Annotated in this window: 40 protein-coding genes and 1 pseudogene (1 of these 41 running past the window's edge); 21 read left to right on the top strand and 20 right to left on the bottom strand. The window is 58.7% G+C overall.

The features are described 5' to 3' along the window. The 5 genes from H8F21_RS00200 to H8F21_RS00180 all read left to right on the top strand — a co-directional run. On the top strand, positions 1 to 1,402 hold the 3' portion of the coding sequence (locus tag H8F21_RS00200; RefSeq protein ID WP_203479089.1) for an AAA family ATPase. Its footprint begins 200 nt before the window's first position; the window shows 1,402 of its 1,602 coding nt (coding positions 201–1,602); its start codon lies off the left edge, out of view; it ends in the stop codon at positions 1,400 to 1,402. 363 nt (positions 1,403 to 1,765) lie between these two features. Next, on the top strand, positions 1,766 to 6,211 hold the full coding sequence (gltB, locus tag H8F21_RS00195) for a glutamate synthase large subunit (protein WP_203479090.1): 4,446 nt from the start codon (positions 1,766 to 1,768) through the stop codon (positions 6,209 to 6,211). 123 nt (positions 6,212 to 6,334) lie between these two features. Further along, a complete protein-coding gene (locus tag H8F21_RS00190) occupies positions 6,335 to 7,753 on the top strand; it encodes an FAD-dependent oxidoreductase (protein ID WP_203479091.1) in 1,419 nt (472 codons plus the stop codon). A 174-nt stretch (positions 7,754 to 7,927) separates the two neighbouring features. After that, entirely contained in the window at positions 7,928 to 8,992 is a 1,065-nt protein-coding gene (gene hemE, locus H8F21_RS00185; protein ID WP_203479092.1) for a uroporphyrinogen decarboxylase, read from the top strand. Between the two features lie 86 nt (positions 8,993 to 9,078). Next, on the top strand, positions 9,079 to 9,426 hold the full coding sequence (locus H8F21_RS00180; protein WP_136478574.1) for a YgiW/YdeI family stress tolerance OB fold protein: 348 nt from the start codon (positions 9,079 to 9,081) through the stop codon (positions 9,424 to 9,426). Between the two features lie 76 nt (positions 9,427 to 9,502). Here H8F21_RS00180 and H8F21_RS00175 read toward each other — a convergent pair whose 3' ends face one another. Next, positions 9,503 to 10,708: an MFS transporter gene (locus H8F21_RS00175; protein WP_408004432.1), complete on the bottom strand. Its 1,206-nt coding sequence runs from the start codon at positions 10,706 to 10,708 to the stop codon at positions 9,503 to 9,505. A gap of 177 nt (positions 10,709 to 10,885) precedes the next feature. Between H8F21_RS00175 and H8F21_RS00170 the strand changes: the two genes are divergently transcribed. Further along, on the top strand, positions 10,886 to 11,779 hold the full coding sequence (locus tag H8F21_RS00170; protein ID WP_203479094.1) for a LysR family transcriptional regulator: 894 nt from the start codon (positions 10,886 to 10,888) through the stop codon (positions 11,777 to 11,779). 80 nt (positions 11,780 to 11,859) lie between these two features. Beyond that, positions 11,860 to 12,633 (top strand): ParA family protein, encoded by a 774-nt coding sequence (locus H8F21_RS00165; protein WP_136478571.1) that lies wholly within the window; start codon positions 11,860 to 11,862, stop codon positions 12,631 to 12,633. On the opposite strand, the gene trxC is transcribed toward H8F21_RS00165, so the two are convergent. Genes trxC through H8F21_RS00145 form a run of 4 tightly spaced genes read right to left on the bottom strand, consistent with a single transcriptional unit; the run spans position 12,630 to position 19,760 of the window. Beyond that, positions 12,630 to 13,064 (bottom strand): thioredoxin TrxC, encoded by a 435-nt coding sequence (gene trxC / locus H8F21_RS00160; protein ID WP_203479095.1) that lies wholly within the window; start codon positions 13,062 to 13,064, stop codon positions 12,630 to 12,632. The genes H8F21_RS00165 and trxC overlap by 4 nt on opposite strands. Before the next feature lie 36 nt (positions 13,065 to 13,100). Next, positions 13,101 to 14,561: a protein adenylyltransferase SelO gene (gene selO, locus H8F21_RS00155; protein WP_203583904.1), complete on the bottom strand. Its 1,461-nt coding sequence runs from the start codon at positions 14,559 to 14,561 to the stop codon at positions 13,101 to 13,103. A gap of 58 nt (positions 14,562 to 14,619) precedes the next feature. Next, entirely contained in the window at positions 14,620 to 17,979 is a 3,360-nt protein-coding gene (gene mscK, locus H8F21_RS00150; RefSeq protein WP_236042829.1) for a mechanosensitive channel MscK, read from the bottom strand. A 38-nt stretch (positions 17,980 to 18,017) separates the two neighbouring features. Further along, a complete protein-coding gene (locus H8F21_RS00145; RefSeq protein ID WP_203479097.1) occupies positions 18,018 to 19,760 on the bottom strand; it encodes a potassium/proton antiporter in 1,743 nt (580 codons plus the stop codon). 167 nt (positions 19,761 to 19,927) lie between these two features. Between H8F21_RS00145 and H8F21_RS00140 the strand changes: the two genes are divergently transcribed. Then, positions 19,928 to 22,078, top strand: a complete 2,151-nt coding sequence (locus H8F21_RS00140) for a dermonecrotic toxin domain-containing protein (protein ID WP_203479098.1) — start codon at positions 19,928 to 19,930, stop codon at positions 22,076 to 22,078. A gap of 69 nt (positions 22,079 to 22,147) precedes the next feature. Here the strand turns inward: H8F21_RS00140 and betA are convergent, their stop codons facing one another. From betA to betI, 3 genes are all read right to left on the bottom strand, one after another. Continuing rightward, positions 22,148 to 23,839, bottom strand: coding sequence for a choline dehydrogenase (betA, locus tag H8F21_RS00135; RefSeq protein WP_203479099.1), 1,692 nt, complete (start codon positions 23,837 to 23,839; stop codon positions 22,148 to 22,150). Between the two features lie 166 nt (positions 23,840 to 24,005). Then, on the bottom strand, positions 24,006 to 25,478 hold the full coding sequence (gene betB, locus H8F21_RS00130) for a betaine-aldehyde dehydrogenase (protein WP_203479100.1): 1,473 nt from the start codon (positions 25,476 to 25,478) through the stop codon (positions 24,006 to 24,008). 30 nt (positions 25,479 to 25,508) lie between these two features. Further along, positions 25,509 to 26,174, bottom strand: coding sequence for a transcriptional regulator BetI (gene betI, locus H8F21_RS00125; RefSeq protein ID WP_203479101.1), 666 nt, complete (start codon positions 26,172 to 26,174; stop codon positions 25,509 to 25,511). 473 nt (positions 26,175 to 26,647) lie between these two features. Here betI and H8F21_RS00120 point away from each other — a divergent pair, with 473 nt between their 5' ends. Both H8F21_RS00120 and H8F21_RS00115 read left to right on the top strand, forming a co-directional pair. Next, positions 26,648 to 28,594, top strand: a complete 1,947-nt coding sequence (locus H8F21_RS00120; protein WP_328824239.1) for a BCCT family transporter — start codon at positions 26,648 to 26,650, stop codon at positions 28,592 to 28,594. 159 nt (positions 28,595 to 28,753) lie between these two features. Beyond that, on the top strand, positions 28,754 to 33,436 hold the full coding sequence (locus H8F21_RS00115; RefSeq protein WP_203479103.1) for a dermonecrotic toxin domain-containing protein: 4,683 nt from the start codon (positions 28,754 to 28,756) through the stop codon (positions 33,434 to 33,436). Positions 33,437 to 33,440: 4 nt separating this feature from the next. Here the strand turns inward: H8F21_RS00115 and H8F21_RS00110 are convergent, their stop codons facing one another. From H8F21_RS00110 to gpmI, 4 genes are all read right to left on the bottom strand, one after another. Continuing rightward, positions 33,441 to 34,214: a divergent polysaccharide deacetylase family protein gene (locus tag H8F21_RS00110; protein WP_203479104.1), complete on the bottom strand. Its 774-nt coding sequence runs from the start codon at positions 34,212 to 34,214 to the stop codon at positions 33,441 to 33,443. Between the two features lie 8 nt (positions 34,215 to 34,222). Further along, the gene (locus tag H8F21_RS00105) at positions 34,223 to 35,551 is read right to left on the bottom strand and encodes a S41 family peptidase (RefSeq protein WP_136478559.1); all 1,329 of its coding nucleotides are present in this window, start codon (positions 35,549 to 35,551) and stop codon (positions 34,223 to 34,225) included. 88 nt (positions 35,552 to 35,639) lie between these two features. Further along, positions 35,640 to 36,926: a murein hydrolase activator EnvC family protein gene (locus tag H8F21_RS00100; protein ID WP_203479105.1), complete on the bottom strand. Its 1,287-nt coding sequence runs from the start codon at positions 36,924 to 36,926 to the stop codon at positions 35,640 to 35,642. A gap of 185 nt (positions 36,927 to 37,111) precedes the next feature. After that, complete coding sequence (gene gpmI / locus H8F21_RS00095) at positions 37,112 to 38,647, bottom strand: 2,3-bisphosphoglycerate-independent phosphoglycerate mutase (protein WP_203479106.1); 1,536 nt, start codon at positions 38,645 to 38,647, stop codon at positions 37,112 to 37,114. A gap of 214 nt (positions 38,648 to 38,861) precedes the next feature. On the opposite strand from gpmI, the gene H8F21_RS00090 reads away from it, so the two are divergent. Genes H8F21_RS00090 through secB form a run of 3 tightly spaced genes read left to right on the top strand, consistent with a single transcriptional unit; the run spans position 38,862 to position 40,061 of the window. Beyond that, positions 38,862 to 39,275 carry a rhodanese-like domain-containing protein gene (locus H8F21_RS00090; protein ID WP_203479107.1) on the top strand — a complete coding sequence of 138 codons (414 nt, stop codon included), beginning with the start codon at positions 38,862 to 38,864 and terminating at the stop codon, positions 39,273 to 39,275. A 1-nt stretch (position 39,276) separates the two neighbouring features. Further along, the gene (gene grxC, locus H8F21_RS00085) at positions 39,277 to 39,531 is read left to right on the top strand and encodes a glutaredoxin 3 (protein ID WP_136478555.1); all 255 of its coding nucleotides are present in this window, start codon (positions 39,277 to 39,279) and stop codon (positions 39,529 to 39,531) included. A gap of 41 nt (positions 39,532 to 39,572) precedes the next feature. Beyond that, positions 39,573 to 40,061: a protein-export chaperone SecB gene (secB, locus tag H8F21_RS00080; protein ID WP_136478554.1), complete on the top strand. Its 489-nt coding sequence runs from the start codon at positions 39,573 to 39,575 to the stop codon at positions 40,059 to 40,061. Between the two features lie 77 nt (positions 40,062 to 40,138). On the opposite strand, the gene trmL is transcribed toward secB, so the two are convergent. After that, on the bottom strand, positions 40,139 to 40,594 hold the full coding sequence (gene trmL / locus H8F21_RS00075) for a tRNA (uridine(34)/cytosine(34)/5-carboxymethylaminomethyluridine(34)-2'-O)-methyltransferase TrmL (protein WP_203479108.1): 456 nt from the start codon (positions 40,592 to 40,594) through the stop codon (positions 40,139 to 40,141). Here trmL and H8F21_RS00070 point away from each other — a divergent pair. Further along, the gene (locus H8F21_RS00070) at positions 40,593 to 41,030 is read left to right on the top strand and encodes a hypothetical protein (RefSeq protein ID WP_203479109.1); all 438 of its coding nucleotides are present in this window, start codon (positions 40,593 to 40,595) and stop codon (positions 41,028 to 41,030) included. The genes trmL and H8F21_RS00070 overlap by 2 nt on opposite strands. Positions 41,031 to 41,283: 253 nt before the next feature. Here the strand turns inward: H8F21_RS00070 and ntrC are convergent, their stop codons facing one another. From ntrC to glnA, 4 genes are all read right to left on the bottom strand, one after another. Continuing rightward, entirely contained in the window at positions 41,284 to 42,720 is a 1,437-nt protein-coding gene (ntrC, locus tag H8F21_RS00065; RefSeq protein ID WP_203479110.1) for a nitrogen regulation protein NR(I), read from the bottom strand. Continuing rightward, a complete protein-coding gene (glnL, locus tag H8F21_RS00060) occupies positions 42,717 to 43,802 on the bottom strand; it encodes a nitrogen regulation protein NR(II) (RefSeq protein WP_136478550.1) in 1,086 nt (361 codons plus the stop codon). Before glnL ends, ntrC begins: the two co-directional genes overlap by 4 nt. A gap of 255 nt (positions 43,803 to 44,057) precedes the next feature. Next, on the bottom strand, positions 44,058 to 44,606 hold the full coding sequence (locus H8F21_RS00055) for a chorismate mutase (protein ID WP_203479111.1): 549 nt from the start codon (positions 44,604 to 44,606) through the stop codon (positions 44,058 to 44,060). Positions 44,607 to 44,737: 131 nt separating this feature from the next. Further along, entirely contained in the window at positions 44,738 to 46,144 is a 1,407-nt protein-coding gene (gene glnA / locus H8F21_RS00050; protein ID WP_045181822.1) for a glutamate--ammonia ligase, read from the bottom strand. Positions 46,145 to 46,474: 330 nt separating this feature from the next. Here glnA and thiI point away from each other — a divergent pair, with 330 nt between their 5' ends. Together thiI and typA are read left to right on the top strand one after the other, a co-directional pair. After that, complete coding sequence (thiI, locus tag H8F21_RS00045; protein ID WP_203479112.1) at positions 46,475 to 47,929, top strand: tRNA uracil 4-sulfurtransferase ThiI; 1,455 nt, start codon at positions 46,475 to 46,477, stop codon at positions 47,927 to 47,929. 127 nt (positions 47,930 to 48,056) lie between these two features. Continuing rightward, a complete protein-coding gene (gene typA / locus H8F21_RS00040; protein ID WP_203479113.1) occupies positions 48,057 to 49,880 on the top strand; it encodes a translational GTPase TypA in 1,824 nt (607 codons plus the stop codon). Positions 49,881 to 50,023: 143 nt separating this feature from the next. On the opposite strand, the gene H8F21_RS00035 is transcribed toward typA, so the two are convergent. Then, entirely contained in the window at positions 50,024 to 50,431 is a 408-nt protein-coding gene (locus H8F21_RS00035; protein ID WP_136478546.1) for a YkgJ family cysteine cluster protein, read from the bottom strand. Positions 50,432 to 50,631: 200 nt separating this feature from the next. Between H8F21_RS00035 and H8F21_RS00030 the strand changes: the two genes are divergently transcribed. From H8F21_RS00030 to H8F21_RS00020, 3 genes are all read left to right on the top strand, one after another. Continuing rightward, entirely contained in the window at positions 50,632 to 53,082 is a 2,451-nt protein-coding gene (locus H8F21_RS00030; RefSeq protein ID WP_203479118.1) for a glycogen/starch/alpha-glucan phosphorylase, read from the top strand. Between the two features lie 141 nt (positions 53,083 to 53,223). Further along, positions 53,224 to 54,234: a class 1 fructose-bisphosphatase gene (locus H8F21_RS00025; protein WP_203479120.1), complete on the top strand. Its 1,011-nt coding sequence runs from the start codon at positions 53,224 to 53,226 to the stop codon at positions 54,232 to 54,234. 3 nt (positions 54,235 to 54,237) lie between these two features. After that, a complete protein-coding gene (locus H8F21_RS00020) occupies positions 54,238 to 54,834 on the top strand; it encodes a DUF924 family protein (protein WP_203479122.1) in 597 nt (198 codons plus the stop codon). 75 nt (positions 54,835 to 54,909) lie between these two features. On the opposite strand, the gene H8F21_RS29905 is transcribed toward H8F21_RS00020, so the two are convergent. Together H8F21_RS29905 and H8F21_RS29900 are read right to left on the bottom strand one after the other, a co-directional pair. Continuing rightward, positions 54,910 to 55,710 carry a methyl-accepting chemotaxis protein gene (locus H8F21_RS29905; RefSeq protein ID WP_408004433.1) on the bottom strand — a complete coding sequence of 267 codons (801 nt, stop codon included), beginning with the start codon at positions 55,708 to 55,710 and terminating at the stop codon, positions 54,910 to 54,912. A gap of 54 nt (positions 55,711 to 55,764) precedes the next feature. Further along, positions 55,765 to 56,802 (bottom strand): annotated as a pseudogene (locus H8F21_RS29900) (HAMP domain-containing protein); the annotation flags it as partial. Positions 56,803 to 57,036: 234 nt separating this feature from the next. Here H8F21_RS29900 and bamE point away from each other — a divergent pair. Both bamE and H8F21_RS00005 read left to right on the top strand, forming a co-directional pair. Beyond that, entirely contained in the window at positions 57,037 to 57,291 is a 255-nt protein-coding gene (gene bamE / locus H8F21_RS00010) for an outer membrane protein assembly factor BamE domain-containing protein (protein ID WP_136478541.1), read from the top strand. Beyond that, a partial coding sequence (locus tag H8F21_RS00005) for a lipocalin family protein (protein WP_203479125.1) occupies positions 57,288 to 57,671 on the top strand: 384 nt, incomplete at its 3' end. The genes bamE and H8F21_RS00005, both read left to right, overlap by 4 nt.

Raw genomic sequence — 57,671 nt, 5'->3', positions numbered from 1 at the left:
CCAGGCCCTGGTTGCCAGCACCAACAAGCAGTCAGTGCAAAGCGTGGTGGTTTCCGCCCGTAGCGCGCCTGACGCTGCCAGTGTGCTCGGCCAGGTCGCCCAGGCCCTGGGTGTCGCTCAGCCCGAAGTGCCCGAAGTGCTGGCCCAGGTCGTGCAACTGGCACTGACCGGGCAAGAGGTCTACCTATTGGTGGACGATGCGGAACAACTTGACGAGTCGGCACTCCAAGCCTTGCTGGAACTGGCGGCGGGCACACCGGAAGGACGCCCGCACGTGTTCCTGTTCGGCGAACCGTCATTGATCGCGGGGCTGGAAGAATTCAATGCTGACCTGGAGCGCTTCCATGTCATCGAGCTTGCACCCTATAGCGAAGAAGAAACCCGGGAGTACCTCGAACAGCGCCTGGAAGGTGCAGGACGAGGTGTCGAGGTTTTCACCAATGATCAGATCGCCGATATTCACCAAAACTCGGACGGCTGGCCTGGGAACATCAACCAGGTCGCCCGCGATACCTTGATCGAAGCCATGATCGCCAGCCGAACCACGGCGAAGCGACCATCAATGGGGTTCAATATGCCTAAAAAACACGTGCTGGCGCTGTCTGCTGTCGTAGTGGTCGCTGTGGCTGCGGCCGTGCTGATGCCAAAGAAAAGCGATCAAGCGCCAAGCGCTCCGGCAGAGCAGGCGCAGTTGCCCCTGGGCCAGGGTCAGCCGGGTGATGCGCAATCCAATAATGGCAGCCCGGCGATCGAATTTGCCGGTAACTCGCAGCCAATGCCATTGCCGCTGGTAGGGCAGTCGCAGCCAGTCATGCGCGGCCCTCTGGCAGAATCCACCGGTATGGGTGACGGCGAAGACGGTGGCCCGGCCGGCGATACCGCCCTGCAGCCACCTACCGTTACCACCATTGCCCCGCCTGCCGGTGTTGCTGCAGGTCCTGCCCCAGCCCCTGCCCAACCTGTTGGTCAGGCCCAGCCGGCGGCTGTGCCGCAACCGGTTGCACCTGTTGCCAGTAAGCCGGTAGCGCCTGCGGCCAAGCCTGCGCCGACTCAGGTTGCAAGCGCCAAGCCCGCACCGAAGCCAGCTGAGAAGCCGGCCGCCAAGCCCGCTGCAGGCGGTAGCTGGTACGCTGGGCAGAAACCAGGCAACTACGTTGTGCAAATCTTGGGTACCAGCTCCGAAGCGTCTGCCCAGGCATACGTGAAAGCCCAGGGTGGCGACTATCGCTACTTCAAGAAAACCTTGCAGGGCAAGCCGCTGTACGTCATCACTTACGGTAGCTTCTCTAGCCGTGATGCAGCCCTGGCTGCAATCAAAGCCTTGCCAGCCAAGGTCCAGGCTGGTAAACCTTGGCCTCGTACCGTCGCCAGCGTTCAACAAGAACTCGCTGCGACCCGCTGATATAGCTTGGTGGCACTACCCCCGCCACCTGCTGAGCGACTCCTGATCTACGGTCAAGCCTGCTGCGTGATGCGCGGCAGGCTTTTCTGTCCCAGACTGCCGGCCACAAGCCCATCTTGCAGTCCAGGCTGAAACGCTTCAGACTCAAGCCATGCCGTTACCACGGCGCACGCTTAAAAACATTCAAAAATGCGACATGGGCTTACGGCTAGTCGTCGTAAATTTGTGGGCTTCCCTGTCGCTGTGCAACAATGGCTCCTCTATTGCCCCCGCAAAGCTGGCATTCGTTCGGCGTGGATGGTAAGTGGTTGTACTAAAAAGAGATTTGCCTTGGTGAGAGGCGAACCTGGTGAGAAAGTGTCTATGAAAACAGGTCTGTACCATCCCGAAGAATTCAAGGATAACTGTGGTTTCGGCCTGATCGCCCATATGACGGGTGAACCCAGCCACCACCTTCTGCAAACAGCCGTTCAGGCGCTTACTTGCATGACCCACCGCGGTGGTATCAACGCCGATGGCAAGACCGGTGACGGTTGTGGTCTGTTAATGCAAAAGCCGGATCAGTTCCTGCGGGCTGTCGCCCTGGAGCATTTCGGCGCCGAGCTGCCCAAGCAATATGCCGTCGGCATGGTGTTCTTCAATCAGGACGCCGCCAAGGCTGAAGCTGCGCGCGAAAACATGAATCGCGAGATTCTCGCTGCGGGCCTGCAACTGGTGGGCTGGCGCAAAGTGCCGATCGACACCAGTGTTCTGGGTCGACTGGCCCTGGAGCGCCTGCCGCAGATCGAGCAAGTATTCATCGGTGCTGAAGGCCTGAGCGACCAAGACTTCGCCATCAAGCTGTTCAGCGCTCGTCGTCGCTCGTCGGTGGCCAACGCTGCCGACACCGACCATTACATCTGCAGTTTTTCGCACAAGACCATCATCTATAAAGGCCTGATGATGCCGGCGGATCTCGTCGCCTTCTATCCAGACTTGGGTGATGAGCGCCTGCAAACCGCGATCTGCGTGTTCCACCAGCGTTTCTCCACCAATACCTTGCCGAAATGGCCGCTGGCGCAGCCGTTCCGCTTCCTCGCCCACAACGGCGAGATCAACACCATCACCGGTAACCGCAACTGGGCCCAGGCTCGGCGGACCAAGTTCGAAAACGAACTGATCCCTGATCTGGAAGAGCTTGGCCCACTGGTGAACCGCGTTGGCTCCGACTCCTCAAGCATGGACAACATGCTCGAGCTGATGGTTACCGGCGGCATCGACCTGTTCCGTGGCGTGCGCATGATCATTCCGCCAGCGTGGCAGAACGTCGAGACCATGGACGCCGACCTGCGTGCCTTCTACGAATACAACTCCATGCACATGGAAGCGTGGGACGGCCCGGCGGGCGTGGTACTGACCGAGGGTCGCCATGCAGTCTGCCTGCTCGACCGCAACGGCCTGCGTCCGGCGCGCTGGGTCACCACCAAGAACGGCTATATCACCCTGGCGTCGGAAATCGGCGTGTGGGACTACAAGCCTGAAGACGTGATCGCCAAAGGCCGGGTCGGCCCCGGCCAGATCTTTGCCGTGGATACCGAAACCGGTCAGATCCTCGACACTGACGCCATCGACAACCGTCTCAAGTCGCGCCATCCATACAAGCGCTGGCTGCGCCAGAACGCCTTGCGTATCCAGGCTGACTTGAGCGACGACCAGGGCGTGGCCAGCTACGACACTGACCAGCTCAAGCAATACATGAAAATGTTCCAGGTCACCTTCGAAGAGCGTGACCAGGTGCTGCGTCCGCTTGGCGAACAAGGCCAGGAAGCAGTCGGATCGATGGGCGACGATACGCCGATGGCGATTTTGTCCCAGCGCGTGCGCTCGACCTACGACTATTTCCGCCAGCAGTTCGCGCAGGTGACCAACCCGCCGATCGACCCGCTGCGTGAAGCAATCGTCATGTCGCTGGAAATCTGCCTCGGTGCCGAACGCAACATTTTCCAGGAATCCCCTGAGCATGCCTCACGGGTGATTCTCAGCTCGCCGGTGATTTCGCCCGCCAAGTGGCGATCGCTGATGAACCTTGATCGCCCAGGTTTCGAGCGTCAGCTGATCGACCTCAACTACGAGGAAGGTATTGGCCTGGAAGCTGCGGTGCGCAACATCGCCGATCAGGCGGAAGAAGCGGTGCGCAGCGGCAAGACCCAACTGGTGCTGAGTGACCGTCATATCGCTCCGGGCAAGCTGCCGGCGCATGCCTCACTGGCCGTGGGCGCTGTACACCATCGCCTGACCGAGCTGGGCCTGCGTTGCGACAGCAATATCCTGGTTGAAACGGCAACCGCCCGCGACCCGCATCACTTCGCGGTGCTGCTCGGTTTCGGCGCCTCGGCGGTTTACCCGTACCTGGCCTACGAAGTGCTGGCAGACTTGATCCGTACCGGCGAAGTACTCGGCGACCTCGACGAAGTGTTCAAGTACTACCGCAAGGGCATCTCCAAAGGGCTGTTGAAGATTCTCTCGAAGATGGGGATCTCGACCATTGGCTCCTACCGCGGCGCCCAATTGTTCGAAGCCGTCGGCCTGTCCGAAGAGGTGGTTGGCTTGAGCTTCAAGGGCGTTGCCAGCCGTCTCAAGGGTGCACGCTTCGTTGACATCGAGAACGAGCAGAAGCTGCTTGCTGCCGAAGCCTGGAGTGCGCGCAAGCCGATCCAGCAGGGCGGCCTGCTGAAATTTGTTCACGGCGGCGAATACCACGCCTACAACCCAGATGTGGTCAATACGCTGCAAGCGGCTGTGCAGCAGGGCGACTACGCCAAATTCAAGGAATACACCGCGCTGGTCGACACCCGTCCGGTATCGATGATCCGTGACCTGCTCAAGGTCAAGGTCGCCGACCAGCCGCTGGCCCTGGAAGAAGTCGAGCCGCTGGACGCGATTCTCAAGCGCTTCGACTCCGCCGGCATCTCCCTCGGTGCGTTGTCGCCTGAGGCGCATGAAGCACTGGCCGAGGCCATGAACCGCCTGGGCGCACGCTCCAACTCAGGTGAGGGCGGTGAAGATCCGGCACGCTACGGCACGATCCGCAGCTCCAAGATCAAGCAGGTTGCTACCGGTCGTTTCGGTGTTACGCCTGAATACCTGGTCAACGCCGAAGTGCTGCAGATCAAGGTTGCCCAGGGCGCCAAGCCCGGTGAGGGCGGCCAGCTGCCTGGCGGCAAGGTCAACGGCCTGATTGCCAAGCTGCGCTATGCCGTACCTGGCGTCACCCTGATTTCGCCACCACCGCATCACGACATCTATTCGATTGAAGACTTGTCGCAGCTGATTTTCGACCTCAAGCAGGTCAACCCGCAGGCGCTGGTATCGGTCAAGCTGGTGGCCGAGGCGGGTGTCGGCACAATTGCTGCCGGTGTGGCCAAGGCCTATGCAGACCTGATCACCATCTCCGGCTACGACGGTGGTACCGGTGCCTCGCCGCTGACCTCGATCAAGTACGCCGGTGCGCCGTGGGAGCTGGGCCTGGCTGAAACGCATCAGACCCTGCGTGGCAATGACCTGCGTGGCAAGGTCCGGGTACAGACCGACGGTGGCCTGAAAACCGGCCTGGACGTCATCAAGGCAGCCATTCTCGGCGCTGAAAGCTTTGGCTTCGGCACCGCGCCAATGATCGCCCTGGGCTGCAAATACCTACGTATCTGTCACCTGAACAACTGCGCCACCGGCGTCGCGACTCAGAACGACAAGCTGCGCAAGGATCACTACATCGGCACCGTCGACATGGTGGTGAATTTCTTCACCTACGTCGCCGAAGAGACCCGTGAGTGGCTGGCCAAGCTGGGTGTTCGCAGCCTCGGCGAGTTGATCGGGCGTACCGACCTGCTGGAAATGCTCCCCGGCGAAACCGAGAAGCAGAAACACCTGGACCTCAGCCCGCTGTTGGGCAGCCCGCACGTGTCGGCCGACAAACCGCAGTTCTGCGAAGTCGACCGTAACCCGCCCTTCGATAAGGGTGTGCTGGCCGAGAATATGGTGGAAATGGCCCTGCCGGCTATTCGCGACCTGGCCGGTGCCCAGTTTGAATTGGATATCTGTAACTGCGACCGTTCCATCGGTGCGCGGATCTCCGGTGAAATCGCCCGTCTGCACGGCAACCAGGGCATGGCCAAGGCGCCGATCACCTTCCGCTTCAAAGGAACTGCTGGTCAGAGCTTTGGTGTGTGGAACGCAGGTGGCTTGAACATGTACCTCGAAGGTGATGCCAACGACTACGTCGGTAAAGGCATGACCGGTGGCAAGCTGGTTATCGTGCCGCCTGCAGGCAGCCCATTCGCCACCCAGCACAGTGCCATTGTCGGCAACACCTGCCTGTACGGCGCCACTGGCGGCAAGCTGTTTGCCGCTGGCACCGCGGGTGAGCGCTTTGCCGTGCGTAACTCCGGTGCCCACGCGATTGTCGAGGGTACAGGCGATCACTGCTGTGAATACATGACCGGTGGTTTTGTCTGCGTTCTGGGCAAGACCGGTTACAACTTCGGCTCTGGGATGACGGGCGGTTTCGCCTACGTACTGGACATGGACAACAGCTTCGTAGACAAGCTCAACCATGAACTGGTGGAAATCCAGCGCATCAGTGGCGAAGCGATGGAGGCTTACCGCAGCCACCTTTCGCGCGTGCTGGGCGAGTACGTCGAAGAAACCGGCAGCGAATGGGGGCGCGAGCTCTGGGAAAACCTGGACGACTACGTGCGTCGCTTCTGGCTGGTCAAGCCGAAGGCGGCAAACCTGAAGAACCTGCTGTCCAGCACCCGCGCCAATCCACAGTAAATGCCAGCTGCAAGTGGCAAGCTTCAAGCTGCAAGTGAGCGCAGCAGGAAGTTTGCCCGGCTTAAGTGATCGTCTTGCAGCTTGCGGCTTGATGCTTGCAACTGCGGTAATGAGGTTTTGAACATGGCTGAACGTCTGAGTAATGACTTCCAGTTCATCGAGGTCGGGCGCAAGGATCCGAAGAAGAAACTGTTGCGTCAACGCAAGAAGGAGTTCGTGGAAATCTACGAGCCCTTCAAACCCCAGCAGTCGGCCGAACAGGCACACCGCTGCCTGGGCTGTGGCAACCCGTACTGCGAGTGGAAGTGCCCGGTGCACAACTTCATCCCCAACTGGTTGAAGCTGGTCTCTGAAGGCAACATTCTCGCTGCTGCGGAGCTTTCGCACCAAACCAACACCTTGCCGGAAGTGTGCGGCCGGGTGTGCCCACAGGATCGTCTGTGCGAGGGTGCGTGCACCCTCAATGACGGTTTTGGTGCGGTGACTATCGGTTCGGTGGAGAAGTACATCACCGACACCGCCTTCGCCATGGGCTGGCGCCCTGACATGTCCAAGGTCAAACCGACCGGTAAACGTGTCGCCATCATCGGTGCCGGCCCTGCGGGTCTTGGCTGTGCCGATGTATTGGTGCGCGGCGGTGTGACCCCGGTGGTGTTCGATCGCAACCCGGAAATCGGTGGCCTGCTGACCTTCGGGATTCCCGAGTTCAAGCTGGAAAAGACCGTGTTGAGTAATCGTCGCGAAGTCTTCACTGGCATGGGTATCGAGTTCCGCCTCAACACCGAGGTGGGCAAGGACATCAGCATGGAACAACTGCTCGAAGAGTACGATGCAGTGTTCATGGGCATGGGCACCTACACCTACATGAAGGGCGGCTTCCCGGGTGAAGACCTGCCGGGTGTCCACGATGCCCTGGATTTCCTGGTGGCCAACGTCAACCGCAACCTGGGCTTCGAAAAATCGCCGGAAGACTTCGTCGATATGAAGGGTAAGAAGGTTGTGGTGCTTGGCGGCGGTGATACCGCGATGGATTGCAACCGCACCTCCATTCGCCAGGGTGCCAAGGCGGTGACCTGTGCCTACCGTCGTGACGAAGCCAACATGCCCGGCTCGCGCAAAGAGGTGAAGAACGCCAAGGAAGAGGGTGTGAAGTTCCTCTACAACCGCCAGCCAATTGCCATCGTCGGTGAAGACAAGGTTGAAGGCGTCAAGGTTGTCGAGACTCGTCTCGGTGAACCGGATGCCCGCGGCCGTCGCAGCCCTGAGCCGATTCCGGGTTCCGAAGAAATCATCCCGGCTGACGCGGTAGTCATCGCTTTCGGTTTCCGCCCGAGCCCGGCACCGTGGTTCGAGCAGTTCGACATTCAGACCGACAGCCAGGGCCGTGTCGTGGCACCGGAGAAGAACACCTTCAAACACCAGACCAGTAACCCGAAGATCTTCGCCGGTGGCGATATGGTTCGCGGCTCCGACCTGGTGGTGACGGCGATCTTCGAAGGGCGCAATGCGGCCGAAGGCATCCTGGATTACCTGGAAGTCTGAAGCGCCTGATTGCGGGGCACGCCCGCTCCCGGCCAATGGGAGCGGGCTAAACTCGCGATGAATGCAAAAAATCTATTGATCTGTCACAAGTCGATAGACAAAAGGCACGGTACTTACCGTGCCTTTTCCGTTGGTGTCTGAGAAAATGCCCGTACTTTTTTTCCGGATGCCGACATGACTGTCTTGAAGAACGATCGTTTTCTGCGCGCCCTGCTCAAGCAACCTGTAGACGTCACCCCAGTGTGGATGATGCGCCAGGCCGGCCGCTACCTGCCGGAGTACCGCGCCAGCCGCGCCAAGGCTGGTGACTTCATGAGCCTGTGCATGAACCCGCAGTTTGCCTGCGAGGTCACCATGCAGCCGCTGGACCGCTACCCGCTGGACGCGGCGATCCTGTTCTCGGACATCCTTACCATTCCCGATGCCATGGGTCAGGGCCTGTATTTTGAAACCGGCGAAGGCCCGCGTTTCAAGAAGGTCGTCAGCACCCTGGCTGATATCGAAGCCCTGCCGATACCTGATCCACAGAAAGACCTCGGCTATGTAATGGACGCTGTCAGCACCATTCGCCGCGAGCTCAATGGCCGCGTACCGCTGATTGGTTTTTCCGGCAGCCCGTGGACCCTGGCGACCTACATGGTCGAAGGCGGCTCGTCGAAAGACTTCCGCAAGACCAAAGCCATGCTCTACGACAACCCGCAGGCCATGCACCTGCTGCTCGATAAGCTGGCCCAGTCGGTTATCAGCTACCTCAATGGTCAGATCATGGCCGGTGCACAAGCGGTGCAGATCTTCGACACCTGGGGCGGTAACCTCTCGGCGGCGGCCTATCAGGAGTTCTCGCTGGCCTACATGCGCAAAATTGTTAGCGGCCTGATCCGCGAACACGAAGGTCGCAAGGTGCCGGTCATCCTCTTCACCAAGAACGGCGGCCTGTGGTTGGAAAGCATCGCCGACGCGGGCGCCGATGCGCTGGGCCTGGACTGGACGTGCGATATCGGTGAAGCCCGCCAGCGCGTGGGCAGCAAGGTTGCCCTGCAAGGCAACATGGACCCGACGGTGCTGTACGCCAAGCCCGAGGCCATCCGCGCCGAAGTCGGCCGTATCCTCGCCAGCTACGGTCATGGCACAGGTCACGTATTCAACCTTGGCCATGGGATTACCCCGGAAGTTGATCCGGAGCATGCCGGTGCGTTCATCCACGCCGTGCACGAGCTGTCGGCGCAGTACCACCAGTAATTCTGGCGACTCCCTCCGTGTTTTAAGCTTGAATTCAGCCTGTCTGGGTAATCTGTCTCCATCGAAACCCAGACAGGATCTGAACCATGAAAACTCGTTATCTCGCTCTGCTGCTTGCTCCACTGTTCAGCACCGCTGCTCTGGCCGCCGGCTATACCGGTCCAGGCGCACAGCCGGTGACCACGGTTGCCGCAGCCAATGATGCCGCTGACGACACCCCAGTGGTCCTGCAGGGCTTTGTGATCAAGAAGCTGAACAACGACGATAAGTTCGAATTCAAGGACAACACAGGCACCATCACTGTCGAGATCGACAATGAAGACATGCCGGCAGTGCCTTTCAACGACAAGACCAAGGTCAAGCTGACCGGTGAAGTCGAGAAGAAACTGATGAGCCGTGAAATTGATGTCGATCTGGTTGAAGTGATCAACTGATTGCCAGGGGCTGCCCCACAGCCCCTTGCCGACAAGGCCGCCATCCACAGTAATGTGGGGGTGGCCTTGACTGCATTCAGGCCTTGGCTGGCAACTTGCTCAGATGCAACGCCACCAGCAGCGCCACCACCAGCAAGCTGGCAATGAACAGGCCGATCCCATTCCATCCTGCTTCGTGCCAGAACACACCACCGGCCGTCCCCGCCACACTTGACCCCGCGTAGTAACTGAACAGGTATAGCGACGACGCCTGGCCTTTGGCTTTGGTCGCACGCCGTCCAATCCAGCTGCTGGCTACCGAGTGCGCGCCGAAGAAGCCGAAGGTGAACACCAGCATACCGATGATCACCAGTAGCAAGGGGCTGAACAAGGTCAGCAGCAGGCCGCCAAGCATCAGCACGATAGTTCCCCAGAACACCCTGCGCCGACCCAGCTTGTCGGCCAGGGCGCCAATTTGCGCTGAGCTGTAGATGCCAGACAAGTACACCACCGAGAGCAAGCCGACCAGCGCCTGGCTCATGTGGTATGGCTCTGCAAGCAAGCGGTAGCCGATGTAGTTGAACAGCGTAACGAACGCGCCCATCAGCAGGAACGCCTCAAGGAACAGCCAGGGCAGCCCGGCATCGCGAAATTGCAGAGTGAAGCCTTCGAGCAGGCTGCGCGGGCCCAACGAGCGCGGGCGGAAGTTACGGGACTCGGGAAGAATCTTCCAGAATACGACCGCTGCAATCAATGCCAGGCTACCAATGACCAGCAGTGCTGTGTGCCAGCTTACAAAGTCGATCAGTACGCCAGTGATCAGGCGACCGCTCATGCCACCGATAGCGTTACCGCCGATGTACAACCCCATGGCCAGGCCAATGTGCTGGGGGTGGATCTCTTCACTCAGGTAAGTCATCGCCACTGCTGCCAGGCCGCTCAGTGACAGCCCTAGTAGTGCGCGGCTCAACAACACGCCTTGCCAGCTTGGCATCAGGGCACTGACGATGGTGCACAACGCTGCGCAGAACAATGCAAAGACCATCACGGGCTTGCGCCCGAAGCGGTCGGAGATCGGTCCGGTGATTAGCAGGCCGATCGCCAGGGTCGCCGTCGATACCGAGAGAATCAGGCTGCTTTGTGCTGCGCTGATGGAAAACTCCCGGGACAACAGCGGCATCATGGGCTGTACGCAATAGAGCAGGGCGAAAGTGGCAAAGCCACCGCAGAACAGCGCCAGCACCGTACGCAGAAAGGCCGGCGTGCCCTTTTCAATCCAGTTTTCGTTGAGGTTGGCGACGATGTCGCTGAGCGGAGCAGGGGATAGTTCGTGGGCAGGTGAAGCAACAGCAGTTTTCACGGGTGACCTCGGGGGCGCTACGGCCTGTCAGGCAGTGAAAAAAGCATATAGCTGGCTAATGATCATTTCCAATATATTGTTCGACCTGTTTAAGAGGTTAAACGACCTATTGAGGTGTTCATGGAATTGCGCCACCTGCGCTACTTCATTGCCGTTGCCCAAGAACTGCATTTTGGCCGGGCAGCGCAGAATCTGGGGATCTCCCAGCCGCCGCTGAGCCAGCAGATTCAAGCCTTGGAGCTAGAGCTGGGAGCGCGCCTGTTTGAACGTACCAATCGTCGGGTTGCGCTTAGCGAGGCGGGACGACTGTTTCTTGAAGAGGCGCGCCTGGTCTTGGCACAGGTCGACAAAGCCGCGGATGTTGCCCGTCGCGCGCAGTTGGGCGAACTGGGTGAGATGAAAATCGGCTTCACTTCGTCGGCACCGTTCAACTCCAGCATTCCCAAGGCCATTTACGCCTTTCGCCAGCGTTTTCCGGCGGTGCACTTGAATCTCAGTGAAATGAGCAGTCAGGCGGTAGCCGACGCCTTGCTCGACGAGTCCATAGAAGTCGGATTGATGCGCCCACTGTCCCTGCCCGAGAGCCTGGTTGCAAAGGAGCTGTTTCGCGAACCACTGGTAGCGGTAATCAATGCCGCTCATCCGCTGGCCCAAGGCAACGAAGCCGGCGTGCATCTGGCGGCGCTGGCCGATGAGCCGTTTGTATTTTTCCCGCGCAGCTATGGCAGTGGCTTGTACGCGCAGTTGCTCAATCTGGCACGTCAGGCGGGTTTCAGTCCGCACTTTGCCCAGGAGGCAAGTGAGGTGATGACGATCATCGGATTGGTGTCGGCGGGGCTGGGCGTGTCGGTGTTGCCGGCTTCGTTCCAGCGCATGCGTATCGATGGCGTGGTGTACCGCCAGCTCCTGGATGAAGGTGCGGACACGGCGGTCTGGCTGGTACAGCGGCGAACCTCGTCGACGGCCATGGCCGACACCTTTGCGAGCCTTTTGTGCGACGAGCAACTTCATTGATTTGAAGGGCTGGATGGTGCTGGCTAAACCGACGCTGCGCCGACATACTCGGTCATTCCCAGATACACGGAGGTCTTTCCATGCGGCGCGTGGTGTTCAATCAGAAAGGTGGTGTGGGCAAATCGAGCATCGCTTGCAACCTTGCGGCGGTGAGTGCCAATGAAGGCTATCGAACCTTGCTGATCGACCTGGATGCTCAGGCTAACTCGACCCAGTACCTCACCGGTTTGACCGGCGAGGACATTCCCATGGGCATTGCCGACTTCTTCAAGCAAACCCTGTCGTCCGGGCCGTTTGCCAAGAAGAACAAGGTCGATATCTACGAGACACCCTTCGACAACCTGCATGTGGTGACCGCCACTGCCGAGCTGGCTGATCTGCAGCCCAAGCTTGAGGCCAAACACAAGATCAACAAGCTGCGCAAATTGCTCGATGAGCTGGATGAGGATTACGACCGGATCTATCTGGATACCCCGCCGGCCCTCAACTTTTATGCTGTTTCTGCGTTGATCGCTGCTGACCGCGTGTTGATCCCCTTCGATTGCGATAGCTTTTCACGCCAAGCGCTGTACGGGCTCCTGGCCGAAATTGAAGAACTCAAGGAAGACCACAACGAAGACCTGCAGGTTGAAGGCATCGTGGTCAATCAGTTCCAGGCGCGCGCCAGCCTGCCCCAGCAGATGCTTGATGAACTGCTGGCCGAGGGGCTGCCGGTACTTCCGGTGTACCTTAATAGCTCGGTGAAAATGCGCGAGTCTCACCAGGCCAGCTTGCCTTTGATCCATTTGGAACCGCGGCACAAGCTGACCCAGCAGTTTGTCGAACTGCACTCGCTGCTCGAAGAAAACGCCTAGATTCCCTGGCTGCGCAGCCACTCCAGCAATTGCTGGAGTGGGAACGCGCCGCTCTGACGCGACACTTCCCGGCCATTTTTGAACAGAATCAGGCTGGGGATCGAGCGAATCGACAATTGTCCCGCCAATTGCTGGTTGGCCTCGCTGTCGAGCTTGGCTAGGCGGCAGCGCCCGCTCAGCTGACTGGCTGCCTGCTCGAAAATCGGCGCAAAGGACTTGCAGGGCCCACACCAATCGGCCCAGACGTCGATCAACAGCGGCAGGTCGCCCTTGATTTGGCTGGCAAAGTCGCCCTGCTTGAGCTCAAAGGGTTTGCTCAGCAGGACCGGGCTTTTGCAGCGACCGCACTTGGGCGTATCGCCCAGGCGGTCGGCAGGAATGCGGTTCAGGCCATTGCAGTGGGGGCAGGGGATCAGCAACGGGTCAGTCATCGATACTCCAGGAATCAGTCATAGGGTTCTGTAGGGTCAAGACGAGCAACTGATCTCCAGGTGCTTGCCCCACTCCGGAGGTCGTTCGGCGTAGGCCTGCATGCCCGGCTGTTCTTCAAACGGTTTGGTCAGCACCTGATGCAGTCGCCTCACTTCGGTGTAGTCGCCACCCTCAGCTGCCTCGATGGCCCGTTGCGCTAGATAATTACGCAAGATGTACAGCGGATTGACGGCGTGCATGCGCTCTCGGCGTCCGTCAGCGTTGTCGGGTTCGCGCTGCAGGCGTGCAAGGTAGTCTTCGGCCCAGCGGTCGAAACCGGCGAGGTCGATAAAGTCGTCGCGCACAACGCGCACCGCTGTTTCAGCAGGCTGCTCGCCCAGTTTGCGGAAGAATAGGGTGTAGTCGACCGCGCCTGGTTGCATCAATTGCAGCAGGCGTTCGATCAGGGCTTTGTCGCCGTCTTCGGCCTGCTGCAAACCCAGGCGTCGGCGCATCAGGTGCAGGTAGTGTGCTTCGTACAGTGGCAGGAACAAGGTCAGGGTGTCCTGCAATGCCTCGACACTGATGAACGGGGTCAGCGCCTGCGCCAGGGCGCTTAGGTTCCAGTGGGCAATGGGTACTTGATTGCTATAGCTGTAGCGGCCTTGATCGTCTGAATGGTTACAGATGAAATTGGCGTCGAAGTCATCCAGGAATGCGAACGGACCGAAGTCGAAGGTGATGCCCAGAATCGACATGTTGTCGGTGTTCATCACCCCGTGACAGAAGCCATAGGCCTGCCACAGCGCTATCAGTTCGGCGTTGCGCTCGACGATGTTGCGAAACATCGCCAGGTATGGCTCAGGCTCGGTCTGGCACTCCGGAAAGTGCAGGCTCAGCACGTGCTCGGCCAGAACGCGTTGCTGCTCGGGCTGGCGCGTGTAGTAGAAGTACTCGAAATGCCCGAAGCGAACATGGCTGGGTGCCAGGCGTAGCAGCATTGCCGTGCGTTCCTGGGTTTCGCGCCACACCGGCGTACTCGAACCAATAACGCACAGGGCTCGGCTGCTGGGAATACCCAAGGCATGCAGGGCTTCGCTGGCGAGAAACTCGCGGATCGAGGAGCGCAGCACCGCTCGGCCGTCGCCCATGCGCGAGTAGGGCGTTAGGCCCGCACCCTTGAGGTGCAGGTCCCAATGCTCGCCAGCGTCGTTGTACACCTCGCCCAGTAGCAGGCCGCGTCCGTCTCCCAGACGCGGGCTGTAGCCACCGAACTGATGGCCGGAATAGACCATCGCCCGAGGCTCGGCTTCGCTCCACAATTTGTGGCCGCTGAAGAGTTCGGCAAATACCGGAGAATGCGCTTCGGTAGGCTCCAGATCCAGCAGGGCCATGGCGGCATCGCTCGCCACCACCAAGCGCGGCTCGGCAATCGGTTCGGGCAGCACCGAGGTTGAGAAGGCATCGCCCAGGCGGGCAAAGCGGTTATCGAAGTTCAGTTCGTCGAGGGCTTTCAACGGCCATCTCCTGCAGAATATCCGATCATTCTGCAAGGGTATGGCCGTCGGCGTCCAGTCAGGTCGGTTTACCGGGGGGCTCGTTGTCCGGCTTTTTGTCGAGGTCCAGCGGCGTGTTCACCGATACGGTCTTGTCCCTGCTCTCTACGGGGACCATTTTGTATTCCTGGCCCTGCATGTTCTTCAGGTAGACCTCCATCTGGCGGAACGAGATATTGATCTTCTGCCTCTTGAATTCCTTGTTGATGAAGCGGTTGATCTCGTCCAGCACCGGGTTGCGGTCACCCAGGTCACGTACATGCATGCGCAATTCGTGGTCCAGGGTGCTCTCGCCGAAGTTCAGGAAGTAGACAATCGGTTCGGGCTCTTTGAGTACCCGCGGGTTCTCGCTGGCAGCCTTGAGCAACAGGGTGCGTACCAGGTCCAGATCCGAACCGTAGTCGACACCAAGCTTGAGCGTCACTCGGGTGATGGTGTCGGTCAGCGACCAGTTGATCAGTTGCCCGGTAATGAAGGTTTTGTTCGGGACAATGATGTCCTTGCGATCGAAGTCGGTAATGGTTGTGGCGCGGATACGGATTTTACTGACCGTGCCAGACAGGTTGCCGATGGTGATGGTGTCACCGATACGCACGGGACGCTCGAACAGGATCATGATGCCGGAGATGAAGTTGGCGAAAATCTCCTGCATGCCGAAGCCCAGGCCCACCGACAACGCCGCCACCAGCCACTGTAATTTGTCCCAGCTGACGCCCAGGGCGGAAAGGGTCGAGACAAAGCCTACGCCAGCAATCACGTAGGACAACAGCGTAGTGGTGGCGTAGGCACTGCCTTGCGCCAGGTTCAAGCGCGACAACACCAGCACTTCAAGCAGGCCTGGCAGGTTGCCAGCCAGGGCGATGGTAATACCGATGATCACCAGGGCGCCAAGCAGGTCGCTGAGGCTGATTGGCACCATGCTCATGGTCGCGCCGGTGCCGCTGGTGTATTCGTAAAGGGTGATGTTATCGAGATAGGCAACCACGCTGATCAAATCGGACCAGACCCAGTACAGCGCACCAATGAAGCCACCCAGTAGGGCCAGGCGGATGAGGCGCAAGGACTGCTGGTTGACCTGTTCGATGTCCAGGGTGGGTTCTTCGACAATCACTTCGCCGTCGAGGCCTTCCTTGGTGGTTTGCTGGCGTTTGCTCAATGCCCGCTGGTAGGCCAGGCGTCGCGCCGCCACCGCCAGGCCACGCACGAAGGCCGCCTCGATCACCAGCCAGAACATCAGCAGGTAGAGGGTATCGATGAGGCGATCGGTAAGCTTCAGCGCGGTGTAGTAGTAGCCGAAGCAAACGGCGATGAACAAGGCAATCGGCAGGGCGGTGAAAGCCACCCCTACGGCCTGGCGAAACAGCGATGTGTTGCGGTGTGCGGGGCTGCTGAGCAGCAGGCGGCTAAGCAACCATGCCATCAGGGCATAACAGGTCAAGACCACGCCGATACCCAGCACATCGTCGGCCAGCGCCGAAGGTTGGTGCTCGGCCACTGCCACGACACCGACCAAGGCCAGGACCACGGCGCCAAGGCGGCGAATCCAGCGACGCAGGAACTCCACTTGCGACTTGTCCCAACGGAAGTGCAACTCGGCCACGCCGCCCGGGGCAAGTACTCGGTACGCGGTGTAGAACACCAGCCAGGCCTGGGCAATTTGCCACAGCGCCGCGCCAAGGTTGGCGTTCTGACCTCGAGCGTCGATCTGCAGGGCAAAGCCGCACAACGCCAGGCCAAGGCTCACCGGCAAGGCCAACAGAATGTTGATCAGAATCGCCTGCGGCGTGTGCCATTGACTGTCGCGCTTGAAGTGACCGACGTCCTGGTGAACTTTGTTGAGGCGCTGATACAGGTATTTACGTCGCCACAGCAAGGCACCAATCAACAGCAATAACGGCAGGAATAGCAGTGGGCGCTGGGTCAGGCCATCGCCCAATTCCTTGAGCCCGGAGCCCCAAGGCAAGCTTACCAGTTGCTTGTGCAAGCGTTCGGGGACGGTCTGCAGCCACTCAAGGTCGAGGGGTTTATTGCTCGGAATCCAGAACATTTGCTCGTCGAGCGTGGTGCGCAAGCTCTGGGAAGTGCTGAGCAACTGCTTTTCGTTCAATTGCAGAGTGATGGACTCATTGAGCAGGGCACTCAATTCGCGATTGAGGCGTTCCAGCAGGTCGCTGCGCGTAATCACCACTTCCAGCAAGGCTTTACGCAGTTGGGGGGTAACGTTTTCGTTGGGCTGGTTGACGAGCAATTTGTCGACATAGCTGCTCGGACTGGTGATCTGTTCGCGCTGTTGGTTGATTTCAAACTGATAGAGACGAATATCGGCGATCTGGTCAGCCAGGTTGCGGTCGACTTTCAGGTGCGGCAGTGCCTGCTTTTGCTTGTAGAGAATCTTCGACAGCAACAGGCTGCCCTTGAGTACGCTGATCTGTTCTTCCAGGGCCTGGTCGGCCTGGGTCAGGCTGTCCAGTTGTTGCTTGGTCCTGAGATTCTGCTGGGTCAGCTCGTTCAGGCGGTCGGTGCTGCGCAGCAAGTAATCCGAGAGTTTGAGGTTGGCTGCGCTTTCAGTGGCAAGCAGGGTGCTGCCGCCGGCTTTCTGGGCTTCCAGGGACTGTTCGGTAACCGTTTGTTGGGACTGCGCCAGACGCTTCTGATTGACTAGCGTCTGCAGGTCCTGGATCTCCTGTTCAAGGCGTGCGGCACGCTCGATCAGCAGGTCATGCTGGCTGTTGCCCAAGTCTTGCAGCAGGCTGTTGCCGGCCAACTCCTGACGACGCAACAAGGTTACGGCATTGAGTGCGGCCAGCTCGGCATTGAGCTGGTTGCGCAGGTCGGCCGTCAGCGGTTTACCGCCATCCTTGCCGAGTTTAAGGATGTTGTTGATCTGCTGGGAGCGGGTCTGGTTGGCACTGATTTCTGCCTGTGAGCGCTCCGGTCGGGTCTGCGAGGTGATTGTCAGGCTGTTGGCTTCAGACAACGCCTTTTGCAGCTCCCCCTGCTCGGTGGTGCGCTCGGCCAGCAGCTGTTCCAGTTGCGGCAACGTCTGCGAGGCATAGCGTTGGGCGGCGGGAACTACCTTGCTTTCATTGAGTTTGGCCAGCTCCCGTTGGTTTTCGCTGGTACGCCGAGGCGCTTCACTCAGTTGTTGTTTGAGTGCCTGGAGCTTTTTCTCGCTGTCTTCCTTGGTGCTGAGGAAGGCCAGGGTGTTCTCGAGCACCTGCTGCAAAGCCTTCTGCTCGGCTTCGGGCAGTTTTCGCTCGGCGATCTTGTCCAGGCTGTGTTGAATGGACGCACGGGTTGGTGGCTCTGCGGCCCAGGCGAAGGAGAGTGACAGGCACAGCCCGAGCAGGGCTGCGCATAGGGAAGTGCGCAGGGACATAGGCAGAAAATTCTTACAACCAGGGGCGAAGTTTGAGTTTAAAGGAACAACCCGGGGCCGGGTCGAGTACCTTCGGGGAATTTGACGCCCACTTTGAGGATCTTGTTCCCCTCCATCACCGCCACTGTCCATAGTGTGTTGTTCCATTCGATCTGGTCGCCGACCACGGGTGCACCGCCAACCTTCTGGGCAATGAAGCGGCTGAGCGGCATATGCGGGTCCTGTCCGTCGAGTTGCAAACCGTACAACGTCGCTACAGCCCCCAGTTCTGCGTCACCTTCGAGAACGAAGTCACCGAAGAAGCGCAAATCGAGACCGCGTTGTGGAGCCTGGCTGAACAGCTTGCCGAGGGCCGGCAGGTTGTGTTCGTGGCCGATTACGCAGAGTAGATCGTCGGTTTCCAGGGTGGTACTTCCCGACGGATGGAGCAGTTGCTGGCCGCGAAAAAGGGCAGCGATACGCGTTCCTTCAGGCATTTTCAGCTCGCGCAGGGCTGCACCGATGCACCATTTTTCCGCACTGAGGCGGTAGACGAACAGCTCCCACTCGCTGGTGATGTGCACCTCCAGGGCTGAGCGGGAGATCGGCGCCGGGTCTGGCGGCACAGTCACCTTGAGCAGCTTGGCCATCCAAGGCAGGCTTGTGCCTTGTACCAGCAGCGAGACCAGCACGATAAAGAACGCCAGGTTGAAGAAAAGCTGAGCGTCGGGCAGGCCGGCCATCAGCGGGAACACTGCAAGAATGATCGGCACCGCGCCGCGCAGGCCCACCCAGGAAATAAAGGCTTTTTCGCGATCGTGGAAGGCCTTGAACGGCAACAGGCTGACAACCACCGACAAGGGCCGGGCGAATATGATCATCCAAAGCGCCAGGCCCAAGGCGGGTAGCGCGATAGGCAGTAAGTCGTGGGGGGTGACCAGCAGGCCGAGGACCAGGAACATGCCGATCTGTGCGAGCCAGGCCATACCATCAAGCATGTGCAGAATGCCGTGGCGGCTACGAATCGGCCGATTGCCCAACACCAGGCCACACAGGTAAACGGCGAGGAAGCCACTGCCGTGCAGGGCGTTGGTCAGGGAAAACACTACCAGGCCGCCGGCCACTACCAGGATCGGGTACAGGCCACCGGCCAGATTGATGCGGTTGACCATCTGCAGCATCAGCCAGCCTCCGCCAAGACCCAGCAGGCCACCAATACCGAACTCGCGCAGCAGGTGAGTGAGCAGGCTCCAGTGCAGGCCGGTTTGGCCGCTGGCGATCATGTCGATAAGCGTGACGGTAAGAAACACCGCCATCGGGTCATTACTGCCCGATTCGATTTCCAGTGTCGCTGTTACCCGCTCGTTCAGACCCTTGCCGCCAAGCAGCGAGAACACAGCTGCGGCGTCGGTGGAGCCTACGATAGCGCCAATCAACAGGCCCTGAATCAGGCTCAGGTCGAACAGCCACGCGGCAACCATACCCGTCAGCCCGGTGGTGATGAGCACGCCGACGGTGGCCAGAGACAGTGCCGGCCACAGTGCCACGCGGAAACTTGCCACTCGCGTGCGCAAACCACCGTCGAGGAGGATCACCGCCAATGCCAGGTTGCCCACCAGATAGGCGGTCGGGTAGTTGTTGAAGATGATGCCACCGCCATCCACACCTGCGGCCATGCCGACCGCGAGAATGATGACCAGAATTGGGATGCCCAACCGAGATGACAGTGAGCTGACCAGAATACTTGCACCTACCAGCAATGCGCCGATCAAGAACAGGCTATTGATGGTGGACGCATCCAAAGGCAGTACTCCAGGGTAAAGCAGGCGGGAAGGGTGGTGCTGTACACGCAGGTTGCATGGGCTCTGATTCTAACCCGAGGCTGGCGCGGGCTGTAAAGTGTTACCACATTCAGGGGCTTGTCATGAGTTGAAGTAGCGCTTTATTCACCCCTGAAAGGCAGCAGGTTTTGACTACACCCATCGATGAATCCCTTGAACACATTGCCCGGCGATATGTTGGGCAGTTTCCTGACTTGCAGGGTTTGGCCCGTCAGGCTGCAGGCCATGTTCTGCGCCGCCATTTGGGCTATTGGCTAGATCCCGACAGCGTCTATTGGCACGAATTCGAGTCGGAGGCTTCCAGCTCGTTGAGCTACACCGGGTGGCGGCATTCTCGGCCGCCGCACCGTTCACTGACTTTCACCGAACTTGTCATGCAGCGCTTCAGCCCGGCGCAGCAGAGTGATACTGATGCACTGTCGGTCTATGGTGGCTTCTACCGGGTCGATAGCAGCCATGGGGTGTATGACGAACGCAATGAGTTGCGTCTTGCTCCGCAGTCGGTGCTTGAGTGTCTCTGGGATCTGGACTTTTCCGGACAATACACACGCTTGCTGGGGAAATTTCGCAGCGAACGTGGCGAAGATTTCTGCACGCTGGCGCGAGCTCGATTTCTTGCGGCGCTCGCGCCTGCGCCACTGACCGAGGCTGAGCGAGAGCAGGTATTGGCCACTCTGCTGGCGGACCCGCAACTGCCGTTGACAGTATCTGCACTGCGGGCTTCAGGAGAGGGTTCGCTGCAAGGCGGTTGGGGCGCATTGACCATCGGCGGCATCGCTGCGCGCACCCTCTTTGTGCTGCCGCTGAAGACGGGCAGGCGTTGCCTCTATCGTGCAGATGATCGCAGCGCCCTGGTTGTGCTTGAGCGTCAACGAGACCTTCAGGCGTGGCTGCAGGATCAGATCACTTCGCAGGAAGGTCGCGAGCGGATGATGCTGCACTTTGTCGGTGACGATGTACTGGCGCAGGCCTTGCGCGCGCAATTGAACAAATACTTCCAGGTAGCGGTTTCTGAGCCGAATTACGTACGCATCGGATCTCAGAAAATTTCTGGTGATCTAATCGTGCACCTGCGCGAGCAGGTCATGAATGAGCTGGTCAGTAATGCACATGAACGGCTGACGACCAACGCCGAGCTGCGCAAGGCCTCCTGGCTGTCCAGTCTGCAGGCAACCGCGTTGATTATCGCGCCGATGACGCCATTGGGTTGGCCGCTGGCACTAACATCGCTGGGCATCGGCGTAAGCATGCTGGCGCTTCACCTGGACATGGCGATCAACGGCAAGGCGGCTTGGCGAGCGACCGCTTGGTGGGCTGTGCTGATGGATATGCTGTTCATTCTGCTCGACGCCGCCATGATCCGTACCAGCGAGCTGTTTGCACGGTTTCCTGTGCCCACTCGTGTCGCTGAGCAGGTGGGTGCCGCGAGTGGTCCGCAGTGGGCGCTGTACATGCGCCAGGCGGCGGACGAACTGCTGGCCTCTTCGGATCGGGCAGTTGCCCGGCAGGAGTCTCTGCTGGCTGCAGTGCCCTTGGCCGATGCCGAGGCGCTAGGTGCAGCCGGAGAATACCTTGATGCATTCAGCGAGCCTCTGGCGGTGTACCGCGATGAGCTTGGCTTCGGAGCGCCTGCGATCTATGAATACAGCCACTCCCCGGCGCGTTTCAACAACCTATGGCGTGGATTGCCGCTGGAGGATGATCTGGTCGACAGCATTCAGCGCAGTCACCGCTTGGCGGAGGCGTTGGAGCAGGTCGGGGTGTACAACCCTGTACGGATGTACCGAGCGGCGTCGAGCATACGAGGAACCGGAACCATGGCTTTTCGCGAAGGCAGGCTGGGAGTAGGTGATGTGCTGGTCACCACGGACTTTTGCTCGTTCACCGAAAACCCTTATGCCCTCTGGGAAGTTTTCAACAACCCTTTAGCGCAGGTCAGTGCTGCAGAGGTATTCGATGACAGTGCGGTGATATATAGCCTGGAACCAGGCGAATCACTGCAGGTGACGCCAGTGGCACCGTTCTCCACCAGACCGGATGAAGTGGAGTCGCTGATGATGCCTGGGCGATATCTGCAGATCGAGCAGGTGACAGCTGTGCAAGGGAACGCTTATCGCTTCATGGAGGTGCGGCTCAAAGCGTTGGCCGAAGCGCCCGACAGCGCAGTCGTGTACGACATGCACAGCGGCGAGCAGTTCGATCGCATGGCAATGATGCAGCGCTTGGGGGCTGCTGGCGATGACTCGCTGATGAGACGATTTTTTCCGCTGCCGACATGAGCTACTGACGGTAAGCGGGTGTTAGCAAAAAGGCACTCTCACGAGTGCCTTTTTGTGTAAACGCAGTCGTTAAGCCTGTTTCACTTCGCGCATCGGCTTGCCTTTGACTGGTGCCTCGTTGGCCACGTAGTACTTGGCTGTGCTGCGCGGCAACGATTGGCGGCCACGGATCTTGTCGGAGATTTTCTCGGCGATCATGATCGTGGTGGCGTTGAGGTTGCCGGTAATGATGATCGGCATGATCGAGGCATCCACTACACGCAGGCCCTGCATGCCGTGTACGCGACCCTGTCCATCTACCACTGCCATTTCGTCGATCCCCATCTTGCACGAGCAGGAAGGGTGGAACGCGGTTTCCGCGTGCTCACGGATAAACGTGTCAAGTTCCTCGTCGGTCTGCACGTCGGCGCCAGGGCTGATCTCACGTCCACGGTAAGGATCCAACGCAGGCTGGGCCATGATTTCCCGGGTCAGGCGAATGCCGTCACGGAATTCCTGCCAGTCCTGCTCGGTGGCCATGTAGTTGAACAGAATGCTTGGATGCTGGCGTGGGTCTTTTGACTTGGCCTGGATACGGCCGCGGCTTGGCGAGCGCATCGAGCCCATGTGCGCCTGGAAACCATGTTCCTGTACACCGTTGCTGCCGTTGTAGTTAATCGCAACCGGCAGGAAGTGGTACTGGATGTTCGGCCATTTGAACTCTTCGCGGGTACGGATGAAACCGCCTGCTTCGAACTGGTTGCTGGCGCCGATACCGGTACCGTTGAACAGCCACTCGGCACCAATGGCCGGCTGGTTATACCAGAGCAGCGAAGGGTACAAGGACACAGGTTGGGTACACGCGTATTGCAGGTACAGTTCCAGGTGGTCCTGCAGGTTTTCACCGACACCCGGCAGGTCATGGACCACTGGGATGTCGAGGCTTTTCAGGAGTTCAGCCGGGCCGACGCCGGAACGTTGCAGCAACTGTGGCGACGCGATGGCGCCGCTGCAAACGATGACTTCCTTGCGGGCACGGGCTTCAACGCGTTCTTCGCCAGCGCCGACCAGGTAGGTCACGCCCACGGCGCGCTTGCCGTCGAACAGGATTCGATCGGTCAGGGCGTGGGTGACGATGGTCAGGGTCGAACGCTTCTTGGCGGTGTCAAGGTAACCGCGGGCGGTGCTGGAGCGACGGCCCTTCGGCGTTACGGTGCGGTCCATAGGGCCGAAACCTTCCTGCTGATAGCCGTTGAGGTCTTCGGTGCGCGGGTAACCGGCCTGTACACCGGCTTCGACCATGGCATGGAACAGGGGATTATTGCCGGCTTTGGGCGTGGTCACGCTGACCGGGCCTTCGCCACCGTGGTAGTCGTTCGGACCAATGTCACGGGTTTCCGCCTTGCGGAAGTACGGCAGGCAGTCCAGGTAGGTCCAGTCTTCCAGGCCTGGCAATTCTGCCCAGCCGTCGAAGTCCATGGCGTTGCCGCGGATGTAGCACATGCCGTTGATCAGCGAGGAGCCACCGAGGCCTTTGCCGCGACCGCATTCCATCCGGCGGCCGTCCATATGCGGCTCTGGATCAGTCTCGTAGGCCCAGTTGTAGCGACGACCTTGCAGCGGGAAGGCCAGGGCTGCTGGCATCTGGGTACGAAAATCCAGGCGGTAGTCAGGGCCGCCGGCCTCGAGCAGCAGGACAGTAACGTCTTTGTCTTCGGTCAGGCGAGTCGCCAGGGTGTTACCGGCCGAGCCAGCACCGACGATGATGTAGTCAAATTCCATGGCTTTCTCCGAAAGCAGCTGCAAGCCTCAAGCTTCAATCCGCCAAAAACAGCGGTTGCGCGAGGCTCGCAAATTAGTGGGAGTTGCAAGTACGCGTCGGCTCAGCGCGCGCCGCCTTGTACTTGCAACTTGCCGCTTGAAGCTGTTGCTTCAGAGGCGTGTCGCCTCAGAAAACCGAGGTGTACCCACCCAGTTCAACCTGTACCGACTTGATCCGAGTGTACTGAGCCAGCGAGCTCACGCCGTTTTCGCGGCCGACACCGGACTGCTTGTAGCCGCCAACCGGCATTTCAGCAGGCGACTCACCCCAGGCGTTGATCCAGCAGATACCGGCTTCCAGTTGATGGATGATGCGGTGGGCGCGGCTGATGTCGTTGGTGCAGACACCTGCGGCCAGGCCGTATTCGGTATCGTTGGCACGGCGAATGACTTCTTCTTCGCTCTCGTAGGAGAGGATGCTCATCACTGGGCCAAAGATTTCTTCTTTGACGATAGTCATGTCGTCACGGCAATCGGTAAACACGGTTGGGGCAACGAAAGCGCCTTTGGCGAACTCGCCAGCGGTCAGGCGTTCGCCGCCGCACAGTACGCGCGCGCCTTCTTCCTTGCCCTTGGCGATGTAGCCCAACACGCTTTCCATGTGAGCGAAGCTGACCAGTGGACCGAAGTTGGTGTTTTCGTCTTCTGGATTGCCAACACGGATACGCGCAACGCGCTCGGCAATCTTGGCTTCGAAAGCTGCTTTCATCGAAGCAGGAACGAATACGCGAGTGCCGTTGGTGCAGACCTGACCCGAGCTGTAGAAGTTGGCCATCATGGCGATATCAGCGGCCCGATCGAGATCAGCGTCTTCGCAGATGATCAGTGGCGACTTGCCGCCCAGTTCCATGGTGACTTCCTTGAGCGTGGAGCTCGAGGCGCTGGCCATGACCTTCTTGCCGGTCGTGGTGCCGCCGGTGAAGGAGATTTTCTCGATGCGCGGGTGCTCGGTCAGCCAGGTGCCAACTTCGCGGCCGCTACCGGTCAGAACGTTGAACACGCCGTCCGGAAGACCAGCTTCGGTGTAGATTTCGGCCAGTTTCAAGGTGGTCAGCGAGGTAACTTCGCTTGGCTTGAAGATCATCGCATTGCCAGCGGCCAGGGCCGGGGCGGATTTCCACAGCGCGATCTGGATCGGGTAGTTCCAGGCGCCGATACCCACAGTCACACCCAGCGGCTCACGGCGGGTGTAGACGAACGAGCTGTCACGCAGCGGGATCTGCTCGCCTTCAATGGCCGGAACCAGACCTGCGTAGTATTCCAGTACGTCGGCGCCGGTGACGATGTCGACGTAGCGGGTTTCGGAGTACGACTTGCCGGTGTCCAGGGTTTCCAGGGCGGCCAGTTCATCGTTGCGCTCACGCAGGATGTCGACAGCGCGACGCAGGATGCGCGAACGCTGCATGGCGGTCATGGCCGCCCAGACTTTCTGGCCGCGCTCGGCGCTTTCCACTGCGCGCTCGACGTCTGCTTCGGTGGCACGTTGCACCTGGGCGAGGACTTCGCCGTTGGCCGGATTGATGGCTTCAAAGGTAGCGTCGCTGGAAGCGTCGACATAACCACCATCAATGTAGAGTTTTTGCAGTTCGAAACGGGCCATAGTGTCCTCGCAAGTGCATTGTGTTTTTGGCTATCCGAGCGACGCTCCTGCCTGTTTGGCAATTGCGCAGCGTAGTGGTTCAGAGGTTCGGGTTTGTGTGTCCGGACTCGTCTGCTTCGCCAGTTGTAGATCCATGTATTCGTAAGCGATTTGTTTCGCCTGGTCGGTGTCGAAAGATTCTCCGGACAGCGCACCGCGCAGCCACAGACCATCGATCAACGCTGCCAGTCCACGCGCCGCGGTGCGTGCTTCAGGCAGCGGCAGGACGCGACGGAACTGGCAGCACAGGTTGGAATACAAGCGGTGATCGTTGATCCGCTGCAACCTGTGCAAAGACGGCTGGTGCATGCTGGAGGCCCAGAAGGCCAACCAGGTTTTCATTGCCGGGCCGTTGACCTGACTGGCGTCGAAGTTGCCCTCGATGATCACCTGCAGGTGGGCACGCGGGCTGTTGTCCTTGAGCGCCTGCCGGTTGGCGACGACGTTCTCGCTCAGCACGCTCATCAAGTACTGCATGGTCGCTGCGATCAGGCCGTTCTTGTCCTGAAAGTAGTGACTGATGATGCCATTCGACACACCGGCCAAACGGGCGATCAGCGCAATGCTGGCATCCCCCATACCAACCTGGTCGATAGCCAGCAATGTGGCTTCGATTAATTGCTGGCGGCGGATGGGTTGCATACCGACCTTGGGCATCTTGCAAATCTCCTCAGGCCTGCGAGCAGACGACGAGCGGCTGCCTCGGCGAAGGCCAGTCTATTTTGTTTTGATTGAACGTTCAATCAACAAAGAATAAGCTCTGCGACAATCTGTGCCATTGACAGGGATTTCACACTGTTCAGCGACACAAATTGGCACCCCAAAAAAGACGTGTAACTCCCGTAATGCAAGGTGTTGGCGGGCGCAAGCGGCGCGTTGGACAGATCTGCCGAGCGGTAACTCATCGTGCGGCAGCACCCTCGAAGCGGGGTTCGATTCTGTTTTTTCAACGCAATCGATTCGGGATCACGGTTTTTCAAGGTGCTTTTATAACACCTGACGCAGTGGGGCTATTGCACCATTTGCTCAGGCAAAGGTCGTTTCGTTTCTCTCGCACTGCCCGGAGCCTACGTGCAATGAGTTCCTCACTTATCAAGACCCCTGCCGAGAGGGTCCGGGTCAATAGCGTGGTGTTCTACACCTCGACGCTGCTGATCCTGCTTTTGACTGCCTTGCTTATTGCGGTTCCCGAAACAGCTGGCCGCGTGCTCGGTCAGGCCCAGGCCTGGTTGTCGCGCAGCTTTGGCTGGTACTACATGCTGGTGATTGGCGGCTATCTGCTGTTCGTCATCGTTCTGGCCTTTTCCAACTTCGGCAAGCTCAAGCTTGGCGGCAAGGACGACAAGCCTGACTTCAGCTACGGTGCCTGGGCTGGCATGCTGTTTTCTTCCGGTATCGGTATCTCGCTGTTGTACTTCGGTGCTTCCGAGCCTCTGGACCACTACTTCAATCCGCCGCAAGGCTCCCCGGCCAGCCTCCAGGCTGCCCGTGAAGGGTTGCAGTTGACCTTCCTGCACTGGGGCCTGCACGGCTGGGCAATCTATGCCCTGGTTGGTCTGGCCGTGGCCTACTTCGCTTATCGGCATAACCAGCCGTTGGCGTTGCGTTCGGCGCTCTATCCGCTGGTCGGCGAACGTTGGGTCAAGGGTGCTGCGGGCCACACCGTGGACATCTTCGGCATGTTCGTGACCCTGCTGGGCCTTGTGACCAACCTTGGTATCGGCTCGATGCAGGTGTCCTCGGGTCTGGAATACTTGTTTGGCATGGATCACAGCAAAACCAACCTGCTGATCGTGATTCTGGTGATGAGCACCGTGGCGACCATTGCTGCGGTGTCGGGTGTGGAAAACGGCATTCGTCGCTTGTCCAACCTGAACATCATCCTATTCAGCGGCCTGTTGCTGTTCGTGTTGCTCAATGGTCCAACCCTGCATTTACTCAATAGCTTCGTGCAGAACATCGGTGACTACCTCAATGGCGCGGTGCTCAAGACCTTTGATCTTTATGTCTATGAAGGCGACGGCGCCAAGTCCGAACGCTGGTTGGGCTTGTGGACCGTGTTCTATTGGGCCTGGTGGATTTCCTGGGGTCCATTTGTCGGTATGTTCATTGCCCGCATCTCTCGTGGCCGTACTGTTCGTGAACTGGTCGCTGGTGTGCTGCTGATTCCGTTGGGCTTTACCCTGGCCTGGCTTTCGATCTTCGGTAACACGGCACTGGACCTGGTGATCAACCAGGGCGCGGTAGAGCTGGGGCGAACAGCGCTGGAACAGCCCTCGATGTCGATCTACCAACTTCTTGAACACTTCCCGGCAGCCAAGATCGTTGTAGGCGTGGCCATCTTCGTTGGCTTCGTGTTGTTTCTGACTCCGGCTGACTCCGGTGCGGTAATGATGGCCAACCTGTCGTGCAAGGGTGGCAACGTTGATGAGGATGCACCGCATTGGCTGCGTATTCTGTGGTCGGCAATCATCACCGTAGTCACAGTAGGTTTGCTGTTCGCGGGTAACTTCGAGGCCATGCAAACCATGGTGGTGCTGGCTGGTCTGCCGTTCTCGGTGGTATTGGTGTTGTTCATGTTCGGCTTGTACAAGGCCATGAAGCAGGATAGCCAGATCGAGCAGGAGCAAGCGGAGCTGGCAGCTCGTGGTCGTCGCGGCTTCAGCGAGCGTCTTAGCCAGTTGGATCTGCAGCCAACCCAGGCGATGGTCCAGCGCTTCATGGATAAGCAGATCAGCCCTGCCTTGAAGGACGCTGCAGTACAGTTGCAGAACTTAGGCGTGGAGGTAGAAACCCGCATCGGCCAGTCGCGTTCGACCATAGGTCTGCGAGTGATGATGGAAGAGGGCAATCCTTTCGTTTATGAAGTAAGCCTGGACGGCTACCTTGCTGCTCCGAGCGAAGCGCCGGTCGAAGGTGAGAGTGAGGTGCGTCAGCGCTTCTACCGAGCCGAGGTGTACCTGCATAACGGTAGCCAGGAGTATGACCTGATGGGCTTTACCCCTGATCAGATCACCCGTGATGTGCTTGATCAGTTCGAGAGCCATCGCCAGTTGCTGGGACGTGTGTACAGCTAACAAGTTATAGAGGTCCGACAAAGGCCCGGTTCGCGAGAATCGGGCCTTTGTCGTTCTGGCAGCCTTTGCTCAGTGCTGTAATTGGCCAGCCATATGTACCGCAGGCGCAAGGTGACGCCGAAATACCCTGCGATGCTCTTGCCCACAGGAGCTATCCCCATGCCCAGCAATTCAACTCTTTCAGCGGACTTTTCTTCTGCCGTGGCCGCCGAGTTCGCTGATCGTCCCACCTTACGCCAGTTGGCCGGGCACAAGGCCCTGGAAATTCTGGCGACGCATTACCCGGTCGTTGCCGCGGCCCAGCTGCCTGATGGCGGGCCGTTGGTGCTGCAGATCCCGGACGACAACTCACACATGGCCACGCCCTATCAATCCTGGACACCGCGTTCGTTGGTAGATGTGCTCCTTGAGGCAATGCTTGCGAGCCGAAGCCTGCAATCAATGGCAGCGGAAGGGGGCGAATTTCTGGTGTCGGTAACGGCACCCCATTATCTGCACGACGCTGAGGGGAACAAGCTGGAGCACGCTACGGTGTCGGTGAATAAGGCGCTCGGTGAGCTCGACGAGCTGCGCCAACTGCTGGCCGAGTTTTTTTGCCAGGCGCAACTTGATTACTGGGCTGCCGTCGGCAGCCAAGGCGTGAGCCGTGATCGTTGGCTGCAGCAGGTGCTCAAGTCGACGCTGTTGCAAAACCTGCCTCTGCAAGGTCTCGACGCCCAGGAGCGGTTTTGCATTCAGGGGTTGCTCAAGGGAGGGAAGGAGCAGCCACAGGTGTTTGTGGTACAGGTTCAGCTCGAGCGCTATGGCCTATCGTTCGCTCAGACGCTGTCGAACCTGCTTATATCGGCCGAACTGGACGAACGGCAATTGGTGGTGTGGGTTGCACCGTCAGGTGTGGTCCGTGCATTCGAATCGCTTGATGATTTTACGCTTGCACTGCGCGAAACACTGGGCGCGATGTTGTCCTTCGACTCGATGACGTGGCATCGCTACGAGGTGGAGGGAGATATTTTCGCCCATCAAACTGCATTGTTGGTCGATGCAATGTTCCAGCCCTTCGTTCGCGCAGATTACCAGCGCTGCGTCGATGTGGCAGCGATGGAGCAGCTTTTCGCAGCGCTAAGTGATCCATCGGCCTGGTTTATAAAAGGCTATGTGCCGATCGCTGATTCGAGTGTGCAAATTCCACCAGGGTTGGTGCGTACGGGGTCCAATGACAGCTTCGCTTTTCAGTGCGGTCTATTCGATCTTGCATTGGCGCAGCTCGAGTCCGCTGGCGTGGCGGCACTGGATGACGTGGCTGATCTACACAGCTACACCCGCAACCGTTTGAGAGCGCAGTTACTGAGTGACTATCCAACAGAGGCAAACTACTTTCCCGACGATTTGAATCTGACGCTGACAACGGTTGCTGGCGCTGCCGGGGGCGCAGGTGCCGGGGTGGGCGATTCAAGCATCGAAACGCGCACTGAAACCCTGAGCGATTTCGCCATAGGCAATTTGAGTTCGCTAGGCGGTGCCACGGTTACGGCGATCACTCACCGTGAAGCGCAGTTGATCATGCCGTGGATGACGCCCGCCTATGTTCAGTCCCTGGTGCAGCGTGTCGACATCGGTGGCAGCTATCCGGCTTACGTGGCCCGAATGCTCGATGATCCGAGCACCAAGCCCCAGCGGGTGACTCGTTTTGCCAGGGAGTGGCGGTGTTCGCTGTTGTTCAGTGCGCTTAGAGCAAGGTTGAACGAAACGCTAAGCGAGGCTGGATTACAGGTCGTCGCGAGCTATTGTCGATATCAGCTGGATGAAATGCAGCCAAGCGTGCAATTGATGCCATTGGCTTTCACGCCTGATGCACAAGGCAGTGATTATGATCTGGTTCGAGGCATGTATGTTCTGTTCTCGGCGCAGCCTGCGACAGTGATCCTCTTCCGCCCTTTGTACCCCACCCAGGCAGTACTGGAGTTCGCCAGTATCGAAGCAATGTTGGCTTCGATTCGTGCCTCTGAGTCGCTGCAACAGAGCATTCTTGAATGGATGTTGCCGCAGGCCCGCCCCATCTATGACTTGGGTGGCTTCAGCGAACCGCATTGGAACAGGCCAATTATTGATACTGGATTATTGCCTGAAGCGCCCAAGCCACCGACTATCGCCCCGCGGTTCTGGAGGACAGATGTCGATCTGAAACTCTACGAGTCAAACCGTGATCTGCTTGTCGAGCTCGCGGATCGTGAGTCGGTTTCCAACCAGGAAAGTCGCTGGGCCATTCTAAGTGAGGGTGCTTGGCTGCTCTTTCAGGTGGTTTCACTTCCACTCAAAGGCCCGGTTGCCGTATTCGCCTGGATGGTTCAGCTTCTGACCTCACTTAGCAATGACATCAAAGCGTTGCAAAAGGGATCGCGAAGTGAGCGTAGCGCAGCTGCGGTGGACCTGATTCTCAATACTGCGATGCTGCTTTTGCATGCAAGGGTGCCTGCGAAGATCATTCCCGATGTCGTCCCGCTACCTCATCCGACTACATTCGATGGCTTGCCTGTGCAGGCGCCGCAGGGGAGCAATTCAACAACCGTTGTACGCCAGGGAGAAACGTTCCTCCCAAGTGCGCTTGCCGCGCAGGGCCAACTGCAGCTGGATCTGTCCTGGCGTGGAGGGCAAGGTTTCAACATGCTCACCGCCAAGCAGCGGGAGACGTTACTGGCCATGCGCACCGACGTCTCCGTAAATGGGCACGAGCCGTTGGCGACTGGGGACACACAAGGACTTTATCTGATAGCCGGTCATCATTACGTCAGCCTGGCGGGGGATGTGTACCCACTATCGCTTGCCGATGGTCACGTGCGCATAACTGACCCGTCAGGGCGTCCCGGCCCATGGATTGTTAGAAAGTATGGCGTCTGGCGCATCGATGATGGGCTTCGACTGCGTGGCGGAATGCCCAAGAGCCGTGTGCAGCGGCTGCGGGAGGAGAACCAGAAGCGAATCTTGGCACTCAGGGCAGAAGAAGCGCAGATCATCAGCAAGAGCGAGCCTATCCGGGAGACGTTCACTCGGCATCGCGATCAATTGATCGAAAATCAGCTGCAGATTGAAGCATTACAGGCACTGCCGGAGCCCAACGACGTAGAGAAAGACAAGCTCAACTTGCTCTTGGGCTTGCAAAGACGGATCAATGAGCGGGTCGTTGCCGAGCTGAAGCAGGTTATCGACAACAATCTTGAGCACGACAACATTCTGAGCGCATTGAACCAGATGAGTTTTATGGAGCCGGGCTTTGTCGATGTGCTTACACAGCAACGGAGTTACGTGCGCCAGAGTTTCCTGGAGTACGCAGAGGCCTACTTCAATGAGGTGGCGAAAATACTCAACGAGGAAAATGTCGACAAGCTCAAGGATCGAATTGCGGTTCTACCAGAGACCGAGGCCGAGAAGCAGGAGTACAAGCATTTCGTCGCCATATTGGAGAAGGTCCAGGGATGGGGGGCAAATCTTATTGAAGTGTCGAGCCATATGGATAATCTGCTCGAAGATACGCTCAAGGATCAGTCGATTTTCTTCAAGGATGAGCGCGGTGAGAAGGTAAACCGTGATTCAGTACTGAAGAAGATGATCAAGCTGAGGCAACTCAACGCGGTCGATCTGGAATTCCACTTGCTTGAGGACCTTGCCGAACTCAGCCTGGATCGGCTGCAGGGCACCGACGAACAGGTGCTGCAAGAGTACGAAGGGTATCTAGACGGTCCTGCGTTGAGGAGCGCCGGCGCTGCCCATGGTGAACTGGCCGGAAGTGAGCTGACCCTGGCGGAACGTATCGAAATTCTCAACGGCGTGCTGGATTCGTACGAAGAGGCAGCCTGTATGGCTGATTATCTGGCAAGTCTGGGCGGACCTGTTATCCGGAGCGAGAAACTCAAGCTTTACCGGGCTTCGCTGAAAAAGCTCCAGGACTCGGCGAGAAAGGAAATGACGTCGGCGGTACGAGAGCAGGAGCTTGCCGAACCGCGTCAAGTTCGCACGTACTCGCAGCACTCACGTGGCGGTAAGCGGCGCGTGGTTCTGACGCAAAAGGGCAGGAGCGTACTGGGTGAAGAGTTGGAGGTCGATGGCGCTTCGGTCATCCAACAGAAGGACAGTCAGGGTAATGTTCTGAAAACCTTCGATCCACAGGGGGTTGAAGAGGTTGCACCGGTCCGCGAACCACTCACCCCGACCTTGCCTTCGACCCCAGACAAAACCAGCAGTGTCAGAAAGCGTGCGCGTAAATTACTCGATGAGATCAGCTCGGTGGTTGATCTTGCGCGGCGCTACAGCAACTCCAAGGAGCCGCTGGGGTTGACGACGGTCATGGAGCAGCACACGCAGAAGCTACAAGAAGTCATGGCTGGCATACCGCGGACTTCACTGGACGCTGCGTTGTACGAAGAGTTGCGCAGCGGCATTCAACGCCTGGAGTTGAACCAGCGAGATCTGCTCAAGTCGTTGTATTTGACCACCAGCCATCCCTCGGCAAATGGCTTGAAATATCTGTTCCAGCAAAGACAGGTATCGATAGCTCGTAGTGTGTCGCGCAGGAAATTGGCAGCCCAAGACTATTTGGATGTTTATGAAATCAGACGGTTTCCCGAGTTGGGGCAAGACCGGGGAATGGGCCTATGGGAGGCGCACTTCCACTACCCCAGCGAGGACGCCGATGACCGTAGCTTTATCCAGGGGCATCTGAAAATCTGGGCACAACGCAAACTTGGGCGGGAGGCGCAAATGCGCGCGGCCCAAAACAACGACGTGCTGGATATCTATCGGGGCAAACTGCGCCTGGCTGATGTGGAGGGCATTATCCCGTTCGAGTGACAAGCTAGCGGTTCTGGTACAGGCCGTGCTTGCCATGGGCTGGCATGGCCAGGTTGCCACGCTGGGCAATCATCTGGCCGATGGTGATCCACTCGATGCCCTGGCTTTTGAGTCGGGGCAGTTCTCGTTCGAGCACCTCAAGGGTCTGCGGGTAGGGGTGGCCGATCAGCACCGCCGACCCCTGCTTGCGCGCCAGGTCGATCCCTTGTTGCAATTGCGCGGTAATGGCTTCAGGGGTACGTACATCGTCGAGGAACACATCACGGGACACATGCGCCAGGTCGAGTTCCTGGGCCTTGGCCGCAGCCACGGTAGCCGCGCTAGTGCGACTGTCGATGAAGAACAGGTGGCGGCGTTGCAATTCGCCCATCAGCCATGCCATCGGCTCGGCTTGGGACGTCATGCGACTGCCCATGTGATTGTTGATCCCCGCGGCATAAGGCACTTTGGCCAAGGCCGCATCCAGGCGCTGCGCCAGTTCTGGCAGTGGCGTGCCGGGATGCCAGGCATAGGGACCGGTTGCCGGGTCCATGGGCATATGCAGGATCACCGTCTTTCCAGCCTTGTGGGCCTGGCGGGCGAAGTCTGTGGCATGAGGGGTGTCGGGCATGATCGCCAGGGTCACCGGGCCGGGCAGGGCCAGGGTACGGCTATCGCGGGCGCTGTTCTGGCCTAGGTCATCGATGATCAGGCTCAGGTAGGCTTTGCCCTGCTGGGCAGGCGCCGCAAAAGTGGCGCTGCTCAACAGGGACAGCAGGGTACACAGCAGGTAGCGCATGCAGAGCGTCACTTGCTGTGGGTGATGCTCAAGCCCTTGAGCAGGCTCAGGGCCTGGCTGAGCTGGAAGTCGTTGTCTTGAGGTCGCTCTTTGCGCTTGGCGTTGCTGGTTGGCCGGTCGGCACCACCGTTACCGTTGCCCAAATGGCCTTGCAGGTCGGCTTCTTTGAAGTTCTCGGTGTCTTGCTCGGCGGTCAGTTTCGCCTGGCGCACCTCGATGTCCGGAACAATGCCCTGGGCCTGAATCGAACGGCCGTTGGGGGTGTAATACAGCGCAGTGGTGAGCTTGAGCGCACGATCATTGTTCAATGGCAATACGGTTTGCACCGAGCCCTTGCCGAAGCTGTCGGTCCCCATCAGCACGCCGCGTTTCTGGTCTTGCAGTGCGCCAGCGACAATCTCCGACGCCGAGGCGCTGCCACCGTTAATCAGTACCACAAGCGGTACCGCTTCACTGGCGTCGGCCGGATCGGCGGAGAAACGCAGTTCGGAGTTGGCGATGCGTCCCTTGGTGTAGACGATCAAGCCTTTGGTCAAGAAGTGGTCTGCCACTTCAACCGCCGATTGCAGTACACCCCCCGGGTTGTTGCGCAGGTCCAGGACCAGGCCGCGCAGCTTCTTACCGTTGTCCTTGCGCAGCTTGGCCAGGGCCTTGCCGACTTCTTCACCGGTCTTGACCTGGAACTGGGTAATACGGATATAGCCGTAGCCGTCTTCAAGCAACTGGCTCTTCACGCTCTTGACCTGAATGACCGCGCGGGCAAGCGTTACATCGAATGGCGTGCCGCCGTCGCGCACCAGCGTCAGCGTGATTTTCTCACCGATCTTGCCGCGCATCTTGTCGACCGCTTCCGTCATGGTCTGGCCGCGGGTTGGCTGGCCATTGATCTTGACGATCAGGTCGCCGGCTTCGATTCCTGCACGCGAGGCGGGGGTGTCGTCAATCGGCGATACCACTTTGACGAAGCCATCCTCCATGCCGACTTCGATACCCAGGCCACCGAATTCGCCGCTGGTGCTTTCCTGCAGCTCCTGGAAGTCTTCCGGACCCAGGTAGGCGGAGTGCGGATCAAGGTTGCTGAGCATGCCTTTAATGGCGTTTTCCAGCAGGGTCTTGTCGTCTACAGGTTCGACATAAGCGGCCTTTATACGGTCCATGACCTCGGCAAAGGTGCGTAGCTCGTCCAGTGGCAGCGGTGCCTTGGCAGAAGCGGCAGCCGATACAGTCGTGGCCGGCACCGCGGTGGGCTTGGTCGGCTCGGCCGCGCGGGCCAGGGGCGCGCCAAGGACCATGGCGATGGTCAGGGCCAGCGAGGTGAGGCGAGGCGAATGCAGCATGTCGAACGAACTCCTGATCCTGGTAGCGCTCCGGCTGGAGCTGCGGCACAGCGTGATTTCACGCCAGGCCGTTAAATTAGGGGTGGGCCTATCCTTGGGCACGGCACCATTGTGCGGGGTCGCTGGGGCGACCTTGCTGGCGGATGGCGAAATACAGACCCGAGCTGTTTTGGCCACCGCTGTCGCCGACGGTGGAAATGGCCTCACCGGCCTTGACCACGTCTCCGGCACTCTTGAGCAGGCTTTGGTTGTGGCCGTAGAGGCTCAGGTAACCATTACCATGGTCGAGAATGACCAGAAGTCCAGCGCCGCGCAACCAGTCGGCAAACACTACTCGACCGCCATGCACGGCACGTACTTGACTGCCGGCAGAGGCGCTGATCATTACCCCGTCCCATTTTGCCCGTGAGTCACCGCCACGGGTTTCGCCAAAACGCGCGAGCAATCGACCATTGACCGGCCATGGAAGTTTTCCCCGGGCCGAAGAAAAAGCGCCGCCGAAGGTTTCGCCGTTGCTGGAAACCAAGGGTCCCGCAAGGGCCTTGGGCTTGCTTGGCGTCGTGGTGCTACTTGCTGCCAGAGCGTCGCGCTGACGCTGCTTTTCCGCTTCCTGGGCCGCGAGCAGCGCCTTTTGACGGGCTGCTTCAGCTTCACGGGCCTGGCGGGCCAGGGTTTCTTCAATGGTTTTGAGAACTTTGCTCAGGTCGGCCTGGTCTTGCTCACGAGCCTGCAGCTTTTGGTCGCGGGCTTTGACGTCGCTATTGAGCTTGGCCAGTACCTGCTGGCGTTCGCTGCGTACTTTTTCCAGCTCCTGGCGCTGAGCGTCCAGGTTGCCTTGCTGGGCCAGTAGCTGGGCTTGCTGCAGGCTGATGTCTTGTTCGACGTTGGCCAGCTGGCGCAAGGTCTCATTGAAACTGCGCAACTGCGCCATACGCGCCTGGCTGAGGTAGTCGTAATAGGTCAGGGTGCGAGCAAATTTTTCCGGGTTCTGCTGGTTGAGCAGCAGCTTGAGGTATTCCTCGCGGCCGTTCTGGTAAGCCGAACGGACCTGAATGGCAATCAGCCGTTGTTGTTCAACGCGGGCGCTCTGGAGTTTTTTTTTCTCGTGATCAAGGCGCTCCAGCTCGCCCTCGGTCTTTTTTAGTTCCTGTTGCAGGGCCTCCACCTGCTTTTCCAGCTTACCGATATCGGTTTCGGTACTGCGCAGGTCTTTCTGCACACCGGATTTTTCCTGCTGCAACTGGCCAAGCATTTTTTTCAGCTCGGCAATGTCCTGACGCGTGGCGTCCAGTTGCTGCTGGGTTTGCGCGCGCTCATCGGCAAAGGCCGGGCTGAGCAAGCAAGACATGGCTAGAACGATCAGGACGCGGAACATGGAGTGAGCGACACCAGGGATGGAGACTGGCCTAGTATGCCCGCCGCAGGCCGCAAAAAAAACGCCTCAAGGCAACTGCGTTGAGGCGTTGGTCGGCTAAAGCTGCAAGTTGCAAGCTTCAAGCGGCAAGAAGATAGCGCGCGGTTGCGCTTTTTCTCGCCGTTTGGCGCTGATGGCTTGTAGCTTCAGCCCTCTACGAGAATCGATTCGCCGGTCATTTCTGCTGGTTTTTCAAGGCCCAGCAGTTTGAGCATGGTTGGCGCGACGTCAGCCAGAACACCGCCTTCGCGGACCTTGACGTTGCGTTTGCCAACATAGATGAAAGGTACCGGCTCGGTGGTGTGCGCGGTGTGCGCCTGACCAGTACAGGCATCTTCCATTTGCTCGACGTTGCCATGGTCAGCCGTGATCAGGGCTTCGCCGCCAACCTTGTCGAGAGCCTCGACAATGCGCCCTACACACAGGTCCAGTGCTTCAACCGCTTTTACCGCCGCTTCGAATACACCGCTATGGCCGACCATATCGCCGTTGGCATAGTTGACCACGATCACGTCGTAACGCTGCTGCTCGATGGCTTCTACGATGCGGTCGGTCACTTCCGGGGCGCTCATTTCCGGCTGCAGGTCATAGGTGGCGACCTTTGGCGATGGAATCAGGATGCGCTCTTCGCCTTCGAACGGTTCTTCACGACCGCCGGAGAAGAAGAAGGTGACGTGAGCGTACTTCTCGGTCTCGGCAATCCGTAGCTGGGTCTTGCCATTCTTGGCCAGGTACTCGCCCAGCACGTTATTCAAGCTACCTGGGGCAAAAGCGGCAGGGGCCGGAATTTTTGCCGAGTACTGGGTCAGGCCGATATAGGCCGCCAATTTCGGCAGGCGTGCTCGTGGGAATTCGTTGAAATCGGCTGCGACGAACACGCGCGACAGTTCGCGGGCACGGTCGGCGCGAAAATTCATGAAGATTACCGTATCACCGTCCTCTACCTTGACTGCTTCGCCAATGCGCGTGGCCTTGACGAACTCGTCGCTCTCACCACGGGCGTAAGCGGCTTCGAGGCCAGCCTGGGCATTGCTGGCGGTGAACTCGGCGGCGCTGTCGACGATGAGGTTGTAGGCAGCAGCTACACGGTCCCAGCGATTATCACGGTCCATGGCGTAGTAGCGACCGATCAGGCTCGCGATACGGCCCTTGCCTAGCTTGGCAAAAGTGGCGTCGAGCAGTTCGATGGAGGACTGTGCGCTTTTGGGTGGCGTGTCACGGCCGTCAAGGAAGGCGTGCAGGTAGATCTTCTCGGCGCCACGCTGTGCGGCCAGTTCGGCCATGGCGATCAGGTGGTCCTGGTGGCTGTGCACGCCACCATCGGAAAGCAGACCAAGAATGTGGACGGCCTTGCCGGCTGATGCGGCTTTGTCGACTGCGCCGCACAGCACGGCATTTTCGAAGAAGTCGCCGTCTTTGATGGATTTGGTTACCCGAGTGAAGTCCTGGTAAACCACGCGGCCAGCGCCAAGGTTCATGTGACCCACTTCGGAGTTGCCCATCTGTCCGTCAGGCAGGCCGACGTCCATGCCCGATCCCGAGATCAAGCCATGCGGTTGGGTAGCGCGCAGGCGATCGTAGACCGGCGTGTTGGCCGAGTAGATGGCGTTGTATTCATGGCTTTCGCTATGACCGAAACCATCCAGGATGATCAGGACCAAAGGTTTTGGCGTGCTCGTCATCAATCGCACTCACGGTTGTTCAGATGATAAAGACACGCATTTTAGGGCAAATTGGCCACGGATGACGAATTTACCTTGCCCGCCGCCCAGCGCTGGCCGACGGACAGTAGGTGCAGATGAGAATTACTGGCAATTAGCCGCTCTGGCGGGCTTTGGCCGACCTTAGGTGCTGTGTATACTGACCAACATTTTTAATGGCCTGGAACACCCTCTGATGGTTGCTCACCTGATTGAATTCGCAACAAAACACTATCTGCTGGTTGGTATCTTCGTCGTTCTGCTGATTCTGCTGATCGTTTACGAAGCCCGCAAAGGTGGTCGTAGCCTGAGCACCGGCGAGCTGACGGCACTGGTCAACAGCGACAAAGGCCTGGTTATCGACATCCGTTCGACCAAAGATTACGCGGCTGGCCACATCGTTGGCGCCCTGAATATTCCACAGGACAAGTTCGCTGCCCGTATCGGCGAGCTGGAAAAGCACAAGGCCAAAACCCTGATCGTGGTCGATGCGATGGGCCAGCATGCCGGTACCACCGCCCGTGAACTGCTCAAGGCCGGTTTCACCGCTGCCAAGCTGTCCGGAGGCGTGTCGAGCTGGAAAGCCGACAACCTGCCGCTGGTGAAGTGATATGAACAACGTCATCGTCTATTCCAGCGACTACTGCCCTTACTGCTCGCGGGCCAAACACCTGCTGCAGAGCAAAGGTGTGGCTTTCGAAGAGATCAAGGTCGATGGCAAGCCGCAGGTGCGTGCTGAAATGGTCCAGAAGGCCGGCCGTACCTCGGTACCGCAGATCTGGATCGGCAGCACCCACGTCGGCGGTTGCGACGACCTGTATGCCCTTGAGCGCTCCGGCAAGCTCGATGGTTTGCTCAAGGCTTGACCAAGAACCCCTATTAAAGACCCTGCAAAGAAGGATCTGTCATGACTGATCAACAGAACAACGAAGCAGCCGCTGCTGACGAAAGCGCTCCACAATTCTCCCTGCAACGCATCTATGTGCGTGACCTGTCGTTCGAAGCGCCAAAAAGCCCGGCGATCTTCCGTCAGCAGTGGGAACCTAGTGTTGCCCTGGACCTGAACACCAAGCAGAAAGGTCTGGAAGGTGACTTCCACGAAGTCGTGTTGACCCTGTCGGTTACCGTCAAGAACGGTGACGAAGTGGCCTTCATCGCTGAAGTTCAACAGGCCGGTATCTTCCTGATCAAGAACCTGGACCCGGCTTCGATGAGCCACACTCTGGGTGCGTTCTGTCCGAACATCCTGTTCCCGTATGCGCGTGAAGCGCTGGACAGCCTGGTGACCCGCGGTTCGTTCCCGGCCCTGATGCTGTCGCCAGTCAACTTCGATGCGCTGTACGCACAGGAAATGCAACGCATGCAGGAAGCTGGCGAAGCACCTTCGCTGCAGTAAGCCTGTTGCGATGTGCCGAAAAAGCGCCCTGATGGGCGCTTTTTTCATGGGGCTGTTGAGTAACTAGGCGATAACCGTCAGACAAAACCCTGCTGACGCCAAGCCTCATAGACTGTCACTGCCACCGTATTGGAAAGGTTCAGGCTCCGGCAACCCGGCCGCATGGGTAACCGCAGGCGCTGCTGCGCAGGCAGGCTGTCGAGTACCTCGGCAGGTAGACCCCGGCTTTCTGGGCCGAACAAGAAGGCATCCCCCGGCTGGAAAGATGTTTCGTGGTAGGGATGCGAGGCCTTGGTCGTGAAAGCGAACAGTCGTGGCTGACCGAGGCTTTCCAGGCAACTGGACAAATCGGCATGACGTTTGAGGGTGGCATACTCGTGGTAGTCCAGTCCGGCGCGGCGCAGACGTTTGTCGTCCAGTTCGAAGCCAATGGGCTCGATCAGGTGCAAGTGGCAGCCGCTGTTGGCGCACAGCCTGATAATGTTGCCGGTATTCGGCGGAATCTCTGGTTGAAAGAGGATGACGTGAAACATGCACGGCTCCGAACATAAAGATAGCGAGCATTCTACCCCTGAACCGGACCCGCGTTCCCAGCAATGGCCGCGGGTGCTATTTTCGCTGGCAATTGTCGGCATGCTGGTCGGGCTGATGATCGGTCGCCTGACCACTCCCGAGCCTCGGGAGTTGCAACAGGTACAGATAGTCGAAGGCGGTTTGGACCTGTGGTTCAACGAGGAGCCCAAGCTCCATGGCGAAGAAGTCGATGGGACTGTCGCCTTGCTGTTCGAGGCGCAGGGCAAGGCGGCGCGAGGCCAACTTGAGCAGCAGGGCAAGCCAGTCAGCTGGCGGATTCAGAAGAGCGATGGCGGGTTGCTGGTAACCCTGATCGCGGCCCGACCGCTGCACGGCAACTGGGCCGGAGCGGAGCAAGAAGGGCGCTGGCGTGTGCAGGTTCGCCTGCACGAATAAAAGAGGGGAATCCCCGGCCTGCCTGTACCAAGGCCCCCAAAACTGGAAGTACTGATACTAATGCAGGGTGTGTGCCAGTTTTGTTTCAACCCGTAAATTAGCGGGTTTTGGCGTCTAGATCGGGCTTTTCCCGGGGATTTCTGCTTTGCTGCGGTGCATCGAGCACCGGTTCGGTGCAAGCAGAGCAACTGCCGCCAGGCGGCAGGTCGCGAGACAAGCCGCACCTACCCCCTGATGTGCAGTCATTGATGAATCAGGTTTCGTCGTCGCCTTCCTCTTCACCGCCGGCCACCTTCATGCCCAGTTCCTTGATTTTGCGCGTCAGGGTGTTGCGTCCCCAGCCGAGCAATACGGCAGCATCGCGACGCCGCCCTGCAGTGTGCTTGAGGGCTGTCTCGATCATGATGCGTTCGAAGCTTGGTACGGCGCTGTCGAGTAGGCTGGATTGGCCGCGGGACAAGGCCTGGTCTGCCCATTGACGCAGTGCCTGCTCCCAATTGGTCACCGGAGCCGTGTCCTGAGGCAAGTTGAGCAACTCAGGAGGCAAGTCGCCAACATGCACTTCCCGACCCGACGCCATCACCGTGATCCAGCGGCAAGTGTTTTCCAATTGGCGGACGTTGCCTGGCCACGGCAGGTTGCGCATGAACTCTTCGGTTTCCGGCTTGAGCAGCTTGGGCTCGACCGCGAGCTCCTGGGCGGCCCGGCCGAGAAAGTGGCGAGCCAGTGTCGGGATGTCCTCTCGACGATCGGCCAGGCGCGGAATATGAATCCGAATAACGTTCAAGCGATGGAACAAGTCTTCGCGGAACTTGCCGGCTTGCACCAGGGTTTCCAGGTTTTGGTGAGTCGCGGCAATGATCCGCACATCGACTTTGACCGGTACATGACCGCCTACCCGATAGAACTCGCCATCAGCCAGTACACGCAGCAGTCGGGTCTGGGTATCGGCCGGCATGTCGCCGATCTCGTCGAGGAACAGTGTGCCGCCGTCGGCCTGCTCGAATCGACCGCGGCGCAGGTTGGCCGCGCCGGTAAATGCGCCTTTCTCGTGACCGAACAGCTCGGACTCCATCAGGTCCTTGGGAATGGCTGCCATGTTCAAGGCGATGAACGGTGAAGCAGCACGCGGGCTGTGGCGGTGCAGGGCATGGGCGACCAGCTCTTTGCCGGTGCCCGACTCGCCGTTGATGAGCACGGTGATGTTGGAGTGGCTCAGGCGACCGATGGCGCGGAAGACCTCCTGCATCGCCGGCGCTTCGCCGATGATTTCCGGGGTGCGGGTCAGGGTTGGGGCGGCATCCAGGCCTTGCTGCTCCTGAGCGTGCTGGTTAGCCCGTTTGACCAGCGACACTGCCTCATCGACGTCGAACGGTTTGGGCAGGTATTCGAAGGCGCCACCTTGATAGGAGGCCACCGCGCTGTCGAGGTCCGAATGGGCGGTCATGATGATCACTGGCAGCCGCGGGTGCTGTTCGCGAATTTGTGCGAGCAGGTCCAGGCCGCTGGCGCCGGGCATGCGGATATCGGAGATGATCACATCCGGCTGCTGGCGGGCCAGGCGACTCATGACCCCGTCGGCACTGTCGAAGCTCTGGGTGGTCATGCCTTCCTGTTGCAGGGCTTTTTCCAAGACCCAGCGGATGGAACGATCATCGTCGACGATCCAGACGGTTTCACTTCGGCTCATGAGGCGTTGGCTCCTTGTTCCAGCGGCAGAAAGATCGAAAAGATGGTGTGGCCTGGATGGCTGTCACACTCGATCAGGCCCTGGTGCTGGCTGATGATGTTCTGGGTAATGGCCAAGCCCAGCCCGGTACCGTCCGGACGGCCGCTGACCATTGGATAAAAAATGGTTTCTTGCAGTTCGGCCGGAACACCTGGGCCGTTATCGATAATCTCGACCTTGGCCACCAGGCGATGGCGTGTGTGGCCGATGGTGAACTGGCGCATGGCCCGGGTGCGCAGGCTGATTCGCCCCAGGCGAAGTTCGTTCTGGCCACTGATGGCTTGCATGGCATTACGCACGATGTTGAGTACGGCCTGGATCATCTGCTCGCGGTCGATCAGCACGTCCGGCAGGCTCGGGTCGTAGTCGCGCACCAGGGTAATACCGCCCTGGGTTTCGGCCTCGACGAGGCTGCATACACGTTCGAGGACTTCATGAATATTGGTCATCGCCAACGACGGCAGTTTGTTCGAGCCCAGCATGCGGTCGACCAGATTGCGCAGGCGGTCGGCCTCCTCAATGATCACATTGGTGTAATCCTTGAGGCCCTCCTCGGGCAACTCCCTGGAGAGCAGTTGTGCGGCACCACGAATACCACCTAGCGGGTTCTTGATCTCATGGGCCAGGCCACGCACCAGCAACTTGGTGGTCTCCTGCTTGGACAGTTGGGCCTCCTCCTTGGTGATCCGCAGCAGTCGGTCGCGGGGGTGTACTTCAAGCAGCAACAAGGTTCGGCCGCCACTCAGAATGGGCGTTACCGCATAGTCGACAGTCTGGGTTTGCCCGGTCAGCGAGGTCAGCAGGGCCTCGCGCTTGGTGAATGGATGCGCGTGCTCGACCGCCTGGCGCAATGAATTGAGCGCTTCAGGTGATTCGGTGAACAACTCACTGATGAATTGTCCATGGCTGCGCTGGCCACTGATGGCCAGAAGCATTTCAGCCGCCGGGTTCATGTACTCAAGGCGCAAATCGGCATTGAGCAATATGGTGGCGGTTGTCAGGTTGTCCAGTAGCAGTCGGTGCAGGGCATCGCTGATGGTCATGGGTGTCGTTGACCTCTTTTGGCTCATGACGACCTCGGTTGTGCCGGGGTCGCGGGCGCTGGTTGTCTGCTGGTAACAAGAAAATGCAAAAAACAAACCAAGGCTCCGAAAAGAAGCGGATCTGCCGGATAAAGTCCTGAATTTGCGCTAAATATGGCTGTAAAGCCCTGGGTTAGCGGTTTGCTTGACCCAAAATGGGCTAGTTCGCTCTCGGCAACGGACTTGAGTGCACCAATATAGAGCATAGGGGAGGTTTCATATTGCTGGACACAAATGGGCGGTGGCACGAATCAGCGCCAGGGAGCGTTCCGAGCTCTTTTTCCGCTTTTCTATGGCTTGAGCCAATGCAGACGTGCAGGGCTCGGGTCGATGACGATCAAATTCGGCCAGTTCCTCGAGCAAGACTTCCTGCAGGCGATCCAGTTGTGGACGCAGTTGCTTTGCCAGGTCGATGCGTTGCGTCTGAGGAGCACTACCTGCTGCATGCCAGCGCGATAATGCGTGGTACTGGAGCAGTTTGTTGGCTTCGATCTGATCGGAAAAAAATAAACCTGCGCGCTGAGCATCGATGCCGAAGCGGGTTGCCTGGGACTGCGCTTGGTTAATGACCTGGCGTTCGCGCTCAGGTGCCTGGACCGGCTGGCGGGAATCCCACTTGCTCAAGGCCACTTGTTCGGAAACGTCCAGGCGTTGCTCCACACTGTCCAGAAGCCGGCTCAGGGGAGTGTCTGCTGGCGCTGCCGATGGGCAACCTTGGATAATCAGCAGTGGGGCTGTCAGTGCAACAAGCAGAGATGTGCGCATGGTGGGCTGGCCTTGTGAGAAAAAGTCAGTGTGCCCTTATCCGGTTCTACTACCTGTCAGTTGATTCGTATAACTACGTCAGAAAAAGGAAAGGCCTCCCAAAGGAGGCCTTTCTTTAACGCGTTACTGGATTAGCAGCTGTAGTACAGCTCGTATTCCAGTGGGTGTACGAAGGTGCGGACTTTGATTTCTTCTTCGCTTTTCAAGGCGATGTAGGCATCGATGAAGTCGTCGGAGAACACGCCACCTTTGGTCAGGAACGCACGGCCCTTGTCCAGCTCTTCCAGGGCTTCTTTCAGGCTGCCGCAAACTTGTGGGATCTCTTTCGCCTCTTCAGGCGGCAGGTCGTACAGGTTTTTGTCAGCGGCATCGCCTGGGTGGATCTTGTTCTGGATACCGTCCAGTCCGGCCATCATCAGTGCAGCGAAGCACAGGTATGGGTTGGCAGCCGGGTCCGGGAAGCGAGCTTCGATACGACGGGCTTTCGGGCTCGAAACGTACGGAATACGGATCGATGCCGAACGGTTACGAGCGGAGTAGGCCAGCATTACCGGCGCTTCGAAGCCTGGTACCAGACGCTTGTAGGAGTTGGTAGCCGGGTTGGTGAAGCCGTTCAGTGCCTTGCCGTGCTTGATGATGCCGCCGATGAAGTACAGGGCAGTATCGGACAGGCCGGCATAGCCTTCGCCGGAGAAAGTGTTCTTGCCCTCTTTGGAGATGGACATGTGTACGTGCATACCCGAGCCGTTGTCGCCGTACAGCGGCTTAGGCATGAAGGTAGCGGTGCGACCGTAAGCGTCGGCAACGTTGTGTACGCAGTACTTCAGGGTCTGAACTTCGTCAGCCTTCTTCACCAGGGTGTTGAACTGCACGCCGATTTCGTTCTGGCCGGCAGTTGCCACTTCGTGGTGGTGAACTTCGATGACCAGGCCCATTTCTTCCATGGCGTTGCACATGGCAGTACGGATTTCGTGGTCGTGGTCGAACGGAGGCACAGGGAAGTAGCCACCTTTGACGCCTGGACGGTGACCTTTGTTGCCGCCTTCCACGTCCTGGTCGGACATCCACGAGCCTTGCTCGGAGTAGATTTTGAACATCGAGCCGGAGATGTCGGACTTGAACTTCACTTCGTCGAAGATGAAGAACTCAGGCTCTGGGCCGACGAATACGGTGTCACCGATACCGGTGGTCTTCAGGTACTCTTCAGCGCGGCGGGCAATGGCGCGTGGGTCGCGGTCATAGCCTTGCATGGTCGAAGGTTCGATGATGTCGCAGACCAGAATCAGGGTCGGCTCTTCGGTGAACGGGTCGAGTACGGCGGAGGAGTCGTCCGGCATCAGGATCATGTCGGAAGCTTCGATGCCTTTCCAGCCAGCGATGGAGGAACCGTCGAACATCTTGCCGGCTTCGAAGAAATCTTCGTCCAGTGCGTCACGCGATGGCATGGTGACGTGATGTTGAATGCCTTTGGTATCAGTGAAGCGCAGATCAATCCATTTAACGTCATGATCTTTGATGAGTTGAACCGACTTCGACATAGTGTCCTCCGGGTGGGGTAGAGCTTGCCTGTGCAGCCCTTGAATTTGGGTGATGCCGGGCGCGAATAGTCGGCCAAGGCAACCTGCCTCACAAGGGAGCAAATTGCATGCCAGTGCCCCGGTTTGGATGGTTTGCCCCATTCCCAAGCGTTTCCGGGTATTTGCAGTAAAATGCGAGGCGGTTTACGCACTGTAACAGGGCGCAATTTCTACGGGGTGATCCATTTTGGTGCACGAAAAACCTTCTGCACATTAATTGGTTAAACCTTGAGCAATTTCCGCTATAATCCGCGCCCCACTTTTTTAGTCGGTAGCTCGCGCGCAGTTTTCATGAAACTAATCGTAAAAGTCTTCCCAGAGATCACCATCAAGAGCCGCCCGGTTCGCAAGCGTTTCATCCGTCAACTGGGCCGCAACATCCGCACCGTGCTCAAGGACCTCGATCCTGCGCTCGCGGTTAACGGTGTCTGGGACAACCTCGAAGTGATCACTCACGTCGAGGACGAAAAGGTTCTGCGCGAGATGACCGAGCGCCTCACGTGCATGCCGGGCATTGCCCATTTCCTGCAGGTTGACGAGTACCCGTTGGGTGACTTCGACGACATCGTCGCCAAGTGCAAGGCGCACTTCGGTCACCTGCTGGCGGGCAAGCATTTCGCCGTGCGTTGCAAGCGTGGTGGTCACCACGATTTCACCTCGATGGACGTTGATCGTTATGTTGGCAGCCAATTGCGCCAGCAGTGCGGTGCTGCAGGTATCGACCTGCGCAACCCCGAGGTCGAAGTGCGCATCGAGGTGCGTGACAAGCGTTTGTATGTGATCCATAACCAGCACAAAGGCATTGGCGGCTACCCGCTGGGCGCCCTGGAGCAGACCCTGGTACTGATGTCCGGCGGTTTCGACTCCACCGTTGCGGCTTACCAGATGATGCGTCGCGGCCTGATGACTCACTTCTGCTTCTTCAACCTGGGTGGCCGTGCCCACGAGCTGGGGGTGATGGAAGTCGCTCACTTCCTGTGGAAAAAATACGGTAGCAGCCAGCGCGTGCTGTTTATCAGCGTGCCGTTCGAAGAAGTGGTCGGTGAGATCCTCGGCAAGGTCGACAACAGTTACATGGGCGTCACGCTCAAGCGCATGATGCTGCGCGCGGCGGCGCACATGGCTGATCGTCTGGAAATCGACGCGCTGGTTACCGGCGAGGCGATTTCCCAGGTTTCCAGCCAAACCCTGCCGAACCTGGCAATCATCGATTCGGCGACCGACAAGCTGGTGCTACGCCCGCTGCTGGCCAGCCACAAGCAGGACATCATCGACCAGGCCAACGAAATCGGCACCGCTGACTTCGCCAAGCATATGCCTGAGTATTGCGGCGTGATCTCGGTGAACCCGACCACTCATGCCAAGCGTCACCGCATGGAACATGAAGAGAAACAGTTCGATATGGCTGTGCTGGAGCATGCCTTGGAGCGCGCCCGCCTGATTTCCATCGACAATGTGATCGATGAACTGAGTCAGGATATCCAGATCGAGGAAGTCGAGCAGGCGCTGGCTGGTCAAGTCGTCATCGACATTCGTCATCCGGATGCCCAAGAAGATGAACCGCTGCAACTGGATGGCATCGAAGTCAAAGTGATGCCGTTTTATGCGATCAACAGCCGCTTCAAGGACCTGGACCCTACGCGCCAGTACTTGCTGTATTGCGACAAGGGCGTGATGAGTCGGCTGCATGCCCATCACCTGCTGAGCGAGGGACATGCCAATGTGCGTGTTTATCGCCCGGCATAAGACGCCGGGGTTGTATGGCGGCAGTATCCGCCATCGCCCTCCCGACCGCCGGGCAGTCTGAGCGCCGTTCATTCATATTCGCCACTTAAAATAGTGGCAACCCGAATCCTCTGATCGAGATACACAAGTGATCGAAAATCTACGTAACATCGCCATCATCGCCCACGTTGACCATGGTAAAACCACTCTGGTCGACAAACTCCTGCGTCAGTCCGGCACCCTGGAGCGTAACGAGCTCAACGACGAGCGCGTCATGGACTCCAACGACCAGGAAAAAGAGCGCGGTATTACCATTCTGGCGAAAAACACCGCCATCAACTGGAACGGCTACCACATCAACATCGTCGACACCCCAGGCCACGCCGACTTCGGTGGCGAGGTTGAGCGTGTAATGTCGATGGTTGACTCGGTGCTGCTGCTGGTCGACGCCCAAGACGGCCCTATGCCGCAAACTCGTTTCGTGACCAAGAAGGCTTTCGAAGCCGGCCTGCGTCCAATCGTGGTTATCAACAAGGTTGACCGTCCGGGCGCGCGTCCTGACTGGGTTCTGGACCAGATCTTCGATCTGTTCGACAACCTCGGTGCTACCGAAGAACAGCTGGACTTCAAAGTCGTCTACGCCTCGGCCCTGAACGGCATTGCCGGTCTGGACCACACCGAAATGGCCGAAGACATGACCCCGCTGTACCAGTCGATCATCGACAACGTACCGGCTCCTACTGTTGACCGTGACGGTCCGTTCCAGATGCAAATCTCGGCACTGGACTACAACAGCTTCCTGGGTGTTATCGGTGTTGGCCGTATCGCTCGTGGTCGCGTCAAGCCGAACACCCCGGTTGTCGCTATCGACGTCGATGGCAAGAAGCGTAACGGTCGCATCCTGAAGCTGATGGGTCACCACGGTCTGCACCGTGTTGACGTTGAAGAAGCGCTGGCTGGCGACATCGTTTGCGTCAGCGGCTTCGACGAGCTGTTCATCTCCGACACCCTGTGCTCCCCGGACGCAGTAGAGGCGATGAAGCCACTGACCGTTGACGAGCCAACCGTTTCGATGACCTTCCAGGTCAACGACTCGCCGTTCTGCGGTAAAGAAGGCAAGTTCGTCACCAGCCGTAACATTAAAGAGCGTCTGGACAAAGAGCTGCTGTACAACGTTGCACTGCGCGTTGAAGAAGGCGACTCGGCTGACAAGTTCAAGGTGTCCGGCCGTGGTGAGCTGCACCTTTCGGTACTGATCGAAACCATGCGTCGCGAAGGCTTCGAAATGGGTGTTGGTCGTCCGGAAGTAATCATCCGTGAAGTCGACGGCGTGAAGAACGAGCCGTTCGAAAACGTCACCATCGACATCCCTGAAGATTCGCAGGGCAAGGTCATGGAAGAAATGGGTCTGCGTAAAGGCGACCTGACCAATATGGTTCCGGATGGCAAGGGCCGTGTACGCCTGGAATACAACATTCCAGCCCGTGGTCTGATCGGTTTCCGTAACCAGTTCCTGACCCTGACCAACGGTGCAGGCATCCTGACCTCGATCTTCGATCGCTACGCCCCGATGAAGTCCGGCCACATGTCCGGCCGTCAGAACGGCGTACTGGTTTCGGTTGAAACCGGCAAGGCTCTGACCTACTCCCTGGAAACCCTGCAGGCTCGCGGCAAGCTGTTCGTAGAGCACGGTCAGGAGATCTACAACGGTCAGATCGTTGGTCTGAACAGCCGTGACAACGACCTGGGCGTCAACCCTACCAAGGGCAAGAAGCTCGACAACATGCGTGCTTCGGGTAAAGACGAAACCATCGCTCTGGTTCCACCTGTTCGCTTCACCCTGGAACAGGCTCTGGAATTCATCCAGGACGACGAGCTGTGCGAAGTAACCCCTAAGTCGATCCGTCTGCGTAAGAAGATCCTCGACGAAGGCGAGCGTACTCGTGCTGCCAAGAAAGCCAAAGCTAACTAAGTTAGGCTGAAACGAAAACGCCCCCGGTCGAAAGGCCGGGGGCGTTTTTGTTTGTCTGCAGCAACCGTACTGTTGGAGCGGGCTTACCCTGCGAAGCCGTCTCGCAGCTACAGCACTTCGCAGGAAAACCGATGTCCTGCGGCTTAGCGCCGCGCAGCAGGCTTGGGAATGTAGGCGCAATAGCCCGGACGCGGCCCGACGCGCGGATGGTTGCGGCAGGTGTCCGGGCGCTTGTCATAAATGGTGCACAGACGGCTCTTGCGATCCAGGTACAAGCAGTCGTCGTTACTCATTTGCGCCAGGGTGAAAATCCCCGACTTCTGATTGAAGCGATCAACGATGCCTTCTTTCTGCAAGCGCTTGGCGATCGACTTTGGCGGTTCGCCTTGCTCGAACTCATCCACCACGCCAATGCGGATCAGGTCTTTCAACTTCACTTCCACTGGCAATTGGCAGCAGGTGGAATTGCAGCCTCCGCACATATGGCTGACATATTTTTGCCAGGTATCCAGCCGGTCAACTTCGGCGGCGGCAATCAAGGTTGGTTTCATCAGGCTCAGGTTTTAGATGTTCTAGTAAGGCGCGCGATCATACCGGAGTTGGTCAAAATGTGAACAACCATTTGCCGGTTCTTGCCTCTGCGGCGCGAGCTTTTGCACAGAAACCCAAGAACCAGTGCCAACGCTCTGTGTCGAACGGTCTAGGCTGAGAAATCTCCATCCGCATTCGTCAACTTGCCCGAGGACGTCGCATGTCTCAGGAACCACTCGCTCGTGACGCAGAGGTGGCTGCTTTTCGCACCGCTGTACTGGATAAATTGACCTATTCGGTCGGTAAGGACCCGGAGCATGCTTTTGATCATGACTGGTTCGAAGCCATTGCCCTGGCAGCCCGTGATCACATGGTCGATCACTGGATGGACCATACGCGGCAAATCTATCGCAAAAGCCAGAAGCGCGTTTACTACTTGTCCCTGGAGTTCCTTATCGGCCGTTTGCTGTACGACAGCTTGAGCAATCTGGGGTTGCTGGACATCGCCCGTGAGGCGCTCGAGGGTCTCGATGTCGATTTGGAACGCATTCGCCTATTGGAGCCAGATGCGGCGCTCGGCAATGGTGGCCTTGGGCGCCTGGCCGCGTGCTTCATGGAAAGTATGTCGACCCTGGGCATCGCTGCCCACGGTTATGGCATTCGTTACGAGCACGGTTTGTTTCGCCAGGCAGTGGTCGATGGTTGGCAGCAGGAGCAAACCGAGAACTGGCTGGACTTCGGCAACCCCTGGGAGTTCGAGCGCGCCGAGGTGATCTATCCGATCAGCTTCGGTGGCAGCGTCGAGACAGTACATGACTCTGATGGCCAACAGCGCCAGGTGTGGTGGCCGGGCGAAACGGTAAGGGCGGTGGCCTATGACACGCCAGTGGTTGGCTGGCGCGGTTCTAGCGTCAATACCTTGCGCCTATGGCGTGCGCGAGCCCTGGAAGAGCTGCACCTGGAGCGATTCAATGCCGGGGATCACTTGGGCGCCGTGGCCGAAGTGGCTCGCGCCGAAAGTATTTCGCGGGTGCTTTACCCAGCCGACAGTACCGAGGCCGGGCAGGAGTTGCGCCTGCGTCAGGAGTACTTTTTCGTCAGCGCCTCGCTGCAGGATCTGTTGCGCCGCCACCTGAACATGCACGACAGCCTGCTCAACCTGCATGAGTCGGCAGCGATCCAGCTCAATGACACCCACCCCTCGATTGCCGTGGCCGAATTGATGCGCCTGCTGGTCGATCAACATGAGGTGCCGTGGGACACCGCCTGGCAACTGACCGTCGATACGCTTGCATACACCAACCACACACTGTTGCCTGAAGCGCTGGAAACCTGGCCAGTCGGCCTGATGGAGCGCATGTTGCCGCGGCACATGCAGATCATCTACCTGATCAACGCCTTTCACATCGATGCGCTGCGGGCCAAGGGCATTCATGACTTTGACGTGTTGCGCGCGGTGTCGCTGATCGAGGAAGACAATGGTCGGCGCGTGAGAATGGGTAACCTGGCTTTCCTTGGTTCGCACAGCGTCAATGGCGTATCTGCGTTGCACACCAAGTTGATGCGCAGCACAGTATTTGCCGAGCTGCACAAGCTTTACCCCGAGCGGATCAACAACAAGACCAACGGCATTACTTTCCGTAGATGGTTATACCAGGCCAATCCACAGTTGACCGACATGCTGGTTGAAGCCTTGGGCGATGGCTTGCTTGACGATCCGCAGGGTCGCTTGCGCGATCTTGAACCCTTTGCCGATAAGGCAGCATTTCGCAAACAGTTTGCCGAGCAGCGTTTGCACAGCAAGAGGGCACTGGCCGCGTTGATCCAGGAGCGCTTGGGCATTTCGGTTAATCCGCAAGCGATGTTCGATGTACAGGTAAAGCGCATCCACGAGTACAAGCGCCAGTTACTCAACCTTCTGCACACTGTGGCCCTGTACCAGGCGATACGCTCGGAGCCGGGAGCGGGGTGGGCGCCGCGGGTAAAAATCTTCGCTGGCAAGGCGGCTGCCAGTTACCACCAAGCCAAGCTGATCATCAAATTGAGCAACGACATCGCGCGGGTAGTGAACAACGACCCCACGGTTCGCGGCCTGCTTAAAGTGGTGTTCTTGCCCAACTACAACGTTAGTTTGGCTGAAAGCATCATCCCCGCGGCCGATCTTTCCGAGCAGATATCCACTGCCGGCTATGAGGCTTCCGGTACCAGTAACATGAAGTTCGGGCTCAACGGTGCCTTGACTATCGGCACCTTGGACGGCGCCAACGTCGAGATGTGTGAGGAAGTGGGCTCGGAAAACATGTTTATCTTCGGCTTGACCGCGCAACAGGTCGAGGCACGCAAGCGCAGTGGTGAATTCGGTGCCAATGCGGCGATAGGCGCCTCTCATCGGCTCAATGATGTGCTCCAGGCCATTCGCAGTGGGGTGTTCTCTCCTGATGATCCTGCGCGTTATGTGGGTTTGGTGGACTCATTGGTTGCTCATGATCGCTTTTTGGTGTGTGCCGATTTCGATGCCTACTGGGACGCCCAGATGCGCGTTGAAGCGCTCTGGCACGACCCCAAGCAGTGGTGGCGCACAGCTGTGCTCAACACCGCGCGAATGGGCTGGTTTTCCTCGGACCGGACAATTCGCGAGTACGCCACGCAAATCTGGAAAGCCCTCGACTAAGCTGTGCAGGACGGTCCGGGAGGGGTGAACTCTCGGGCCAAAGTGCCGTCTGATCGGGCAAGCGTGTCGGATAGCTCGCTAGCGCTTCACTCTCCCTGTAAACTGCGTGGGTTTTTACTACCCCCTTCTTCGGAGCCTTACATGTCCCGCGTTACCCTGAGTCGCTATTTGATTGAGCAGACCCGCAGCAACAGTACTCCTGCCGATCTGCGCTTCCTGATCGAAGTGGTGGCGCGTGCGTGCAAGGAGATCAGCCACAACGTTTCCAAGGGCGCCCTGGGCGGTGTTCTGGGCAGCATGGGTACCGAAAACGTGCAGGGCGAAGTCCAGAAGAAACTGGACGTGATTTCCAACGATATCCTCCTCGAAGCCAACGAGTGGGGCGGTCACCTGGCCGGCATGGCGTCCGAAGAAATGGACAATGCCTATCAGATTCCGGGCAAATACCCGAAAGGCGCCTACCTGCTGGTATTCGACCCGCTGGACGGTTCGTCGAACATCGACGTCAACGTTTCGGTCGGTACCATCTTCTCGGTACTGCGTTGCCCCAACGAGTACCTGAGCCAGAACGAAAGCCTCAACGAACAGGCTTTCCTGCAGCCAGGCACCGAACAAGTAGCTGCCGGTTACGCGATCTATGGCCCACAGACCATGCTGATCCTGACCCTGGGCAATGGCGTTAAAGGCTTCACCCTGGATCGTGAACTGGGCAGCTTCGTACTGACTCACGAAAACATTCAGGTGCCGGAAACTACCGCCGAGTTCGCCATCAACATGTCCAACCAGCGTCACTGGGAAGAGCCTGTGACCCGCTATGTGGGCGAGCTGCTGGCAGGTGAGACCGGCCCGCTGAAAAAGAACTACAACATGCGCTGGATCGCCTCGATGGTTGCCGATGTGCATCGCATCCTCACCCGCGGCGGCCTGTTCATGTATCCGCGTGACGCACGCGAGCCTTCCAAGCCTGGCAAGCTGCGCCTGATGTACGAAGCGAATCCGATGTCGTTCATTATCGAACAGGCTGGCGGTGCATCCACCGACGGCAAACAGCGCATCCTCGACATCCAGCCCGAGAGCCTGCACCAGCGTGTGGCAGTGTTCCTCGGCTCCAAGCAGGAAGTCGAGCGCGTTACCGGTTATCACCAGGAGTAAGTCATGCTCGCACCTTGGCAGCCGTTACTGGAGTGGTGGTTCGGATGGGGCACCAGTCCCAAGGACGTCGCTGACGAGAAGAGCACGCTGTGGTTTGGCAAGCACCACGACGCCGAAGCGCAAGAGCACTTCGGCGATCTGGTCGAGCAAGCCCTGGCGGGAGGTCTGGATGAGTGGCTGCAAAGCCCGCAGGGCTGGCTTGGCCTGGTGCTGTTGCTCGATCAGCTCCCGCGCATGATCCACCGTGACACCCCGCGAGCCTTCGATGGCGACCGGCGTGCGCAGGTGCTGGTGATGCAGGGGCTGGGCAAGCATTGGGATTACCAATTGCTGCCGATCCAGCGGGTGTTCATCCTGCTGGTGTTGGAGCATGCCGAAGTGCTGGATTGGCAGAACGTCAGCGTCGAGCGTTATCAACTGTTGCTCGATGCCCAGCCGGAAAACGATCGACGCTTGTTCGAAGGTTTTCTCGATTACGCCGAACAGCACCAGCGCGTCATTGCCCGTTTTGGCCGCTTCCCGCACCGTAATCTGACACTGAATCGGCCGAGTACTGACGAAGAGATGGATTTTCTGCTGGAACCGGGCTCAAGGTTCTAAGTTGGTCTCAATCGCGGGGCAAGCCCGTTCCCACCGAAGCAGGTGGGGGCGGGCTTGCCCCTCGACAGTTTTACCTCAGATCCTGAAGCTTCCTACCAGATGCTTCAGGCGACTGGCCTGATTTTCCAGGTCTTTGCAGGCACGCAAGGTCGCTTGCAGGTTTTCCACACCTTCCTGATTCAGCGTATTGATTTCGGTGATGTCGACATTGATCGACTCGACCACCGCTGTCTGCTCTTCGGTAGCGGTGGCTACTGACTGGTTCATGCCGTCGATTTCACCAATGCGCTGGGTGACACTACCCAGTCGTTCACCTGCCTGGTTGGCGATACCAACGCTGTGCTGACTCTGGCTCTGGCTTTCGGTCATGGTGCTGACCGCCACCTGCGCGCCAGCCTGCAATTCTTCAATAATTCGTTGTACCTGTTGCGCCGAATCCTGGGTGCGGTGGGCAAGGTTGCGCACCTCGTCAGCGACGACGGCGAACCCACGGCCCGCTTCACCTGCTCGTGCTGCCTCAATGGCCGCATTGAGCGCCAGCAGGTTGGTTTGCTGGGAAATGCCGCTGATCACTTCGAGAATCTGGCCGATGTTTACCGTGTTGGCGTTCAAGGTCTCGATGTTGCTGCAGGAGTCACTGATCTTTGCCGACAGCTGATTCATAACGTCGATGGTTTGATCGACCACTTGCTGACCTTCTTCGGCCAGGTTGCGCGCATCGCTGGAGTGCTGCGACGCGAGCGCGGCGTTCTGGGCGATTTCCTGCGCTGCAGCACCGAGTTGATTGATCGCGGCAGCAACGCTGCTGGTGCGGCTCGATTGCTGGTCAGCATTATGAATCGAGGCATTCGAGGCGCTGACTACGCGCAGGGCCACTTCGTTGACCTGGCCGGTAGCCGAGGAAACTTCACGGATCGACTCGTGAATCCGTTCGACAAAGCGGTTGAACGACTGACCGAGGCTACCGAACTCGTCCTGGCCGTGGATGCGCAGTCGGCGGGTGAGGTCACCTTCGCCCTCGGCGATGTCGTGCATTGCCCGGCCCATGACGTGCAGGGGCTCCATCAATACACGGATCAGCAGGCCAAGCAGGGCAATGATGATCAGCACGGCAATGACCGTGGCAAAAATCGCTGACGTGCGCAGTTCACTGAGCATGGCGAAGGCGAAGTCCTGATCGAGCACCATGGCCACGTACCAATCGGCCGAAGGCACGCCATTGACCTTGGTGAAGGTGATGAACTGCTTGTGCTCGCCTTGTTCGAGCTCTTTCAGGCCACTGCCGATCTGTGGGGTGTTCTGCGGGTAAGCGTCGTTTAGGCTTTTCAGGGCCAGCTTGGCGTCGGGGTGCACCAGAATCTTGCCGTCGCCGTTGACGATAAACGCGTGGCCATGACCGTCGAAGTCCAAGGCGTTGATGATCGAGCTGATGCTGTCCAGATCGGTGTCTGCACCATTGACGCCGATCAGGCGTCCTTGATGCAGGACCGGCGTGGCCAGGGTGATTACCAGTTTGTTCATCGATGCCGAAATGTACGGTTCGGTGACGATGGTCTGGCCGGCACTGGTGGCGGCTTTATACCAACCGCGAACACGTGGGTCGTAATCGGCAGCGCGGCTGCCTTGTGGAACCGACTGCATGTAGCCGTCCTGGCCACCGAAGTAGGTCAGGGCGAAGTTGCTGCTGTACACCGGCAGGTTGAGGCTGCGGGTCAGGCTCTCCTTGTCGGCGCCATCGACGGCTACCTGCTGAGACAACGAGTGCAGAATCTGTATGCGGCTTTGCAGCCAGGTCTGGATGTTGCTGCTGGTGAGGCTGCCAAGCTCCTGCATCGAAGCTTCAGTATTGCTGCGCAGCGTCTGGCGCTGGCGATAGTCGTTGAACAGGACAAAACAGGTAAAGGCGACTGCAACCACCAAGGCGGCGGCGAGCAGTATCTTGTGGCTGAACTTCAGGTTTTTTGTCATTGCGAGGTCTGTCTGCACACGGCGGGTCAACGGGGAGGGCGCGGCAATACGTCGCAGCGCGTATCTGTGTCGTCTGCACAAAGAAAAAGATGAGTCCAGAAGCGGTCTATACGACCAAAGGCAGTGAAATGGCGCCAGTAATACGCGGTAGCTCGGGAACCAGAGGTGGTTTTTCCCTTCTAAGCTGTCGGTAGGCCATCGCGCCTGCATCCCCATGTCCAGGAGTGACCTTTCATGTCGTTGCGTTCTCTCGCCCTGCTGTCCTTGTGCGTGTTTCTAACCGCGTGCAACAAGATCAATCAGGAAAACTATTCGAAGCTTCAAGCGGGCATGACCAAGGTCGAGGTCGAAAAACTGTTGGGCGCGCCCAAGGACTGCTCCGGCGCACTGGGCATGTCCAGTTGCACCTGGGGTGACGATAAGAGCTTTATCAGTGTGCAGTACGCCGCCGACAAGGTACTGATGTACTCCGGACAGGGACTCAAATGAAACGCTTACACCTGCTGTTTGCACTGTGTGCCGGCCTGATCCTGGGCGGCTGCGCTCACTCGGGTGCGGGGCCGATCCCGCCGAAGACGGTCGAGAGTGTCGACCTCAAGCGCTATCAGGGCAAATGGTTCGAACTGGCGCGCTTGCCGATGTTTTTTCAACGCGACTGCGCCCAGTCGGAGGCCCATTACAACGTGAGGCCCGATGGTACGGTCGGCGTGCTCAATCGCTGCCAGACCCTTGAAGGTGAATGGCAGGAAGCCAGCGGCACCGCCTCGCCACAGGTCGCCGGCAAGACCGACAAGCTCTGGGTTGTCTTCGATAACTGGTTCTCGAAAGTGCTGCCGGGGCTGGCCAAGGGTGAGTACTGGGTGCTGTAC

Origin of the sequence: Pseudomonas arcuscaelestis (assembly GCF_016881005.1) — a bacterium.
Lineage (GTDB): Bacteria > Pseudomonadota > Gammaproteobacteria > Pseudomonadales > Pseudomonadaceae > Aquipseudomonas > Aquipseudomonas arcuscaelestis.
This window is presented reverse-complemented; position numbering and strand designations above follow the sequence as displayed.

What these genes read in the sequence shown, in the direction of transcription:
- H8F21_RS00190 (WP_203479091.1), top strand. Translation starts at nt 6,335, where the DNA reads ATGGCTGAACGTCTGAGTAATGACTTCCAGTTCATCGAGGTCGGGCGC.
- H8F21_RS00115 (WP_203479103.1), top strand. Translation starts at nt 28,754, where the DNA reads ATGCCCAGCAATTCAACTCTTTCAGCGGACTTTTCTTCTGCCGTGGCC.
- H8F21_RS00035 (WP_136478546.1), bottom strand. Translation starts at nt 50,431, where the DNA reads ATGAAACCAACCTTGATTGCCGCCGCCGAAGTTGACCGGCTGGATACC.
- gltB (WP_203479090.1), top strand. Translation starts at nt 1,766, where the DNA reads ATGAAAACAGGTCTGTACCATCCCGAAGAATTCAAGGATAACTGTGGT.
- H8F21_RS00030 (WP_203479118.1), top strand. Translation starts at nt 50,632, where the DNA reads ATGTCTCAGGAACCACTCGCTCGTGACGCAGAGGTGGCTGCTTTTCGC.
- H8F21_RS00020 (WP_203479122.1), top strand. Translation starts at nt 54,238, where the DNA reads ATGCTCGCACCTTGGCAGCCGTTACTGGAGTGGTGGTTCGGATGGGGC.
- betB (WP_203479100.1), bottom strand. Translation starts at nt 25,478, where the DNA reads ATGGCCCGTTTCGAACTGCAAAAACTCTACATTGATGGTGGTTATGTC.
- H8F21_RS00105 (WP_136478559.1), bottom strand. Translation starts at nt 35,551, where the DNA reads ATGCTGCATTCGCCTCGCCTCACCTCGCTGGCCCTGACCATCGCCATG.
- H8F21_RS00070 (WP_203479109.1), top strand. Translation starts at nt 40,593, where the DNA reads ATGCACGGCTCCGAACATAAAGATAGCGAGCATTCTACCCCTGAACCG.
- mscK (WP_236042829.1), bottom strand. Translation starts at nt 17,979, where the DNA reads ATGTCCCTGCGCACTTCCCTATGCGCAGCCCTGCTCGGGCTGTGCCTG.
- glnL (WP_136478550.1), bottom strand. Translation starts at nt 43,802, where the DNA reads ATGACCATCAGCGATGCCCTGCACCGACTGCTACTGGACAACCTGACA.
- betI (WP_203479101.1), bottom strand. Translation starts at nt 26,174, where the DNA reads ATGCCCAAGGTCGGTATGCAACCCATCCGCCGCCAGCAATTAATCGAA.
- H8F21_RS00055 (WP_203479111.1), bottom strand. Translation starts at nt 44,606, where the DNA reads ATGCGCACATCTCTGCTTGTTGCACTGACAGCCCCACTGCTGATTATC.
- secB (WP_136478554.1), top strand. Translation starts at nt 39,573, where the DNA reads ATGACTGATCAACAGAACAACGAAGCAGCCGCTGCTGACGAAAGCGCT.
- ntrC (WP_203479110.1), bottom strand. Translation starts at nt 42,720, where the DNA reads ATGAGCCGAAGTGAAACCGTCTGGATCGTCGACGATGATCGTTCCATC.
- H8F21_RS00180 (WP_136478574.1), top strand. Translation starts at nt 9,079, where the DNA reads ATGAAAACTCGTTATCTCGCTCTGCTGCTTGCTCCACTGTTCAGCACC.
- H8F21_RS00090 (WP_203479107.1), top strand. Translation starts at nt 38,862, where the DNA reads ATGGTTGCTCACCTGATTGAATTCGCAACAAAACACTATCTGCTGGTT.
- hemE (WP_203479092.1), top strand. Translation starts at nt 7,928, where the DNA reads ATGACTGTCTTGAAGAACGATCGTTTTCTGCGCGCCCTGCTCAAGCAA.
- thiI (WP_203479112.1), top strand. Translation starts at nt 46,475, where the DNA reads ATGAAACTAATCGTAAAAGTCTTCCCAGAGATCACCATCAAGAGCCGC.
- bamE (WP_136478541.1), top strand. Translation starts at nt 57,037, where the DNA reads ATGTCGTTGCGTTCTCTCGCCCTGCTGTCCTTGTGCGTGTTTCTAACC.
- H8F21_RS00025 (WP_203479120.1), top strand. Translation starts at nt 53,224, where the DNA reads ATGTCCCGCGTTACCCTGAGTCGCTATTTGATTGAGCAGACCCGCAGC.
- H8F21_RS00170 (WP_203479094.1), top strand. Translation starts at nt 10,886, where the DNA reads ATGGAATTGCGCCACCTGCGCTACTTCATTGCCGTTGCCCAAGAACTG.
- trmL (WP_203479108.1), bottom strand. Translation starts at nt 40,594, where the DNA reads ATGTTTCACGTCATCCTCTTTCAACCAGAGATTCCGCCGAATACCGGC.
- H8F21_RS00110 (WP_203479104.1), bottom strand. Translation starts at nt 34,214, where the DNA reads ATGCGCTACCTGCTGTGTACCCTGCTGTCCCTGTTGAGCAGCGCCACT.
- gpmI (WP_203479106.1), bottom strand. Translation starts at nt 38,647, where the DNA reads ATGACGAGCACGCCAAAACCTTTGGTCCTGATCATCCTGGATGGTTTC.
- H8F21_RS00100 (WP_203479105.1), bottom strand. Translation starts at nt 36,926, where the DNA reads ATGTTCCGCGTCCTGATCGTTCTAGCCATGTCTTGCTTGCTCAGCCCG.
- trxC (WP_203479095.1), bottom strand. Translation starts at nt 13,064, where the DNA reads ATGACTGACCCGTTGCTGATCCCCTGCCCCCACTGCAATGGCCTGAAC.
- glnA (WP_045181822.1), bottom strand. Translation starts at nt 46,144, where the DNA reads ATGTCGAAGTCGGTTCAACTCATCAAAGATCATGACGTTAAATGGATT.
- H8F21_RS00165 (WP_136478571.1), top strand. Translation starts at nt 11,860, where the DNA reads ATGCGGCGCGTGGTGTTCAATCAGAAAGGTGGTGTGGGCAAATCGAGC.
- grxC (WP_136478555.1), top strand. Translation starts at nt 39,277, where the DNA reads ATGAACAACGTCATCGTCTATTCCAGCGACTACTGCCCTTACTGCTCG.
- betA (WP_203479099.1), bottom strand. Translation starts at nt 23,839, where the DNA reads ATGGAATTTGACTACATCATCGTCGGTGCTGGCTCGGCCGGTAACACC.